Below are 53088 nucleotides of genomic sequence, written 5' to 3' on the forward strand. Positions count from 1 at the left end.
GCAGCGAACGCGGGTTCTTGGCGAAGCCGACGCCCATGATCGCGGTCGAGATGCTGTGGGTGGTCGACACCGGCATGCCGAAGTGGGCGGCCACGGTCAACACGGTGGCCGAGCTCGTTTCTGCGGCGAAACCGTGGATCGGATGCAGCTTGACCATCTTGTGGCCCAGGGTCTTGATGATCTTCCAGCCGCCCGAGGCGGTACCGGCGGCCATCACCACGGCGCAGGTCAGCACGATCCACATGGCGATGCCATCACCGGCGTGCGCGTCCGGATGCATGAAGGCCAGCCACGACGGCAGGTCGTTCAACGCACCGGTCGCTTCGGCACCGATCAGGGTCATCGCGATGATGCCCATGGTCTTCTGCGCATCGTTGTGGCCGTGGGCGAAGCCCATGTAGGCCGCCGAGGCGATCTGCGCCTTGCCGAAGAACGCATTGACGATGCGCGGGCGCGCCAGTCGGCCGATCGCGCCGCCGATCTTGGCCAGGCCGGCGATCAGCGCCCACAACAGCACCATCACCACGATGCCCAGCAGGAAGCCGGCAATCGGCGAGGTGATCATCGGCACGAACACCTTCCACAGCAGGCCCTTGTTCTGCGCCCAGCTGCCGAAGCGTTCCGACCAGATCAGCGCATCCCAGTTGTTGTGGGCTGCGGCCAGGCCGGCACCACACAGGCCGCCGATCAGCGCGTGCGAGGACGAGGACGGCAGGCCCTTCCACCACGTGATCAGGTTCCAGATGATGCCGCCGAGCAGCGCGCACAGGATCACCTGCGGGGTCACATCGACCACGTTGGTGTTGAGCAGGCCCGACGCGATGGTCAGGGCCACGGCGGTGCCGGTCAGCGCACCCAGCAGGTTCATGAACGCGGCGAGCATCACCGCCCAGCCGGGCGAGAGCACCTTGGTCGCCACCACGGTGGCGATGGAGTTGGCGGTGTCGTGGAAGCCGTTGATGAACTCGAAAACGAGCGCGGCCAGGATCACCACCAGAACGAGGGTCAGCATGCTGTGGCGTCCGTCAGCTGTTCTTCAACACGATCTGGTAGGCCACCACGCCGGCTTCGCGGCAGCGGTCGATGGCCTTCTCCAGGATCTCGAAGAATTCCTTCAGCAGGAACATCTGCAGGTTGTCCAGGCGACCGGAGTAGATGTCGCGGTACAGCTCGAGCATCAGGCGGTCGGCCTCGTTTTCCAGCGAACGCAGACGCTCGTTGAGCGCGGTCATCCGGTCCAGGTTCATGTGGCGCAGGTCGGCGACCATCTCCACCACCACGCCAGCGGCCTGCTCGAGCATCGCCGCGCGCGGCGCGAAGTCGATGTGCTCCAGGTGGGTCGTGGCCAGCGAATAGCGATCGGCGAACTTCTCGATCTGCTTGGGAATCTTGTACAGGGCCGAGCCCAGCGCTTCGATGTCTTCGCGCTCGATCGGGGTCATGAAGCTGTCCACCAGCGCCTGGCTGATCTTGTCCGAGGCCGCGCGCTCGCGCAGGCGGGCCAGCTTGAAGGCATCCAGGGCGGGCTGGCGATCGGCGTCGCGCAGCATCGAATGCAGTGCCTTGGCGGCATCGGAAGCCGCGACGGCAGCCTCATCAAGCAGGGTGTAGAACTGTTTGCCGGAACCGAAAATGGTCTGCAGAGAGAACATTGAGAAACCTGTCAGCCGTCGCGGGAAGGACGGCACCAGTGCGAATTATGACGGCTAGATGACCATCACGGGTATCCCTGCCCCCTTTTGGGGGCCGGGAGGCCCAAAACTGAACAGGCATTTGCCACCCGGCCACGGCCCTTTGCTAAGATGCCAGCGCGCCCTCGGGCGCACCTTATGGACGACGACCCTTATCTCCCAGCGCCGCGCCGGACCCTGTTCCTGAGCGCCTGCCGCCATCGCAAGCACCCGCCCTCCCTGCCACCAACCGGGGACGATGCCCGTGTTTGAAATGATCCTGATTGTCTTCGCGCTCGTTCTGCTGAACGGCTTCTTTGCCATGTCCGAGATGTCGGTCATGACCTCGCGCAAGAGCCGGTTGAAGCAACTGGCCGGCACCTCCAAGCGCGCGGCCAAGGCACTTGAGCTGTCGGAGAAGCCGGAAGCGTTCCTGTCCACCGTACAGATCGGCATCACCGTGATCGGCGTGCTGACCGGCTTCCTCGGCGGCGAAGCACTGGGCGAGGCCATTGCCGGCTGGATCCAGGGGCTGATGCCGGGCTTCGCCTATGCCGGTGCGGTTGGCAAGGCGCTGGCGGTCACCTTCATCACCTTCATCACGCTGATCTTCGGCGAACTGGTACCCAAGCGCCTGGCCCTGACCCGCTCGGAGGACATCGCCGGACTGGTGGCGCTGCCGATGAGCTGGCTGGCCAAGCTGGCCTTCCCCTTCGTCTGGCTGCTGTCAAAGACCACCCAGCTGGTGCTGCGCCTGTTCGGCCTGGGCAAGGACGAGGTCGCGTCGGTCACAGAAGAAGAGATCCGCATGCTGGTGGCCGAGAGCCACGAGGCCGGCGTGATCGACAGCCACGAACGCGACATGATGAACCGCGTGATGCGCTTGGGCGACCGTACCGCCGACAGCCTGATGACCCCGCGCAACCGGATCGCCTGGCTGGACACGCTGGGTGGCCTGGACAAGAACCTGGAAATCATGGCCGAGCATGAGTTCTCACGGTACCCGGTGTACCGCGACAACGACATGGACGTGGTCGGCGTGCTGGAGCTGAAATCGCTGGCAACACGCATGGCACGCGGCGACAACGCGCTGTTCCAGACCCTGCGCGAGCCGCTGTACGTCTCTGAATCCACCCATGCGATGAAGCTGCTGGAGATCTTCCGCGAAGAGCAGCAGTCGATGGCGCTGGTGGTGGACGAGTACGGCGAGATCCAGGGCCTGGTGACCATCAGTGACCTGATGGGCGCGGTGGTCGGCCGCCTGCAGGCGACAGAGAATGCCGACGAAGACGCGCTGGTGGTGACCCGTGAAGACGGTTCGCTGCTGGTGGACGGCTCGCTGCCGATCGAGGACCTGCGCGAGCTGATCGGCAGCAACGACCTGCCCGACGCCGAGGATGGCGACTACTACACCCTGGCCGGCATGTGCATCCACTTCTTCGGTCGCATCCCGCACGCGGGCGAGTACTTCGACTGGGCCGGCTGGCGCTTCGAGGTGGTCGATCTGGACGGTGCGCGCGTGGACAAGTTGCTGCTTCGCACCCTGTCCGACGAGCAGGCCGATGAGCTCACCGCCTGAGTCCGGCCCCGGCGCTGCGCCGCCGGAGTACCGCAACGAGGGCATCCGCACCCTGCTGGCGATGTTCGCCTTCGGTGACCCGGCCCAGCACATGAAGCTGGGGCAGATCCTGCAGGATCTGCAGCAGAGTGCCTTCGGTGTGTTCCTGTTCGTCGCCATCCTGCCGGCCTTCATCCCCATCCCGGGGCTGGGCGGTGCGGTCAGCGGGCCGCTGGTGATCCTTATCGGCCTGCAGATGCTGTTCTGCATGCGCCGGCCCTGGCTGCCCGGCTTCGTCGCCCGTCGCGGGCCAAAGCGCGGCACCATGCACCGGTTCCTGGACCGCATCGACGGTGCCCTGCGCCGCCTCGACCGCATGCTCAAGCCGCGCATGCCACAGATGCTGACGCCTGCCCCCGCCCACGCCTTCAGCGGCCTGCTGCTGGTGCTGCTGGGCCTGCTGCTGTCGCTGCCGATTCCGTTCACCAACTACCTGTTTGGTTTCCAGCTGCTGCTGTTCGCGCTTGCGCTGCTGGAGCGCGACGGTGCGCTGATGTTGTTCAACTGGGTGGCTGCCGTGGTGGCGATCGCATTCTTTGGTTTCAGTTCCGGGCAAATGGTGGGTTACACCGTCGAACTGTTCCAGCGCTGGTTCTGAGCGCAGGCAATTCCCGGGCGCTTCCCATCCACGCATGGCGTGGATCTACTTCGGATCACCTGCATCCACGCGTGGCGCGAATCTACCTTGAACCCAGTAGATCCACGCCATGCGTGGATGCGGCACCTCAACGCAGGTCGATGAAGCCGTTGTCGCCCAACTGTGCCGGCTCATCCTGCACGGCCGACAACACGAAACTAAGGGCCGAGCCCAGCAGCGTGCCCGGCCCGTCCCAGTATTCAGCGGTCTCCGCACGCACGTGGATCAACCGCAATTTCGGATCATCGGGACCACCGGGAAAGAACAGCTTCATCGCCGGCGACCACAGCTCTTCGACCTTGGCGCGGTCATCGACGATGCGCGCCACACCCGCCACCGAGACATACGTGTTCTTCGACGGTGAGGCATAGGCCACGTTGACCCGTGGGTCGAGCGCGATCTCCGCCACCTTGGGGCTGTCTGCAGCGGTGGCGAACCACAGGTCACCATCGAAGGCGACCTGCTGGGTGCCGAGCGGGCGGCTGTAGAGACGCCCGTCGACGCCGCGGGTGGTGAACATCGCCACCTCCACGTCCTTGATCAGTTCGGCCAGCTGGGCAATGTGTTCGGTGCGGGACTCGTCCATGGGGGACTCCAGAGAGGGGAACCCCATCAGACGCGTTCGCGCCGCAAATTGCCGTGACGCAATTGTTCAGCCCGCGTGGCGGGCGTGCCACGCGTGCATCGCCAGCTCGAACGAACGCAGGCGCGCGCGATGGTCGTACAGGTTGGCGGTAAGCATCAGTTCGTCGGGCTGGTGGCGTTCGACGAAGGCTGCGATGCCGTCGGCCACCTGCTGTGGATCACCCAACACCGTGCACGCCAGCGCCCGCTCCACGCCCAGCTTCTCGTGCGGTTCCCAGAACGCTTCGATGTCGTCGATCGGCGCCGGGATCTTGCCCGGACGGCCACGACGCAGATTGACGAAGCTCTGCTGCTGGCTGGTGAACAGCCGGCGCGATTCGGCCTCGCTGTCACTGGCCACCACGTTCAATGCCAGCATCGCGTGCGGCTGCTTGAGCGTGGCCGAAGGGCGGAATTCACGGCGGTACACCGCCAGCGCTTCATCCATGGAATCGGGCGCGAAGTGCGAGGCGAAGGCGTACGGCAGGCCCATCGAGGCGGCCATGCGCGCGCCGAACAGGCTGGAACCAAGGATCCAGGTTGGCACCCGCAGGCCGCCACCCGGTACCGCCTGCACCGCCTGGCCGGGCTGCACCGGTTCGAAGTAGTGCAGCAGTTCGCGCACGTCCTGCGGGAACTGGTCGGCGCTGTCGAAATAGCGGCGCAGCGCGCGCGCGGTCGGCTGGTCGGTACCCGGTGCACGGCCCAGGCCCAGGTCGATGCGATCCGGGTACAGCGAGGCCAGGGTGCCGAACTGCTCGGCCACCTGCAGCGGCGCGTGGTTGGGCAGCATGATGCCGCCGGCGCCGACACGAATGCGTTTGGTGCCACCGGCGACATGGCCGATCAGCACCGCGGTGGCGGCACTGGCGATGCCGGGCATGTTGTGGTGTTCGGCCAGCCAATAGCGGCGGTAGCCCAGCGCATCGGCATGCTGGGCCAGCTCGAGCATGTTGGCGAAGGCGGCAGTGGTATCGCTGCCCTCGCAGACCGGGGCCAGGTCGAGGATCGACAACGGGATCATCAGGCGGTTTTCCGTTACAGGATCCCCTGTTGATGGGGTCGCCCCGCCCCGGCGGCCAGTGCCGGTAGCGGGACGCTGATTCCCGTTGGGCGGGCTCAGGGCCCGCCGGGCTTGATCCGGTAGTGCCGGCCGCTGGCCGGCAGGCAGAGAGCCGTGGCAGCCGGCCAGCGGCCGGCTCTACCGGGGCACCGACATTTCAGCTCAGAAGGCGCTGGGCCGCGGCTCGGCCAACGGTTCGTCCACCAGCGGCTTCAGTTCGGCGTCCAGCGCAATGCGTTCGTCGAACACGAAGCAGCGGCCTTCGTAACCCTCGCCACCCACTTCCTCGAAGTAACCGAGGATGCCGCCATCGAGCTGCAGCACGTTGTCCATGCCGTCGTTGAGCATCCACAGCGCTGCCTTCTCGCAGCGGATGCCACCGGTGCAGAAACTGACCACGGTGCTGTCCTTCAGCGCCTCGCGATGGGGTGCCAAGGCTTCGGGCAGATCGGTGAACTTGTGGATGGGCAGTACCAGCGCGTCCTTGAAGGTGCCGTACTCGATTTCCTGCAGGTTGCGCGTATCGAGCATCACCACCGGCTTGCCGGCATCATCGTGCCCCTGCCGCAGCCAGCGCTGCACCGTGGCGGGATCGATCGCCGGCGCGCGCGGGTAGTCCAGCGGCTGGCCATCGTCCCGGCGGAAGCTGATGATCTCATCCTTGACCTTGGCCTTCAGCCGCGCGAACGGCTGGTGCTCGCTGAAGCTGGTCTTGACCCGCATGTCGGCGAAGCGCGCATCCGCACGCAGTTCCGCGTAGAAGCCATCGACAGCAGACGGTGCCCCCGCCAGGAACAGGTTCAGCCCCTCGCCCGCCACCAGGATCGTGCCCTGCAGGCCAGCCGCCTCGGCACGCGCCTGCAGCTGGTCGCACAGGGCCTGGGGAGCGTCGATGACGGCGAAATGATAGGCAGCGGTATTGGCGATCATCCCGCCATTTTACCGCCTGACCGCCCCCATCGACAGATTCACGGGTCGGAGCCCTCTGCGCAGCGGAGGGATCCGACCCCGCAGATCACGGGAACTGTCAGAGGCGGGGCGGTGTGGGCAGGCGGGGGCGCAGAGCGCCATGGATGGCGCTCTACGAGGCACGCAGGAGCAGCTTTTGCCGTCCCCCGCCTGCCCACACCGCCCCGCCCACCACGGAACGCCCGCCGTTGCTGTTGCTGTTGACGTTGCCTCTGCGGGTGCCGGGTGCAACCCGGCCGAACACCCTTACCCCCGCAGCAGCATGAACGGCAACAGCACCAATGCCGCCGCCACCGCCATGCCCAGCAGCACCAGCACCACGAACCCAGGGCGACGCCGGAACAGGCTGCCAAAGGTCTCGGCAGTACCATCGCGCAGGGCCTGCTCGCGCTCGGCGCGCACCCGCCCGCCGCGGGCCGTCTGGTACTCGGCCATCAGCGCCTTGGCACGCGGCTGGTCGGCATCCTCGCGCAGCCACAGGCCACCATTGGAGATGCCCCAAGGGCTGGGTTCGGTGCGGTACCAGGCGATGCCATGCTGGTCGAGCAGCGTGCAGACATCGGCATATTCGTCGTTGCCGACATTGCGCAGATTGAGCAGGAGTTTTGCCATGTGCCCATGATACCCGGCGCCGATGCGCTAACCTTGCCGCCCTTGACTCATCACCCCCGGAGACGCCTGATGCGCCGCCTGCTGCTTCCCCTGCTGCTGTCCCTCGCCGCCGTTGGTTGCTCGTCGGAACCGCCTGGCCCGCCGCCGGGAGGCACCATCGCCGCTTTCGAGCGCATCGACACCCAGCCAGGCAGCGGCGCCGAGGCCGTGCCGGGCCAGAAGGTCAGCGTGCATTACACCGGCTGGATCTACGACGAGCGCGCCGACAACAAGCACGGCAAGACCTTCGACAGTTCGGTCGAACGCGGCGAGCCGTTCACCTTCACGCTGGGCGCCGGCCAGGTCATCCGCGGTTGGGATGAAGGCGTGGCCGGCATGAAGGTCGGAGGCAAGCGCACGCTGATGATTCCGCCGGAATTCGGCTATGGCGATCGCCAAGTCGGCCCGATCCCGGCAGGTTCATCGCTGGTGTTCGATGTCGAGCTGCTCAATGTCCAGCAGTGAAGTACGCCCGCCGCGCCGCGTCGCCGTCATCGGCGGCGGCCCGGCGGGGTTGTTTGCCGCTGAGAGGCTGCGCGCGGCAGGGATCGACGTTGATCTGTACGAGGCCAAAGGCTCGCCGGGCCGCAAGTTCCTGATCGCAGGCAAGGGGGGGCTCAACCTCACCCATTCAGACCCGCGTCCGCTGTTCGACAGCCGCTACCGCGAGCAGGCCGCCAGCGTCGGCCAATGGCTGGACGGCTTCGATGCACAGGCGCTGCGCGACTGGGCCGCAGGCTTCGGTGTGGAAACCTACGTCGGCAGTTCCGGCCGCGTGTTCCCGGTTGACCGCAAGGCCGCACCGCTGCTGCGCGGCTGGGTTCGCCGGCTGAAGGAACAGGGCGTGCGCCTGCACGTCAACCATCGCTGGCTGGGCTGGAGCGAAGACGGCGCACTGCGCTTTGCCACCGAGACGGGTGTGCTGGACGTGCGCGCCGACGCGACCGTGTTGGCGCTGGGTGGCGGAAGCTGGCCGCAGCTCGGCAGCGACGGCGCATGGGTTCCGGCATTGCGGGCCCGCGCCGTGGATATCGCGCCGCTGCAATCGGCCAACTGCGGATTCGACGTTGCCTGGACACCGTTCTTCGCGCAGCGCCACGCGGGTGCACCACTGAAGCCGGTCGTCGCGCATTGGCATGACCTCGACGGTGAGCCCCGCTCGCTACAGGGCGAGTGCGTGGCCAGCGAGTACGGTATCGAAGGCAGCCTGATCTATGCCCTGTCGGCCGACCTGCGCGACACCATCAACCGCGACGGCCACGCCACGCTGTGGCTGGACCTGGTGCCGGGCCGCGACGAGGCGCGCCTGCAGGCCGATCTCTCGCAGCCGCGCAAGGGTCGCAGTTTCGGCGAGCACCTGCGTCGCCAGGCTGGGCTGGACGCCGTGAAGACCGCACTGGTATTCGAAACGCTGGGCAAGGATGCCGGCAACGATCTGTCCGCCGTAGTCACCACATTGAAGCGGTTGCCGCTGCGCCTGTTGCGCCCGCGGCCGATGGCCGAGGTGATAAGTACGGCAGGCGGCGTGCGCCTGGATGCGCTGGACGATGGATTGATGCTGCGTGCCGTGCCGGGCGTGTTCTGCGCGGGAGAGATGCTGGACTGGGAAGCACCGACCGGTGGCTACCTGTTGACGGCCTGCTATGCCAGCGGACTGCGCGCGGCAGAGGGCGTGACCGCGTGGTTGGCCACGCGTTGATCAAGGTGCGGTAGCGCCGGGCACATCAGGCTGGCCGGCGCATCTTCACCGAAGCCAATGCCACGCCACTGGGATGCGGATACAGTTCCTCGCGTTCGGCAACGAAGCCTTGCCGCTGGTAGAACGGCACGGCATTGAGCGAGGCCGACAACACCACCTCGCGTGTTGGATCGGCCATCGCCAGCAGCCGCTGCATCAGCGCCTGGCCAACCCCCTGCCCGCCCTGAGCCGGATCAACGAACAGCGCGTCGATCTCATTACCCTCGGCATCGAGCACACCGAACCCCAGCACGTCGCCCCGATCATCCTCGGCGACGACACAGCCGCCCTGCCCCAGCAACCGCGAGTACTGCACCGGCGGTGGCGATGCCGACCACGGCGCGATCACCTCCGGCGGATAGTGGCTGCTGCACAGCTCGCGTACGCAACGCGTTCGCAAGGCCCACAGCGTGCTTACATCATCGTTGGTGCCGGTCCTGAACTGCATGCAATCTCCGTATGCGTCTGCTTTTCATGTCCTGCAACGCGACTCATCGCGACTTGCTGGCCCGCAGCGCCTGGATCTTCGGCGGCGGCTGGAAGGAATCACTGCGCGCATCGGCCCAGAACGAATGGAACACCGCGTGGTCGGGCACCTTGTGCAGCAGCTCGCCCGGCTCCAGGTAGCGGTACAGCGAGGCCAGCGAACGGATCTCGACCGGCGACACCCGGCGCAGGATGTGTTCCGGACCGAGCTCGGCCGGATCGTTCAAGCCCGCCGCACACAGCAGCTCCTTCAGCGCGTGCAGGGTGTGCTCGTGGAAGCTGTACACGCGCGTGGCCTTGTCCGGTGCATCCAGATGCTTCCAGCGCGCCGGATCCTGGGTAGCGATGCCGGTCGGGCACTTGTCGGTATGGCAGCTGAGCGACTGGATGCAGCCCAGCGCGAACATGAAACCGCGCCCGGCATTGCACCAGTCGGCGCCCATCGCAATGGTGCGGGCGATATCGAACGCGCTGGTGATCTTGCCGGCCGCGCCGATGCGGATGTGCTCGCGCAGGTCCAGGCCCACCAGGGTGTTGTGCACCAGCAGCAACGCCTCGTGCATCGGCACACCCACGTGATCGACGAACTCGGCGGGTGCCGCACCGGTACCGCCTTCGGCGCCATCGACGACGATGAAGTCAGGCAGCAGACCGGTTTCGTGCATCGCCTTGGCGATGCCGAACCATTCCCACGGGTGGCCGATCGCCAGCTTGAATCCCACCGGCTTGCCACCGGACAGCTCGCGCAGGCGGGCGACGAACTGCAGCAGTTCAACCGGCGTGGAGAACGCCGAATGGCGTGACGGAGAAACACAGTCCACGCCCATCGGCACGCCACGCGTCACCGAGATCTCGGCCGTCACCTTCGGCGCCGGCAGCACGCCGCCGTGGCCCGGCTTGGCGCCCTGCGAAAGCTTGATCTCGATCATCTTGACCTGCTCAAGCGCGGCGTTGATGGCGAAGCGTTCCTCGCTGAAGCCGCCCCTCTCGTCACGGCAACCGAAGTAGCCCGAGCCGATCTCCCAGACCAGGTCGCCGCCCATCTCACGGTGATACGGCGAAATCGAGCCTTCGCCGGTGTCATGGTAGAAACCACCCCGGCGCGCGCCTTCGTTCAACGCACGGATCGCATTGGCCGACAGCGAGCCGAAACTCATCGCCGAGATGTTGAACACGCTGGCCGAATAGGGTTTGGCACAGTTCGCACCGATCAGCACGCGGAAATCATGCTTGGCGATGGTGGTCGGGGCCAGCGAATGGTTGATCCATTCGTAGTCCACCGCATAGGTGCTGCGCAGGGTGCCGAAGGGCACCGTATCCATCTGGTTCTTGGCACGCTGGTAGATCAGCGCGCGCTGCTGCCGCGAGAACGGCACATCTTCCAGATCGCTCTGCACGAAGTACTGGCGGATCTCCGGGCCGATGGATTCCAGGCCGTAGCGGAAGTGCGCCATCACCGGATAATTGCGGCGCAGGGTGCTGCGCTTCTGCAGCAGGTCCCAGGTCCCCAGCGCCACCATCGCAGCTGTAAGGCCGACGCCCCAATACCAGGCCGGCCAGATCGTGGCCAGCCACAGGCAGATCGGAAACATCAGGATGGCGAGCAGGTAGACGATATACCGGTGCATGGCGTTCCTCGGTTGCAACTGCCCCCGAGTCTACCGCGCAAGCACCTACAGGCGATCGTCGACCACGCTGCGCGGCCAGGCGGACTTCACGTCGTAGACCAGTCCGCCGGGCGCCAGCAGGCTGCGGATATGGGCATCGTCCATCGCCTTGAAGCTCTCATGAGCCACCGCCAGCACCACTGCGTCGTAGCTCCCCGCCGTCGGCTCAGCCAACCAGTTCACACCCTCGTCCGCCAGTGCGGCCGGCCCCACCCATGGATCGCTGACATCCACCTGCGCGCCGCCGTCGGCCAGCCGCTGGGCCAGTTCCAGCGCGCGACTGTTGCGCAGGTCCGGGCAGTCCTCCTTGAAGGTCACGCCCAGCACCAGGATGCGCGAGTGCGCCGGTGAGCGACCGCGTTCGGCCAGCATCGCCAACACACGATTGGCCACATGTTCGCCCACCCGGTTGTTGACCTGCCGCGCGGTATGGATGAGGTCGGGGTGGTAGCCCATGCTTTCCGACTTGTGCAGCAGGTAGTACGGGTCCACGCCGATGCAGTGGCCTCCCACCAGCCCCGGACGGAACGGCAGGAAGTTCCATTTGCTGCCTGCGGCGTCGAGCACATCCTGGGTGTCGATGCCGAGGCGATCGAAAATCAAGGCCAACTCGTTGACCAGCGCAATGTTGACGTCACGCTGGATGTTCTCCACCACCTTGGCCGCTTCGGCGACCCGCATCGACGGCACCGGGAAGGTGCCAGCCGTGATGATCCGCTGGTACAGGCCATCGACCACCGCAGCCACCTGTGGCGTTGAACCGGATGTGATCTTGCGGATGTCGGCCAGGCGCCGTTGACGATCGCCAGGGCTGACCCGCTCGGGGCTGTAGCCGCAGTAGAAATCCTCGTTGAAGCGAAGGCCCGAGCCCTGCTCCAGCAGTGGTACGCAGACTTCTTCGGTGGTGCCGGGGTAGACGGTGGATTCGTAGATCACCAGGTCACCGGCGCGAAGATGGCTGGCGATCAGTCGCGTCGCCGAGCGCAATGGCTCCAGATCGGGCTGCTCGTAAGCATCGATCGGCGTGGGCACGGTGACGATGTACACGTTGCAGGCGTCCAGCTGCGCCGGATCGCTGCTGTAGCGCAGCAGCGACGCGCTGGCCAGTTCGTCCGGCTCCATCTCCAGGGTGTGATCCTGCCCGCCAGCCAGTTCGGCGATGCGCGCAGCGTCGATGTCGTACCCCAGCGTGGGCAGCTGCCGGCCGAAAGCCACCGCCAACGGCAGCCCGACATACCCCAGGCCGATGATGGCCGGGGACGGCATCTGTGCTGCGCCGATCGGCGCGCTCACGCGCGGCGTCCAGCAGCTGGCGACGGTGTCCAGTGGGTCATGCGAGGGTCCGGGTGCAGGCAAACATGCCGACAAGATTAACCGCGGCAGCGCCGCCAGACCACGCCGGACTCAGGATCCGAGGCTGACGGCAGCCGGCTCGAGCTCGCCGTGCCCCCCGGTCCAGGCCCGCAGCAACAGGCAGAAGCCGTGGTCCAGATGGTTCTGTTCCAGACTGAAACCGTGCCACGGGGCCGCCACGATGCTGGTCAGCGTCGCCGGATCCACATGCCGGTTGGCCATCGTCCAGCGCGGGAACCAGCGGGTCGCGATCGGGCCTGCGGCAAGCTGGACGACGCTGCCGTGGCGCCGCGCGTTGCTGATGCGCGCGTGCACCGAGGCCAGACCATCCCGCGGACCTTCGATGTACTGCAGGAAACGGCTGCCATCGAACATCAGCACTCCGGTCACTCCGGCCATGCGATTGAACGCCGTCGCATCGGCCAGCAGCGCATCGAGCTCAGGCACGTCCAGTCCCTCCCTGGCCGTGCTGACATAGGCGTACGCATGCAACGGCATGTCCATCACTCCCCTCCTGAGTGCAGAGGAATATGACAGGAAGCACGAGGACTTCAAGCGTTGGTTATTCCGGCGGCGCCTCTACCTGGTAGCCGCGCTGCACCAGCGCGTCCAGATAGCCTTCGCCCAGCAGCAGGCTCACCGGCACCGTCGCGAACGTGCCAGCGTGGTGGGTCAGCGCCGCATCCACGCCCTGCAGCCAGCGCGTGCGCACCTGCTGTGGCATGTCGCTCCAGCCACGCCTGCGCACGAAGGCCGAATCCTGCAGCAGTTCGCGGCAGGTCTGGGCCATCGCCGAGCCCGACAGCCGACGCAGTGCGGCAACATCGCCGAGTGCCCAGGCATTGGCCCGCTCACGCAACACCGGTGCCTGGAACTCCACGGTGTCGAGCGTGCGTTCGAAGCATGCGCGGTCATCGACTTCGGTGGCCTGCAGTTCCTTCAACGTGCCACGGATGTCGTCGACCTTCAGCTTCACCTGCACGTCTTCAGGCTTCAGATCGTGGGCCTTGTAGGCGCGCCCGAGTGCTTCCTTCACCTGCTTGCCGTCGCGCAGGCCGTTGCGCTTGAGGAACGCCTGGTACAGGCGACCGGAGGCCACCAGCGGACGGTCCTTTTCCACGCCACGGTCATTGCCCAGGTAGGTCTGTTTCAGCCCCAGCCAGCGTGCGTACGTTGCCGCCGGCAGGATCTGATCCAGCGTGCGCCCCTGCGGATCACGCGCGGTCTTCATCGCCAGCGGCAGCAGGGTCAGGCCCTGGAACACACCGATCTTCGCATCGAGGCTGAAGCCCGGATCGCCCAGCACATGGTCGACACCGGCGATGGTCCGTTCGACTTCATCCGAGCGCCATTGCACGCCGCTTGGCAACGGCGAGACCGTTCCCAGGATCCACAGCACATGCCCCTGCGGAGCGGTGACCTTCCAGAGGCCGGGGCCGGGTTGTTCGCCGGTCACCTGCACCGTGTCCATGTCCACCACGGGGCCCGTGGGTGCTGGTGCCTGCTGCGCGGCGGCCGGACCTATCGCCAGCATCAGCCCCAGCACGGCACTGCATCCGATCCATCGCTTGCCACGTGCACGCATATTGCCATTCCCGGAAACGTTGGCGGACTGTACCCAGCCCCGCGCCCGACTGCGTAAAAGCAGCGTTAGCCGGCGGCAGCGGCGGCGATTCCGTTACAATCGGCGCGCGCTGCAGGCCCGGATGGCGAAACTGGTAGACGCATCGGACTTAAAATCCGCCGGGGGCAACCCCATGCCGGTTCGATTCCGGCTCCGGGCACCAAGGGCTTTGCGATTTTTCAGCGAGTTTCGTTCGCTCCGCAGTTTCCAGCGCGCTCCGCAAATGGAAGATTGATCGACACAAGGACGACTATGAGCAACACCTTCAAGACCACAACTGGCGCCGATAAAACTTGCGCCAACTGCGGCTCCGTCTACAGCACCACGATCTTCACTGCGCCCTTCAAGGACAACGATGCCGTCAACTGCGGTGTCTGCGGGAAGGTACTGGACAGTTGGAGGTCGACATCGATACCCACCTATACCCTGAAGCAACGCGGCCCTGGTGCACCGTCCAAGGAATGATGCCGCAGCATGGAGATAGCACCGCTGCGACCGTCCGTCGCACGACGCCTTCCAGATCACTAAACGCCCCCGACGCATCTGCTGAAGACCGGCCCTCACCCAAGCGTTGCGGACGTCCCTCGGTCGGGGCTTGGTCGCCGACGGCTTGGGCGGCTCTAGGGCTTCCTTGACTCGCGCCATAGCGGTGGCCGTAGCCTCGGCCAAGCGCCAGGCCTGTTGCTGCTGCTCTCGCGTCGGCGGCAGGCCTGGCAGCGGGACGAGCGGTTCGGCAGGCGCGGAGTCCAGCAGCCGAACCACAGCCGCGCGCAGGCGCATCTCCGGGTAGGGCCTGGCCGCGCATCAGTGCTCGGCGTAGCGCATGCCGTGCTTGGCTGGAACATCCTTCGTCTGCCACGTTTTTCGGGCATTCAGCCGCACGCGCACAGCGCCATCCTTGCCACATCTGACGTTGGCGATCTGTCGACCGCTGCACCACAACACCCAGCTCGCCCCAATCAGGACCCAGCCAGAGGGGATTGGAGCGGTGCGGAAGCCTTTTCAGATCGCCCAGCTTGCCCATGGCGCGCTCGATCTTGTTGCCGGCGACGCGCACGTCTTCCCGGGCCTTCTTCGTCTCCTTGGTCTGCAGCGATCGCTCTGCATCGGCCAGGCGCTTCCGGTTGGCGAAAAGCTCCTGCTCGAGGACGGCAGCCTCGACCTGGTTCCATTGCTGAATCTCCGCCCACACTGCCCGCTCTACCGGGCTGGTACCGGCACGGAACGCATCACCCATCGACTTCGGGGTCTTGGACCGCTTCTTGCCCGGGTCCTGGACATAGAGCGCGGCGAACTCCTGCAGCGACACGGTGGAACCGGTCATGCGCACCAGCGTCTGGTAAGCGGCCGTGATCTGGGCGGAGTAGCACGTGGGCCCACTCTGCCGACGACTTCCTTCCCACCACGTGAGGACAGTGACGCCCCCGTGGGGGCGCCTTTCAACGATTTTTAGATGATCCAATCAGAGCCAGATGTAGCCCATGATTCCTTCATTCACTGGATGCTTCACGCCTTCGCAGTTGGCGTCCAACGTATCGAAGTGGTCTGCCCAGTTGTTCGGCTTCAGTCCTCCACGCATGCAGCGGTACAACGGCACAGTGCCCGGGAGCTGCGTCGAGGCGATGTAGCCCGTAATCGGCATGCCGTTCGTGGTCTTCATATGGCCTTCGCAATTCGGGTCCATCGAAGAGAAGCTATCCATCCAGTTGTTATTGAGGCATGCGTACATCGTCACGCTGCCTTCGAATGGATAGTAGGAAATGAAGCCCAAAGTGCCTTCCTTCCTCCCCGGGTGCTTCATTCCACCCGGAGTGTTCAGCGGCCGCGCCGAGAACGTGTCATCCCGATTGCGCCAACGCTCAAGTTCAACCAGCTGAACCCCTCCCGGCAAATCCGCCGCCTGCGCATTGGCTTCCGCCAAGAGCTTGGGTGAGGCCCCCAAGTAATCCACTTCCTGTGCGGACGCATTCAGGGCCAGAGATCCGGCCAAGACGGCTGCTACAGCGATCATCTTCTTCACATCTACTCCTTAGAGAATGGACATACAGATTTCCAGCGGGCGTCTTGCCCGCACGTCGATTCTAGAGCAGGAAAATTTGTGTCACCGAGACCCAGATCGAATTTGGCGTGCAACACGACCAAGTTTGAATGGTCGCTCGCCAATGCCCCCCGGCGCCCTAGACGAACCCAGCGGCACCTCAGTCAGGTCCACGATGAAAATCGAGACGTTCTGCGCCCCCATCGTTACGCCGCCCACGGGAAAAGTGTTTCTGAGGAGAATCTGCGAAAAAATCTCATCCCTGGACATGAAAACGCTGTTTTCGCTCGTCATATGAAACACATCAGCAAAGGCCGTACACCGGTCCTGGGCCGCACCCAGACCGAGACCAGCGGCGGCATGGCTGCTCGTCGCAATGGTGGCAAGCGCTGAGGCTGCGCTCAGATCGCCCGCGAGTAGCGAGGCTGCTCCTGGGCAACACGCAGATAGGGATCGAAGCACATCGCCAGCAGGCGCAGCAACGGCCGTCCGGGCTCGCTGGTGCGCACCACGCCGTCGCGGTACTCGGCCAGGCCATCCTGCTGCAGGCGCTGCACGGCCTGCAGGTCTTCAGCGAAATAGGTCTCGAAGTCGATGCCATGGCGCTGTGCCAGTGACGTGCCATCCACTTCCCCCTGGCACATCAACTGCTGGATCAGCTCGGCACGCAGCTCGTCGTCGGCACTGAGCGCGACGCCGCGCCAGACCGGCAGTTGCCCCTGGTCCACTGCGTTCTCCCACGACGGCAGGTCGCGCGGATTCTGGCTGTAGGTGGCACCGATGTGGCTGATCGCGCTCACGCCGAGGCCAAGCAGATCGGTGTCGGCATGGGTCGTATAGCCCATGAAATTGCGATGCAGCTGGCCGGCGCGCTGGGCACGCGACAGATCCTCTTCCGGCAATGCGAAGTGGTCCATGCCGATGTACTGGTAGCCGGCTGCGGACAGGCGCTCCACCGCCAGGCCGAGCAGCGCGAGCTTGTCTTCCGGCGAAGGCATGCGGCTTTCGTCGATCTGCCGCTGCGCGCGGAACAGGTGTGGCAGATGCGCATAGCCGTACACCGCCAAGCGATCCGGGCGCAGCGCCAGCACCAGTTCCAGGGTGCGGCCGAAGCCCTCCAGGCTCTGCCCGGGCAGACCGTAGATCAGATCGACATTGACCGAACGCATGCCGTTGTCGCGGCACGCGCGCAGGATGTCCAGCGTCTGCCGCACGCCCTGCACGCGGTTGATCGATTCCTGCACCTGCGGGTCGAAATCCTGCACACCCAGGCTGGCGCGGTTGAAGCCGAGCCGGGCCAGCATCGCCACGTCGCTGGTGTCGATGAAGCGCGGGTCCAGTTCGATGGAAAAATCACGCTGCGAGGAATCGCTGAAATCGAAGCGCCGGCGCAGGCCCTCGACCAGTGCGGTCATCGCATCGGCATCCAGGAAATTCGGCGTGCCACCGCCGAGGTGCAGCTGGATCACTTCACGGCCGTCGGCGAACTGCGGTGCCAGCAGGTCCGCCTCGGCCAGCACGCGTGACACGTAGCTGTGGCCACGTCCGCGGTCGCGGGTGATCACCCGGTTGCAGCCACAGTAGAAGCAGGGGCTGGAGCAGAACGGCACATGGACGTACAACGACAGCGCGCGCGCCAGCGGGTTGCTGTCGGCGATCGCCTGGCGCAGCGCCGGTGCATCGAAGCCGTCGTGGAAGTGCGGTGCGGTGGGATAGGAGGTGTAGCGCGGGCCGGGCCGGTCATGCCGGCGCAGCAGATCGGGATCGAAGGTCCAGGCCAGGCCACCGGCAGCGGGAGAGAACGTGTCCATGGCGCCAGCATCGCGCCAAGCCAGGCGGTGCGCCTTGACCCAGATCAATCCTTGGCGGGGACGCCCAGCACCGGCAGCATGACCTGCGGCCAGCGCAGCATCTGGTAGCGGCGCCAGAAGGTTTCGGCGATGCGGGCGGCCACATCGTCGGCCAGCGCCTGCATCGGCGGGTTGTTGCATTCGGCCGTGGTGATGTGGAACAGCACCAGCCAGCGATCGAACAGATCCTTTTCCAGATCGATTGCCATGTGCTTGGACATCGGCGAGCCCTTGAACCTGCGCGTCCCGCGCAGCATCGCCGACCAGAAATCCACGAGCTGGGCCAGGTGTTCGGGCCAGTCTTTCACGTGACCTTCGAACACCGGCCCTAGACGCTCCTCGTCACGCACGCGCGCGTAGAAATCGTGAACCAGCCGGGTCACTTCCTCCTCGCTGCACAGCTCTGGTGAAGCAACGGGAATATCGGTCTTGGGCGTTGCGTTCATCAGGGCACCAAATGCGGATCGGCAGTGTGCCGCAGGCCGCCACCACTACTGTTGATCCAGATCAATGTCAGCGCACTGCGGCGCACCTAGGCTGACACGCTTGCAGGAAGCATGCCCTGCGGATGCTGCGCCAACCACGGCGAAGTATACGCGCCGCCCTCTTCTTCAACCCGAACCCGCATGAACACACCGTCTTCCAGCCGCCAGCGGCGTATCCAGCAGTGGGGCGCAGTCCTGTGGCCCAGCTTCATCGCCGCCGGCCTGGCCTGCGTGGTGTTCTTCGCCTTCGTCGATCCACTGCGGCTGCAGGCAATCAGCTTCCCGGGTACGGCCATCAGCCGTGAGCTGGGCTACACCGCAGGGTTCTTCATGTTCTGGGCCGTCACCGCACTTTCCAGCGCGGTGACCGGCTACCTGCTGCGGCCGATGCCGAGCGAAGAGGATGAGGAGCCACTGGGATGAGCGTCGCCACGAGGCCGCCACCGCACCCATGGCGTTGGCGCCGTGCGCTGGGCCTGGCACTGCTGATCCTGTTCCATGCCCTGCCGTGGCTGCAATGGAATGGGCGGCAGGCCCTGCTGCTGGACCTCAACGCGCGCCGCTTCGACCTGTTCGCGTTGACACTGTGGCCAGACGATATCGGCGTGCTGCTGGGCCTGCTGGCGGTGATGGCAGTGGGTCTGGCCCTGCTCACCCATCTGGCCGGCCGCGTTTGGTGCGGGCATGCCTGTCCGCAGACGCTGTGGACACGGGCCTTCGATGGGATCGCGCAGGCCCTGGCCCGCGTGCTGCCCGCGCAGGCAGCGCGGCCGTTTACCCACGTGGTCTGGTTGCTGCTGTCGCTGTGGACCGGGATCACCTTCGTAGGACTGTTCAGTCCGATCCGCGAACTGGTCGCCGGCGCGTTCGATGGCAGCTGGAGCGGCTGGGAGACCTTCTGGGTGCTGTTCTATGCCGGCGCCACCTGGGGCAACGCCGGGTTCCTGCGCGAGCAGGTGTGCCGATCGCTCTGTCCGTTCGCGCGCATGCAGCCGTTGCTGACCGACCCGCACACCCCGCGCATGCTGTATGACCCACGCCGTGGCGAGCCACGCGGCGCCCGCCCGCCGGCATTGGGCGGCGTGCTCGGGCGCGGTCGTGGCCTGCTCGACCCGACCACCGCGCAGGACTACGTTTTCCGTGCCGCACATCCACTGCTGGCCGGACCGATGCCGACCTTCAGTGCGGATCGGCTGGGCGACTGCATCGATTGCATGGCCTGCGTACGCGCCTGCCCGATGCAACTGGACATCCGCCATGGTCCACAGGCCGATTGCCTGGCCTGCGGCGCCTGTCTGGAAGCGTGCACCCGGCAACAGCAGCAGGCGGGCTTCGGGCCCGGCCTGATCAGCTATTGCAGCCCGCAGGTGATGGCAGGCCAGCCGCGCCGGTGGTGGCGCCCCCGCACCACTGTCCTCGCATCGATGCTGCTGGCGCTGTTGGCCTGTGGCGTCTGGCGCCTGTTCTGAGTCAGCCCGGGTCGCCCGGGCGCGGCGGTACCAGCTGGGCGCGACGGACGATGCCCAGTTGTTCGATGATCAGCGCCATTTCGTTGGTGACATCGGTCCGCCCGGTCCCCTGCGGAACCAGACGATCAAGCACCTGCTGGTAGGTATCCCAGAACGCCGGACCGCATCCGTGTTTGTGATAACTGGCTTCCAGTTCGCGGCGTACCCGTTCAGCCAAGCCATGCATGCCGTATTCCATACGACCTCCGTTTGACTTGTTCTGCATCGTTGACGGTCGACCAATTCACTTGCGAGCTACTGAAAGACTCCCGGCCTTCACAACCGGTTGATGCCAATTAGTCATAGATTTCACGACACGTCAATTACAGGGCACGACTTTCGCGATTGAAATTATTAATCGTTCATGAAAGGCCGTAACGAAGGGGATCGCGAATCTCCGTGCCGATGTCGACACTGCTCGCCAACGAACCCGGGTGCCCATCACAGATCAGACCATCGCTGCGAGCGGGGCGATCGATTCTGCCTATATTGCTAAGCATGCTTAGCAAATTGACCTTAGCGGTCTGTCTGCGACAGTCTTGGACGCATCTCATGCGATTTCATCATTCGGATCCTGATCCAGAGGGAACAGCGCGGGGTACCGCTGCTGCAGGATGTAGCGCCTCAGCGGCGGGATGGGAAAGCCTCTGGGCCATTGCGAGACAGCGGATCTGCTGATTCCAAACAATCTGGCGAGCTCCGCGTCGGTGGAAAAGCCCAGCCGCGCGCGGACCTGCCGCTTGCTCCAGAATTCGTCCATTTTCGATCCCTTTCATCATCAAACTTATTCTTGCGCCAAGGCCTCTTTCGATTCCACGCGTTAAGCTGGCTTGCATAGATGAATACTCTTGGACAACGACTCGCGGTCGCCATGAAGGACGCCGGGCATGCACGCCCGGCCGACCTGGCGCGTGCCGCCGAAACGACGACGGCAACGGTCAGCAACTGGCTCAACGACCACGTCAAAGCCAACCACGTGAAAGCCGAACAGCTGTTCCGCATCGCCGATGCGGTGAAGCTGGACCCGCGGGAGCTGCTGTTCGGCCCGTTGGGACGGGGTGTCGGCGAACGCGGCACGGCCTACATGCACATGCCCAGCGAAGCCCATCTGGATGTCTGGCAAGCGGCCTATGAGCTGGTCGCCCACATCCTTGCCGAGCGCGGCCTGGAGGTCGGCTACCGCCGTGAAGCCACGCTGGGGCTGATGGCCCATGACCTGCTGATGGAGGGCGTCAGCCGCGGCAAGGTCGCACGCGTGGTGATGACTGCCCTGCCCTGACCCATCGCGGGCTGGTAGCATGGCTGCCGATGGGGATGGGGCTCCCCCGATAACCGCCTGAGATGGCTGATGGCTCCTGCTGCGACGAACCCGGCGTTCGTCGATGGCAGGCATTGCCCGCCATTGCGTACGCCGTCGAACCTGCGAACCCGCACTCGAGGCAAGCAATGCAGACGTTGAACAACTATGTGCTGGTATTCCTGGGCGGCGGTGTCGGCGCCTGCCTGCGTCACGCCTGCAATCTGATCGGCGCCCGCGTCGCTGTCGGCAGTTCGTGGCCCTGGTCGACCTTTCTGGTCAACATCAGCGGCGCCTTGCTGATGGGTGTAGTGGTGGAGGCATTTGCCCTGCGCAACGGCGCCTCGCCGCAACTGCGCCTGCTGCTGGCCACCGGCATTCTTGGCGGCTACACCACGTTCTCCACCTTTTCGCTGGAAACCGGCCTGCTGCTGCAGCGGGGCCAGCATGGCCTGGCCGCACTCTACGCGGGCGGCTCGGTAGCCCTGGGCCTGGCCGGGCTGTTCGCCGGCATGAAGCTGACCCGGCTCGCGCTGGGGTGACACTCAACCGGCAGCAACGCGCGCCTGCCCCCGCCACTGTCGTGGCGATTGCCCGGTGTGCGCTTTGAACGCTCGCGACAACGCCGCCTCGCTGCCATAGCCGACCTCGTCGGCGATCCGTTTCAACGGTCGGCCCTGGCGCAACGCCTGCTGTGCCAGGCCAACCCGCCACCCCTGCAGATAGTGACCGGGGGTGGTTCCCATGGCCTCGCGGAAACTGGCGGCGAACACGCTGCGTGACATGCCGGCAACGTCAGCCAGATCCTCCAGTGTCCAGGCCTGGGCCGGTGCCTCATGCATCGCCACCAGCGCCAACCGCAGGCGTGGGTGGCCGAGCCCAGCGAACAGGCCGCCGCGCATCTCGCCCCCCTCCATCAGCTGCCGCAGCACCTGGATCATCACCACCTCGAACAGACGGTTGACCATCACCGCTCGACCGCAACGTTGCTCGAATGCCTCCTCGAACAGCAGCTCCAGGGCGGCATGGCCGCCGTACAGATCGGCCAAGGGCAGGCAGATGAAATCGGGCAGCGCCGCACTGATCGGGTTGAGCCTGCCACCTTCGAAATGGAGATTGGCGCAGGCCATGTCGGCGCCGTGCTGAGGATCGGTATGGAAGCGGTGCGGCATCGGGCGCGGATACAGCAGCAGGCTGGGAACATCGACCTGCACCGTCTGCCCGCCATGGCTGACCTGCAATGGACCGCGCCGCACCAGATGCAGCTGGCCGGCCTCGCCCTCTCCTTCGAGACTGTTGATGCCACACAGCGCGCCGGCATGGAACACCGAGGCGGTGACCGCGAAGCGTTCGAGCAGGATGGCGAGACGATCGGCCATGACGGGACTCCAGGTCAAACGAAAGGAGACAGATATGCCAGATCGTATCGGATTCGACCATGCTGTGCGCGGCACTGGCCGCCGTGCCGGGGCGGCGCTATACAAGTGACACATCCTGCCGGCAAGCCGGCAATTGATCGCACCGAGGGGCAAAGCCAATGCCAACCACACCCGCCCCAGCGATGCCCAGGACACGCACGCTCCACCGGCTGGCCCTGGCATTTGCCCTGCTGCTGCCGCACACCCTGCTGTCCGCCGCACCTGCAGCCACGCCGCGCACCTCCAGCGGCGAGCTGCAGGACGCACGCTGGCGCCTGGACGTGCCCGCCGACTGGAACGGTGAACTGGTGATGCTGGCGCATGGCTATGAGCCGGTCGGCTCGCCGCAGCCATCGCCAATGCCGGCCAACGACAGCACCGCCGGCCTGCTTGCAGCGGGCTACGCCGTTGCCCAGAGCGCCTATACCAGCCAGGGCTGGGCAGTGGCAGATGCGATCGACGACATGGAACGCCTGCGCGTGCAGGCCCTGTCCGAATTGAAGGTCGTACATCGCACCTGGATCCTCGGTTTTTCGATGGGCGGCGCGGTAGCCATCGCCACCCTCGAACGCCTGCCGCAGCACTACAGTGGCGGCGTGTCGCTGTGCGGCGCCAACCTGCCCGGCGAGCAGTTGGCCAACGACCTGCTGACTACACTGGTGGCGTTCGATTATTTCTTCCCCGAGGCCGAAGGGCTGCCCCGCCAGGGGCTGGCATCGGCAGAAGCGGCGGCGCTATCGCAGATGGCGCTGTATCAAGGCATCGCTGCCGCGCTTCAGACTCGACCGGCCGTCGCTGCGCAACTGGCCACACGGCTGCAGGTAAGCGCCGAGGCATTGCCGGGCACGATCAGCCTGCACGCGATGATCCTGCACGAACTGGCGAAGCGCGCTGGCGGCATGCCGGTCGGCAACCTTGCGACGGTCTATCGTGGATTCGGTGACGACAAGGCGTTCAACGCAGGCGTGCAGCGGCGCGCGGCGGTCACGCTGGCACAGCGATATGTGCGCGGCAAGCTGGCATTGACCGGCGCGGTCAAGCGACCACTGGTGATCCAGTTCAACAACAATGACCCGAGCATCGTGCCGCGCATGCAGACGGTGTACCCGCGCCTGGCCAAACGCGCAGGCGCAACGCCATTACCGCGGGTGCTGCCGCCGGTTGGCGAAGGTCATTGTGGCTTTACCGATTCACAGGTAGTCGAGGCGCTCAAGGCAGCAGCGGTTGCCCGCTGAATGCCCAACCGGATCAGTGACCCAGCGTACCCATGGTGAAGGTATAGCCGGAGCGCATGAGGAAGTCGCGCATGCGCAGCTCAGCGCGCCGGGGAGACGGAAGATCCGGCGGGCCATACAGCGCATAGACCACGCCAGCGCCCTCGATGCGCTCGCGGCGCACATCACAATGACGGCTCTCCGAGGCGAGGACCCAGCCGTCCTTCAGTTGATCGGGGCCGATCGACTGCCCGTTCTTCAGCCGGAATGTAAGCCAGCGCACATCTGCGGTGGATCTGCTCATTGCCCGCCAGCTGCATCGTGCATGCAGCCCCTCATGTCCTTGCCTGCCATTGCTGCTCCCGAAGACCAGAACTCGACCATACCCCGTCGCCATGTCGTGGCCGGCTGAGACTGACAGGGGCACATGGTGGGTCTCAGTCGCCCACGTCGAACAACCTGCGGAACGCTTCCTGCCCGGCGGGTGTGACCCGCAGTTCGCGGCGCCCCTCGAGGCGATGCAGCCAGCGGTTCTGCAGGAAGCTCTCCAGCAGTGCTTCGCCGACCATGCCGGCCATGTGCGGGCGCCGCTCGGTACAGTCCAGGCACCCTCGGCAGTAGCGCTCGGGCTTCACCTGCGGTGATCGCGCGATCAGCTCTGCCAGCGGCTCGCCCACGGCGCGCAGGACGTCAGCGCCATGAGCCGAGATCTGCCAGTGGCCTGCCGCCGCGGTGATCGCTCCGGTGCCCAGCAGATGGTCGGAGATGGCGACGGCGTATTCACCAGCCAGGTGCCGATAGCAGGTACGCGCCCGGCGGAAGCCGCCATCGACACTTACGGCTCGCGGAGAGAGCGGCGGCCGTTGATCACTGAAACGCAGGATACCTTCCAGCATGTCGGCGACTTCGGTCGAAGCCAGACGGTGATAACGGTGACGTCCCTGCACAGCTACGGCCAGGATGCCGCCATCAAGCAACCGCCGTAGATGACTGCTTGCCGTCTGTGGCGAGATGCCAGCCACGCCAGCCAGCTCGGATGCCGTGTGTGCGCGGCCATCCATCAACGTCAACAGCATGGCCGCGCGTGCGTGGTCACCGACCAAGGTGCCGACATTGATGAAAGAGCGGGAGGTCTGGACCATGGCCACAGTGTGGCATGCCGCCTGCCACTCATTGTTCGACCTGGATCGAAGCGTCCGCGCCGTTCCACAGGGCACAGTGATCGCCCGCAACCCACGAGTTCAAGCATGCCACCGGAAGACATCCAACGCCGCTGTATCACTCCCTCCGTGCTCTATCCGGGAACGCCGGTGGTGCTGATGACCACGCTGAACGAAGACGGCAGCGCGAACATCAGTCCGCTTTCTTCATTCTGGGCGTTGGGCGACCGCGTGGTACTAGGCATCGGCGAACAGGGCCAGGGCTGCAGCAATCTTCTGGCACGCGGCGAATGCGTACTGAACTTCGCAGATGCCACGCAGGCGACGCAGGTTGAAGCCATCGCCCGCGCCACCGCGCGCACCCCTGTGCCGGATTCGAAGCGTGATATGGGTTACGTGCATGTGCGTGACAAGTTCGCACTGGGCGGCTTCAGCCGCGTCGACTCGGTGCTGGTGGCACCGCCGGCGATCGCCGAATGCCCGCTGCAGGTGGAGGTGGTACTGCTTGCCTCGCATCGACCCAGCGGAACGCAGGATCAGGGCTTCATGATCGTCGAGGGACGGATCTGCCGGGTGCATGCACACGAAGCGATCACCATTGCAGGTACCCAGCACATCGACGTGCAGCGCTGGGCACCGCTGATCTATCTGTTCCGCCACTATGTGGGCACCACCATTCCGGTGGCGCGCAATTTCCGTGCTGACGCTCCTTCGCAGCTGACTGCATGACAGCCGCGATCAGGAAGAAGACGCTGGCGCGTTCGAGTACTTCTCGTGCACCTCTTTTTCGCGGTCGCGACGCGCGCTCGAACACCGCTCGCGCGCTGTCGACATCTGGCTGTCGGCCGAGGTCCGTTCCGAGCTCAACGACTGCTGCAGGCTGGAAATCTGCGCGCGGATGCCAGATTCGCTGGTGGCGCCGGCCAGATTGCTGCTGGCAGCGGCCAGTTGCCGGTTCAGATCGGCCACCTGCCGATTGACCGCCTGACTGCGCGATTCGAACGGGCCATAGATGCGCGACTGCTCGCTCTGCAGACAGTTGCGCTCGGCAATGCCGGCGTCATTCATTTCGGTAGTGCGGTAGACCGCGGTGCGGTTGGCAAGCTCGCCAACCGATTCCGATGCGGCGCGGTTGGAGCGCAGCTTCATCGGCTCCGCGCCCGCAGCACACGCGTTCTGCGTGTAGATGGTCTCACCGGACGCACCCTTGCACTTGTAGACCTGCGCCGACACCAGCGGCGCGACCAGCAGCAGCGCCAGCGCGATGCCAGGTTTCATGTTCATGCCAGACCTCCTGTCCGGGGCCCTGCGGCCCGTTTGGCCATACGCTACGACTGATCGTGCGTCCGGGCAAATACCCTCACGCCCGGCGAATCAGCGGCGGAATGAACGCAGCTCCAGCGCCGCCACGGTGTACCAGCCGAACGCCGGCAGCAGCGCAAGGCGCTGGGTGAGGCCGCGATAGGGCCCCGGGTCGAAGCCGGACATCATCAGCCACAGATAGGCCATGCCCAGCAGCGAGCTGGCGCGCGCAAACCATGCCATGCGCGTTGACGCCTGTGGGCCCAGCTCTGCGAGGAACAGCAGCGGGGTCAGGATCGAGAAGATGCCGATGCCATAGAGGCCATGCATGGGGCTGCCCGTGGTGAAGACGCCATTGCTGACCATGGACACCCCGAACAGGCTGGAGGTGAACACAGTGAGCGCGAAACGGCGGCAGTAGGCGAGCAACGCGAGGCTGAAGAGGATGATGGCCGAGCCACTGACCAGCCCGCCGACCTGCACCGCCCTGGCTGGCAGCCCCGGCATCAGGCCAAGCTCGCTGAGGTGCTGGGGGAGCGAATGGTAGTCGGGCACGGTGAATGCAAAGGCGATCAGGGCCAGCATGGCGCCGAGGGGGATGTACACGGCTTGCTGGATCGCCAGGTTTCTCACTGCGGTCACCACTGCAGAAGAGGAGAGCGGCGACGTTAGCAGCCGGCCCCGCCGGGTCGCATGTGCATTTTGGTACAGCCTTCCGACGCCGGACTGCGTGCAAAGAAAAAGCCCTGACCGAAGTCAGGGCTTTTCAATTGGAGGCCTCAAGCGGAATCGAACCGCTGTAAACGGATTTGCAATCCGGTGCATAGCCACTCTGCCATGAGGCCAACGTACTGCAATCAGGAACGACGCCCCTGACATGACAAAACCCCGCGATGGGGCCTGTCGGAACATGGAGCGGGAAACGAGACTCGAACTCGCGACCTCAACCTTGGCAAGGTTGCGCTCTACCAACTGAGCTATTCCCGCATAAGCCGCCATGGTACCGGAAGCCCGGGACACACACCAGCCATTTCACAACAGTTTTCACTTTTCTGACTGCGCGCAAAGCCTTGTGGCTCAACATGCCCCGCCTTGCCGTGGCGGGAGAAAAACAAGGCCCCAACCGGGGCCCTGTGCAATCTGGAGCGGGAAACGAGACTCGAACTCGCGACCTCAACCTTGGCAAGGTTGCGCTCTACCAACTGAGCTATTCCCGCAGATTCTCCGACCTGCGTCGAAGGAGCGCTATTGTGTCGAAATTCCTTCACGCCGTCAACAGCCCGCCTACCCGATGAACCCGGCCACGAGACCTCGCTACGCCCGCCTGTTCTGGATCCTTGTCGCCCTCACCTGGCTGGCGGTGGTCGCCGCATTGGTCAATGCGGGCTTCACCCCGGACTACTGGATGTTGCGGCACTTCGAAGGCGGAACCCTGCCCTACCCGACCAGCAGCGTTGTCGTGTTCGCGCTGTTGAGTACGGTCGAGCTGGTGATCGCTGCGCTGATCGTGCGCCCCTGGAGATTCGACCGCCTGTGGCTGCGACTGTTGATCGCCGTCGTGCTGCTGCTGGCGTGGACCTTCCCGTGGCTGGCGTCGATGATGCACCAGCCACCGGTACAGGGAATGCACCTGCTGTGGTTGCTGCTTCTGGACGTGGGATTGCTGCTGGCGCTGTGCGTGGTGTCACTGGTCAGTGCGTGGCGGGCGTTTGCCAAAAGGAAACAAGCAGGCCGCGCGCGCTCATAGAGAGAGCGGCGCAATTACTTCCGGAACTCCACCCGCACGTGCTGGCCGACGCGCGCCTTTGCCGCACTCTCGAACTCCAGCACGCACTCCACCACTTTGGCCACGCCGCGCCCTGCATCCTCCGGCAACCGCGCCGGTGCGAACACAGGGCTGATGCGGACCACGCGTGCCATCGGCAGCGGCTTGCCCTCGGTGCCATCGCTATCGATCACTACCGTCGCGCGCATGCCCACCTGCACTGCATCGGCATAGGCGGCGCTGAGCTCAGCGCGCACCTGCAGGGGCCGCGCCGGCAGCAATGAAATCGCCGGCTTGCCGGCCGGCACGAATGCACCCACGCCGGGCACCTGACCGACCACGGTGCCGGCATCCGGCGCGGTCAGCGACATCTGCCGCAGTTTGAGCCTGGCGTGCTCCAGTTTGTGCTGGGCCATCTCGACCTGCGCGCCAGCCACATCGACATCGGCGCGAACGCCAGCCAACTGCTGCTTTGCCGCGTCGGCCTGCTGGTTGGAAGAGACGCCTTCGCTGGCGCCGGTGGCAAGACGCGTGGCGTTGCGCTCCAGCTCGCGCAGCTGTGCCTGGCTGCCCTTCAGCCGGTCGGTAGCCAGCGCGAGATCGGCGTTGGCCATGCCCACTTCCTGTTCAAGCAGTGCGCCATCCAGGGAGAGCAGGACATCGCCCTTGCGGACCACCGCCCCCTCCTTCACCGGCGCGGTGCTGACGGAGCCATCCATAGATGGGACCAGTGCAATCAGCCCGCCTTCCACATCGATGATGCCGCGGGCGACGGCCACCTTGTCCGCGCTGGTGGATGTAGATGCGGCCGGCTGTGCGGGTACGGGTGCATCCTTGCTGCAGGCACCCAGCAGCAATGCCATGCCCAAGGAGAAGCTCAGGGAGAACAACGGCGGCAATCTGGTCATCAGTTGGGCTCTACGGTTTCGTTCTGGCGGCGGTCATCGCGGACCGTGCCGTCTTCCATGGCGATCACCCGATCCGCATGGCGGATCAGGCGTGGATCGTGGCTTACGCACAGCACCGTGGCCTGATGTGCGCGTGCATAGCGGTGCAGGATGTCGATCACGCGCTGGCCGTTCTCGGCGTCCAGTGCGCTGGTGGGCTCATCGGCAAAGATCAGCGTGGGTGACTTGGCGAACGCACGGGCAACCGCCACGCGCTGCTTTTCGCCGCCGGACAGCTGCGCCGGGCGCATGTGGCTGCGATGCGAGAGGCCGACCTCGTCCAGCGCCTGCCGCGCCAGCGGCTCGCTGTCACGGTTGCGCATTCCGCGATAGCCCAACGGCAGCTGCACCTGTTCCAGCGCGGTCAGTGCCGGAAACAGATTGAAGCCCTGGAACACGAAACCAACATGATGCAGGCGGAAGCGCTCCACCTCACTGCGGGTCATATGGCTGACGTCCTGGCCAAGCGCATGCACGCGGCCGCCATCGGGCGTGGAGAGTCCGGACATCAGCGATAGCAGCGTGCTCTTGCCGCAGCCGGAGGGGCCCGACACCAGGGTCAGTTCGCCGGGATAGATGTCCAGCGACAGGCCACGCAGCACGGGAACGTGCACATCGCCGGACACGAAGCCCTTTTCCAGTGCGTCGGCACGCAGGGTCGGGGACGTGATGGAGGTGTTTTTCATCGGTCGCCCCTCAACGCAACAGCAACGATGGATCGGAACGGACGACGCTGCGCACCGCCATGATGCTTGACAGCATGGCCATCACCGCGACCAGCGCCACGCAGCCGAGAACCACCATCGGCGTGAGCTGTACCGGCACGCGCTGGGTCTGCGCCGCCAACAGCACCACCGAACTGAAGGCTGCGGCCAGCAGCATGCCGACGCCGCCGATCAGTACGGCCTGTTCGAACACCACCCGCGCCAGTGCGTAGCGGCCTGCACCGAGCGCGTTCAGCGTGGCGTACTCGCGTACCGACCCGGCCACCACCGCCGCGAAGGACTGGTTGGTGATCACCGCGCCGACGAAGCAGACGATGACCGCCATGAACAGCACCGCGATGCCGGCACCGGTGTCGAACAGCCAGTACTGCTGCGAGCGGCTGGCAAACTCCGGGGCCGTCCAGAATTCGACGGGCGTGGCGCGGCCCGTTGAATCGTTGAGGCGATCGCGCACGCGACCTGCCAGTTCCGGTGATCGCGTGCCCGCCACGAAATAGGTACTGCCTTCATGCGGGTCGGTTCCGGCGATGGCACGCGCGGTATCCAGTGATGCCAGCACGTTGACGCCGCCAAGACCACGCAGGCCGGGTTGCGCGGCGACCACACGCACGGCCTTGCCGTTGATCCAGGCCTGGTTGCTGCGCAGATCAACGCCCAGCGTGTCCAGGTCGGCGCTGTCGACGATCACCGCCCCGGGTTCGCGCAACTGCGCACGCAGGTCAGGCGAAAGGATGCGCGAGAACATCATCGCGTCGTTCGCCGTCGAGATGCCGGACAGGTAAACGGACACGTTGCCGGTACCCTGCGCGCTGGAGCGCCACTCGCCATCGACCCATTCGTACGGCTCGACGCGGGTGACATCCGGGTCCATGCGCAGCCGGCTTTCAACATCCACGCTGATCGCATGGCCGTAGTTCACGCTCTGCGTACCGGCAAAGCCAGCCCAGACATCGGCGGTCGATGCCTTCACGTAGATCGCAGCGGTGCCGAAGATGCCCAGCACCAGCGCTGCCTGCACGATCAGCAGCACACCGGCGAAACACATGGCCAGCACCACCGGCAGGAACCTGCGCCACTCGTAAACCAGCGTTTTGCGGGCAAGCGCGATCACTGCGCGCCGCCTTCTGGCTCGACCGGCAAGGGTGCGCCGCCCACGGCGCGATACAGCGATGCGAAGGCGAGCACGCGCGCACCCTGCGCACCAATCAGATCGGCATGCGCGGACAACGCCGTACGCTGGCTTTCCAACCCGTCGAACTCACTGGAGAGGCCAAGCTGCACCTGCCGGGCCTGTCGCGCGACCTGCTGCCGTGCAGTTTCGTCGGCCACCTGCAGCGATTGGATGCTGCTGTCCTGGCGGGCCAGGCTGCCCAATGCATCTTCCACTTCCGCCACGCCTTGCAGCACGGCCTTGCGGTAGGCCAGCAATGCCGCATCCAGTTGCTTGTCGTCGGACTGGTAGCGCGCGCGACGCTGGCCCCAATCCCACAGCGGAATGTCGATGTAGGGACCGATCGATGGGCTGGAATCGGAGTTGGAGCGTGCGTTCTGGGTGAGGTTGTAGGCGTACAGGATGGAGCCGCCCAGGCTCAGTTTCGGGAACATCGCCGCGCGTGCGCTGCCCTTTTCGGCGGTGGCCTGCAGCACATCGGCCTCGGCCAGCAGGATCTGCGGGCGATGGCGTAGCAGATCAGCCGGCACCTGCTGCAGGGTGAAGGTGCTCAAGTGCGGCGGCGTGCGGTAGGCATTCCAGGCCGGATCCGGCCCATCGCGCCCCAGCAGCAGCGCCAGCGCACGCGCGGCGTTACCTGCGTTTTCATCCGCCTGCGCAATGGCAGCGCGTGTGGCAGCCTGCCGCGCACGCAGACGATCCAGTTCGCCAGGCTCGTCCAGATGCAGGCGCTGCCGCACCAGCCCCAGTTGCTCGCCGCGTGCGTCAACGGCCTGTTGCTTACCCAACAGATCCGCCTGCGCCTGCGCGACGGAAAGATCCAGATAGCTGCGCACTACATCTGCGATCACCGCCACCTGTGCGGCATTGCGCAGTGCTTCTGCATTTCCGTTGGCCGCCTGCGCGCTCAGTCGGGCACTTTCCGCTGCGCCAAACAAGCCAAGATCCCAGATCGCTTCGACACCGGCGTGGAAGTAAGTGTCGACCGCGGCGGCGTCCTGCACCTGCTTTGCACTGGCCGTTATCTCCGGACGGAAGCGCGCATCGGCGGTGCCCGACACCAGGCGTACCGCCTGCAGCCGCAGCGTGGCCTGCTGCAGGTCCAGATTGCCGGCGATCGCCTCTTCCACCAGTGCGTTCAAGCGCGCATCGGCCAGCACCTTCCACCACTGCCGCGCATCGACCGCGACGCCCTGCACAGGGGCGGCTTGATTCCAGACCACTGGAGTGCGATCGGGCAGATCGGGAACCGGCACCGACATGCAACCTGCCAGCATCGTGCTGGTCAGCACCGCTCCAGCAGCTACGATGATGCGCGGGAGCGCGGCATACCGTTTGACGGACGCCGCGGTGAAAGTGAAACAACTGGCCACCCGCCCACCTTCGTGGAGAGAGAAGCCGAGGAGGCTACGCCGCGATTGTGGAGTGGGCATGGAGAATCAGTCGGAGCTGCGTTACAGCGCGTATGCGGTGCCTGCATTGCGAACCCTCGGCCTTTCCCCAGCCTTTCACGGGCGCCGCGAAGCTGAACGCTGGACTGTTCGCGGGCGCTGCGGCACATTGGCCTGAACGCTCCTACCGGCAGGCTATACGCTTGAAATTAAGTCCTTGCCGCGCGCTCGGCATCTTCATGGCCGTGCTTGTCGTGGGCACGATGGCGATCTGCCTGGCCACGCCACTGGCATCGAACGCGACCATGCTGCTGATGGACCGCAGCAACTTCATTCCCGCGCAGTCGTCGATCTTTTCCTTCGAGCCCTACGTGATCAACAACGGCTCGTCGAACTACTGGCTGTATGGCCAGGACCGGACCTACTACTACCACTTCACCTACCAGACCGACGCGCCTTATCTGTACATCCCGCGGAAAAACACCTGCGCCGGCTTCGGCCGTGCGGACGTGCGCACCTGGTGCAGTGCGAGCCGGGGTATCCCACGCGGGTGAGGCCGCATCCGGATGGCGGCGCGCAAACGAAAAACGCCCCCTTGCGGGAGCGTTCTTCTTGAATCTGGAGCGGGAAACGAGACTCGAACTCGCGACCTCAACCTTGGCAAGGTTGCGCTCTACCAACTGAGCTATTCCCGCAGATTCCGTTCGACCTGCGTCGAAGGAGCGCTATTGTGTCGATATTGCTGCACGGCGTCAACAGGATTCTGCAGCCCTTTTACCGGCCAGCGTTCAGCTTCCGGATCACGCCCGAACGCCCCGTCGGTGGAAGTAGATCTGTTCGGCCAGCCGGCGTACCGGACCGGTACACAGCAGCGCGTCGACCGGCCAGTCCCGCTGCAGATGGTCCATGGCCCAGCGCAGTACGCGCTTGCGGTGAAAGGTGGGCGCCGCCTGTCGCGCCACCTGCTCGGCGGCTGGCCCCTTGCCGCGCCGATGCAGGCCGATTGCATCGCCGACCGCCCAGCCATGCCGCCATGACGAGTGGATGCCTCCGGCCGACAGCGGCGAGACGACACCCGCCGCATCACCGGTAAGGATCACGCCGGGCGCGGTGATCGGGCCATCCGGCAACCCGCACGGCACCAGCCCCGCGCGGGTGCCGGCAGCCTCGGCCGCGCGCGGAAGACCCACCACGTCGCGCACATGTTCAAGGAAACCCTCGATATCCGGCGGGCGGGCATGGGCGGGATCGTGGCGCAGGGCCAGCCCCACCTGCACACCGGTGGGATTCTGCGCCGCCCAGCCGATGTAGCCGGGTGCGAAGCGGCGGCTGACAAAGCAGTGCAAGGCGTCGCCTTCCGGCAGCTGCACGCCGGCAAACTCGCGCTCGACGCCGTACAGGTTGTCGCGCACCTGGCCCAGGCCGGTGCGCAGCGCGACGCGTGAACGCGCGCCGTCAGCGCCGACCAGATAGCCGGTGCGCCCCACCCCTTCAACCTGCCATGCGTCGCCGTCGCGGCAGGCCCCGGTGAACGACTGCTGCAGCCGCAGGTCCACGCCACTGGCACGCAGCTCGCTGGCCAGCCAGCGCATCAGGTTCGGTGTATCGGTGGTGAGGAAGTAATAGCCCGGTGCGGCCAGCAACACATTGCGCAGGTTCGGTGCGTACAAGCGCACGCGCGCCACGCGCTGCACCAGCTGTTCGGGCATGCGCCCCAGCCAGGTCTGTTCCATCGCTTCCTTCACCACGATGCCGGTGGTGTGCAGGCGCTCGCCGGGGTCGGCCTTGCGTTCCAGCACGCAGACGCGCAGGCCGTACTGGGCAGCAGCCAATGCGCAGGCGGCACCGGCGAAACTGGCGCCGACGATGACTACGTCGTGGTCGTAGGCGGGGGGAGTGTGAGGCATGGCTGCATCGCCGTGGAGGACTGGAGATGCAGCTTCGAACGGCTGCGTGGTGAGGTGATGGGGTGGCGGTGAAGTGGGGATGAAGCGGTGGATTGTTGGCGAGGGATGGCGGATTTCAAACTAATTGCATGGACGTGACTACCGCCGGGCTCAATAGTCCATCACTCCCCAGTGGTGCCTGTCAGGTGCAAGAAATCGAAGCCCCCTGAATGGGCTCAAGAAATCGTCGATGAAACGCTAGAGCCCAACGGTAAAACCGCCATGATCTGCGGCTAATGCAGTCGCACCATGAGCCCAAATATCAGGTACACGCTTGCTGGGGGAAGAGCGGAATCGCCATTGAAAGTGCCAAGGGGCGAATGGCTGGAAGCGAAGAACACTGCAGAATGAGATCTTCTTTACCACTCAGGCACAGAACCCTGAAGGAAACATGGCCCTCGGCCACTTTGCAGCAGGAGGAAAGCAACATGAAGAACGCAACGCGATTTTTCCTAAGCGATGTCAACTTCGGTGACTCACTGCCCGGACTGATCACAGATTCACTTGTGGCCTTGCTAAAGACCAACTTCCCCGGAAGGGACTATTTCATTTCGCTCTACTCGAAGCAGAATGGAGGATATTTTGATTGCGGTGCATACATCCACAGTGAAGACCCCCAAGAGCGGAATTCGACCGACCGCGACAGATTCGAAGTAGAGGCATTCAACTTCATACCCACGACTAAAAATGAGAAGAGCTGGAGACTACCGTCGACAGCTCAAGCCTCCAAATTCAGGGAAGTACACTACAAATTGAGCACCACCTTCCTCTCACACCATATCCTTTTCGCGAGCGACGATGGCGACAACAACTTCTGGCTAGACACAGAAACCGGGATAATTCCTACACGAAAACGGAAAAACTCACGAGCGAACCGAATGCATTACTAGTCGCCCAGGACTTTCGAACCTTCCGCCATACGATCTGGCCGTAATCCGAATTACCCGCGACGCCGCAAGCTTGGTTCTTGCGGCGCGGACATTGCTTGAGTAAATATAACTGGAGTGGTCGTGAAGATTTTTAAGGCGTCTATATTTTTTTTGGTTTCTTTGAGTTTGTCAGGCTGCGACCAGCTGGCGCGTGGAATTGATCATAAAGAACTCAGGATAACTCCGACAGAGATGAAGCACTTTGTCGAAGAAGTAAAAATGGACTTGGTATTTGTTGAGGGCGGTGAGTATTTGATGGGGGATTATGGCTTACAGCATGGGGCGGAGCAAATGTCTCATGACTGGGATAAAGACAGTCGGCCAGTACATAAAGTCAAACTGAGCACCTTTTCTATTGCAAGATTTAAGATCTCAAATAAAGAGTTTGAGATTTATCTTAAAAGCAATGGCCTTAATTTGCGCTCTTTTGAGGAGGGGCAAAGACAGGAGGATTGGAAGAATATTCATTCTTTACCTAATTTGCCAGCGCATATGGACTGGTATGAGGCCGACCGCTATTGCAACTGGCTGGCTAAAGTGTCCAACCTTCCTTTCTCATTACCCACTGAGGCCCAGTGGGAGTACGCGGCACGCAGCCGCGGTCAGTTTATGATGGTTGCCACTGATGACGGCACTTATAGGCAGACAAATGATGATTTTACTGAATATGGGGGAGGGCCAAAAGGAATTAACATTTCCACATATCGAGATCGTGAGGAGTTTGCTAGAAAAATGGGGTGGACAACGGACGGGCTTACGCCCTTGCCGGTAGACAGGTTCCCCCCCAATCCGCTGGGCCTTTATGCCATGTCGGATAATGGGCTGGAGTGGGTCAAGGATTGGTATGACGAAAATTATTATCAGCACTCTCCTGAAGTTGACCCCCAGGGGCCGAAAGCACCAGTTACCAAGGACTACTATGGCCGGGATACAAAAGTTGCACGTGGCCAGGCATATGCCAATCCGAGCTGGGGCGGAGGAGTGAATGTGCACAGAACCCCTGAGAATCCGCATGGTTATGCATTTGAGCATGAAATGATTGTGTTGGGCGATAAAACGGCCAGGTGTGTTGTTAATAGCCACAATCGGATTGAGTAGCGGCGAGCTTCACATTTCAGGGCAGCATTTGAATGCAGGCCACCTGAAAGGCGGGTAATGATTTTATTATTTTGCGCCTAATGATATGCGCGGAGTTACTCGTTTTGGAGACAAACTGGGCGATCCACCACGCTGGGCCAACCGCGAGGTGTGCGGCATCCATGCGGTGATGATCAATGCGCAGAAGGCCATGCGCGAGGAACTGGCACGGTCCAGCCTGGCCTCGATCGCCGAGGGCGTGCAGGGCAAGGGGCGACCGGCGAGTTTCGCGGGAGATGTGCAGGAGTGGTTTGCGGACCGCCAGGTGGCACGCGAGGAAGCACGCATCACCGGCATGCGTTCGCGTGCGGCGGCGCAGGATGATGATTGATCCGCGTGGGCACGGCCGCGCATAACGAAAAACGCCCCCTAGCGGAAGCGTTCTTCTTGAATCTGGAGCGGGAAACGAGACTCGAACTCGCGACCTCAACCTTGGCAAGGTTGCGCTCTACCAACTGAGCTATTCCCGCTTGGGAGGCGAAATTTTACCTATTCTGGAAATGGCGTCAAGCGCTTTTTTCGGGGTCAGCGAGGCGCCTTGCACCGCGTATCCACGCATGGCGTGGATCTACTCCACGCCCCCACAAATCGGTAGATCCGCGCGTGGATGGACGCTTCAGTAGATCCACGCCATGCGTGGATGCGGGCGGCGATGGGGTCAGAGCCCTTTCCTGCGGAAAGGGATCCGACCCCGGTGCTCCGACCCCGGGGCTCAGTTGCCCAGCTTCTTCTGCCGCGAACGCTCGCGCGCAGCGCGCTCGTCGTCACGCAGGCTCGGCCAGGCGGCGTGCAGGTACTGCAGGCCCGACCACAGGGTCAGCACCGCGGCAATGGCCAGGGTCCAGTCACCGATATGGAATACCGGCGGGCCCATCCAGATGTCGTTGATCGGCACGTTGGGCGCCACCGAATACAGCAGGCACAGCAGCGCGACCATCTGCGCAGTGGTCTTGACCTTGCCGATCATCGCCACGCGCACTTTGGCGCGCTGGCCGAGTTCGGCCATCCACTCGCGCAGCGCCGACACCGCGATTTCGCGGCCGACGATCACCGCCGCCCAGAACGCCATCCACGGCGTCGGGTGGCCCTGCACGATCAGGAACAACGCCACTGCCACCATCAGCTTGTCCGCGACCGGGTCGAGGAAGGCGCCGAACGCCGACTCCAGGCCGTAGCGACGCGCGATCCAGCCATCGAGCCAGTCGGTGATCGCAGCCAGGCCGAAGATCGCCGCCGATGCGAAGTTGGTCCAGGTGTAGGGCAGGTAGAACACCAGCACCAGCACCGGGATCATCACGATCCGCAACAGGGTCAGCCAGGTGGGCAGGGTCAACGTCATGCGGCTTGGTTCTCTCTCTACTCGGCCGGATCAGGCGCGGCCAACCCGTGCAGGTTAGCGTAGATGCGCGCCGCGAGGGCGTCATTGATGCCTTCCACCTTGGCGATTTCCGCTTCTCCGGCGGCTTTCAGGCCGACCAGGCCGCCGAAATGCTTCAGCAGGCTGGCGCGCCTGCGCGGCCCGATGCCGGGGATATCTTCCAGTTTGCTGGTCATCCGGGCCTTCTGCCGGCGCCCGCGATGGCCGGTGATGGCGAAGCGGTGCGCTTCGTCGCGCACCTGCTGGATGAACTGCAGGGCCGGATCCGCCGCACCCGGGCGCAGTTCGCGACCATCGGGCATCACCAGGGCTTCGTGGCCGGCACGGCGTTCCACCCCCTTGGCCACACCCACCAGCAGCACGCCTTCTACGCCCAGATCGGCCAGCGCCGCCTGCGCCTGTGCCAGCTGGCCGGCGCCACCGTCGATCAGCAGCACGTCCGGCAGCACGCCCTGCTCTTCCACCGCGCGGCGGAAACGGCGGTCGATGGCCTGGCGCATCGCGGCGTAGTCATCGCCCGGCTCGATGCCACTGATGTTGAAACGGCGGTACTGCGCGCGCACCGGGCCGGCAGCATCGAACACCACGCACGAGGCCACGGTGGCTTCGCCCATGGTGTGGCTGATGTCGAAGCACTCCACCCGCTTCACCGGTTCGGCCAACCCCAGCATCACCCGCAGTGCTTCGCTACGGGCGTGCTGCGCGGTGCGGCTGTTGATCTCGGTCGCCAGGGTCAACTGCGCGTTGCGGCTGGCAAGTTCCAGGTAGCCGGCGCGCTCGCCACGGACGTTCCACTTCAACTGCACCTTGCGCTCGGCCGAGGCCGACAGCGCCGAACCAATCAAGTCGGCATCAGGAATTTCGCGGTCGAGCAGGATCTCGCGCGGCGGCTCGAATTCGATGTAGTACTGCGAAACAAAGGCCGCCAGCACTTCGTCCGGACTTTCCTCGCCGTTGGTGCGGGGAAAGAACGGACGGGTGCCCAGGTTGCGGCCGTCACGGAAGGCCAGCAGCATCACGCAGGCCTGCGAGCCCTGCATGGCTACCGCCAACACGTCCAGGTCGGCCGCACGGCCGTCCACGTACTGGCGGGTCTGCATGCTGCGCAACGACGTGATCAGATCACGCAGGCGCGCGGCCTGCTCGAATTCCAGCGCCTCGCTGGCGGCCTGCATCTGCTCGCCCAGCTCCCGGGTCAGCTCATCGCTCTTGCCCTCCAGGAACATCGCCGCGCGGCGCACCGACTCGGCATAGTCTGCGGCCGGCACCAGTTCCACGCAGGGCGCGCTGCAGCGCCCGATCTGATACTGCAGGCAGGGCCGCGAGCGGTTGCGGAACACGCTGTCTTCGCAGCTGCGCAGCTTGAACAGCTTGTGCATCAGGTTCAGCGTCTCGCGCACCGCGGTGACGCCCGGATACGGCCCGAAATAGCGCCCAGGAATGGCGCGCGGGCCACGATGCAGGGCGATGCGCGGCCAGTCCTCGCGGGTCAGCAGCACATGCGGATAGGTCTTGTCGTCGCGCAGGGATACGTTGTAGCGCGGCGACAGTGATTTGATCAGCTGGTTTTCCAGCAGCAGCGCTTCGGCTTCCGAGCGCGTCACGGTCACGTCCATGCGCACGATCTGCGAGAGCATCGACATGATGCGCGCGTTCTTCGGACTGCCGTTGAAATAGCTGCCTACGCGGTTGCGCAGCGCACGGGCCTTGCCGACGTACAACAGCGTATCGTCGGCCGCGTACATGCGGTACACGCCCGGGGCGGTACTCAGCTGGGCCGCGAATGCCTTGCCATCGAAGGACGGGACGGGAACAACGGTCATTCGCTGATCGGCACTTCGCTGAGCACGCCGCTGTCAGGGTCCAGACGCAGTACGGTGTGGGAATCTGTCTCGGCGATCCATACGGCACCGGCACCGACGGCCAGGCCGGCCGGGGCGTGCAGGCGCCGCGGCAAGGGCTGGGTGGTCAGTTCGCCGCCGCCCAGGCGCAACGTGCGCAGGCGGCCATTGCCGGTATCGGCGATCCACAGCAACGGCGCATCCGGGCTCAGCGCGATCGCCTGCGGGAACTGCAGGCTGGCCTGCGCGCGCGGGCCATCGTCTTCACCGAAACGCCAGGTGCCCTGCCCGACCAGGGTCTGCACCAGATCGCCGCGCAGCTGCAGCGAACGGACCGAAGACCCCAGCGCGTCGGCCACGTACAGCACCTGCTGGACCACGGCCACGGCGGTGGGCTGGGCGAACGCGGCCAGGTGGCCACTGCCGTCGCGCTCGTCGATGGCGCCGCTGCCGGCACGCCACTGCAGGCTGCGCTGGCCGAGGTGATAGCTCCAGATGCGGTTGTCGCCAGCCATGGCGATGTGCAGCTGGTTTTCGGCGATGGCCAGGCCAACCGGATGATCCAGCGACACCTGCCGAGGCTGCGCCACCGGCCCTTCCTCGGGAGCACCCGGACGACCGTTGCCGCACAGGGTGTCGACCAGGCCGGTCAGCAGGTTGATGCGGCGCACGGCGTGGTTGCCGGTGTCGGCCACGTACAGCGACTCGCGCTCCAGCGCCAGCGCTTGCGGCCGGTGGAAAGCGGCTTCGGCGAGGTTGCCGTCCATGAAGTCGGCGGTGCCCAGGCCGAACTGGCGCAGCACGCGGCCGCCATGACTGCATTCAAGGATGCGGTGGTGGCCGCTGTCGGCGATGTACAGCCGTTCCTGGTTCACCGCCAGCCCCATGGGGAATCGCAGCGCCTGGCGCGGCTCGGGGTGCAGTTCGCTGCCGCCGCGCGAAGGGGCCGACGGCGCACCCTCGCAAAGGGCATTCAGGGCCCGCTCCAGCTCGCCGGGCACGCCCTGGCCGATCAATCGCTGCTGTTCGCGCCCCTGCGCGTCCAGCAACACCATGGTCGGCCAGGCGGTGACACCGAAGCGGCGCCATCCATCCCAATCGGCATCGAGCAGCACCGGCATGGTCAGGCCCTGGCGGCGCAGCAGTTTCAACGCAGCCGTGGCATCACGCTCGAAATCGAAACGCGGTACCTGCAGCACCAAGGGTTGCAACTTGCCGGGGTGGCGTGACAGCCACTGGCTGAACTCGGCCAGCCGTTGCGCGCTCCACGCGGAAGCCGCGTTGACGAACAACAGCGCGACCGGCCGGCCACGCAGTTCGGTCAGGGTGCAGGGCGCGGCATTGAGCCAGGCGGCGAACTCGGGCAGGTCCGGGACGGGCTGGATGTTCATGGCCCGATTATGCCGGAGTGGGCGTGATGCAACAGGCGTGCCACGGTACGTTCGGCAGCGGCGTCGACCAGCGACCAGACCTGCTCGAAATGATCACTGCCACCGGTATAGGGGTCGGGAATCGCGCGTTCGCCCTGCCCGCCCGACCACGGCAGGTACAGCGCCAGGCGCTCGCGCTGGGCGGAGGTGGCAAGGCGCGCGGCATCACGCAGATTGGCCTCGTCGGCGCACAGGATCCAGTCGAAGGCGTCGAAGTCCTGTGGCTGCAGCTGCCGCGCGCGCAAGCCGCCGAGGTCCACGCCATGCCCGGCTGCGCACGCAATCGCACGCCGGTCGGGTGGCTGGCCCACATGCCAGTCGCCAGTACCGGCCGAATCGACCTGCACCCGCCCGGCCAGCGCCGAGGCATCCAGGCGGGCGCGCAGCGCGCCTTCGGCCATCGGCGAGCGGCAGATGTTGCCGAGGCAGACGACCAGCAGCTTCATCGCGCCGCCATCGCCTGCAGCAGCGTTTCGGCGCGCTGCAGGTCTTCAGGGGTGTCGATGCCCGGCGGGAAGGGTTCGGGCGAGATCGCCACGGCGATCGGGTAGCCCGCTTCCAGCACGCGCAGCTGCTCCAGCGATTCCACCTGTTCCAGCGTGCCCGGCGGCATCGAAGCGAACTGCTGCAGGAAGCCGGCTCGGTAGCCATAGATGCCTATGTGGCGTAGCCACTGGTGGCCCTCGGGCAGGGTCTCGCGGCTGCGGGCGAAGCCATCACGGTGCCAGGCGATCGGCGCACGGCTGAAGTACATGGCCTCGTTGCGCACGTTGCGCACCAGCTTGACCACGTTCGGGTCGAACAGCGTGTGCGCGTCCTCGACCGGCGTGGCCAGGGTCGACATCGGCGCGCTGCCTTCCACCAGTGCCGCTGCCACGGCGCGGATGCCGGCGGCGGGTGCGAACGGCTCATCGCCCTGCAGGTTGACCACGACGGTGTCATCCGCCCAGCCGGCGATGCGCGCGCATTCGGCCAGGCGATCGGTGCCGGAGGCATGCGAAGCCGCGGTCATCGCCACCTTCACTTCTTCCAGGCCGGACAAGGCGTCGGCAATGCGCTGGTCGTCAGTGGCGACCCAGACCTCACCCGCGCCGGCCTGCAGCGCGCGTCGGGCCACATGCAGCACCATGGGCTCTCCGCCCAGCAGGCGCAGCGGTTTGCCCGGCAGCCGCGAAGCGGCGTAGCGGGCCGGGATGGCAACAACGAAGTCGGTCATGCGGGCGGTACTCGGCAGGCGCGATACAGCAGGAATGCGGCCGGCGGCGTGCATTTGCAAGCGCCGCACGGCCCCTCAGTTCGGTCGCAGCTTGTCCAGGCGATCGGTCAACGCGATCCAGAAAGCAGCAGGCATCTCGGCACGCAGCGGCACGGCGTACTGCCAGTCGTTGGCGAACGCGCGGCACTTCACGGCATCCTTTTCGGTCATCAGCACCGGCAGCTGGCTGCCAAAGGACAGATCCTGCGGCTGGTAGGCGTGATGGTCGGCGAAGGCATGCGGCACCACGCCGATCGCACGCGCGCGCAGCATGTCGAAGAAGCGTTGTGGATGGGCGATGCCGGCCACGGCATGCACGCGCTGGCCCGCGAAGTACGAGAGCGGACGCGCCCGTCCACCAGCCAGTGGTTGTGCACTGTCGATGTGCAGGGCCATCGGCCATTGGCCGAAGCCGCAGGCCTGGGCAGCCGTCGCTTCATCCGCCTGGCCAAGATTGATCACACGGAAATCGCATTCGGCGGCGCGGCTGACCGGCTCGCGCAGTGGGCCGGCCGGAATCATCCGTCCATTGCCATAGCGACGCTGGGCATCGACCACCTCGATTTCGATGTCGCGCGCCAGCCGGTAGTGCTGCAGGCCGTCATCGCAGACGATCACGTCGCAGCCGGCGGCGATCAGCGCCTTGCCCGCCGCCACGCGATCGCTGTCCACGCGTACCGGCACGCCGGTCTTCCAGGCGATCAGCACCGGCTCGTCGCCACCAAGGGCGGTCGGCGTATCGGCTTCCACCCAACGTGCCTTGTCCGCTTCTTCGCGGCCATAGCCGCGACTGGCCACACCGGGCTTCCAACCCGCTGCGCGCAGGCGCTCGACCAGGGCGATGGTCAGCGGCGTCTTGCCGGTGCCACCGGCGGTGATGTTGCCGACCACGATGACAGGCACAGCCAGTGCATGGCGCTTGCGCCAGCCACGCCGGTACAGGCGCCGGCGCAGCGCGGTGACGCCCGCGTACAGCGGTGCCAGCAATCGCATCGGCCACGGAACCGGGCTGCCGTCATACCAGTACGGCGGGGTCTGGGTACCTTTGCCCGCCATCAGTCCTGCCTTTCGCGGAACTGCATGTTGTGCAGGTGCTGGTACAAGCCACCCATCGACAGCAGTTCCTGATGGGTGCCACGTTCAACGATGCGGCCATGGTCCATCACCAGCACCTGGTCGGCATGCTCGATGGTCGACAGGCGGTGCGCGATCACCAGCGTGGTGCGCTCGGGCATCAAGCGCTGCAGCGCATCCTGCACCAGGCGCTCGGATTCGTTGTCCAGCGCCGCGGTGGCCTCGTCCAGGATCAGGATCGGCGCATCGCGCAGGATCGCGCGGGCGATCGCCAGGCGCTGGCGCTGGCCGCCGGACAACAGCGCACCGTTTTCACCCACCGGCGTCTGCAGCTGCTGCGGCATGCGTGCGATGAACTCCCAGGCATTGGCCGCTTCGGCCGCCGCGCGGATCTGCTCGTCGGTTGCATCCATGCCGTAGGCGATGTTGGCCGCGATGGTGTCGTCGAACAGCATGACCTTCTGGCCGACGATGGCCACCTGCCTGCGCAGATCAGCCAACGGATAGTCATCCAGGGCGACGCCATCGAGCGTGATGCGGCCGCCGTTGGGTTCGTAGAAGCGCGGCACCAGCCGGATCAGGCTGGTCTTGCCGCTGCCGGAACGACCGACGATGGCGGTGACCGTACCCGGCCTGGCAACGAAGCTGATGTCGTCCAGGGCGATGCCGCTGTCTTCACGGTAACGCAGCATGACGTGCTCGAACGCCAGTTCGCCGCGTACGCGCTGCACCGCATGCTTGCCGTCGTCGCGCTCGACCGGCATGTCGATGATGCCGAACAGGCGCTCGGCAGCGGCCACGCCGCGCGAGATCGATGTCTGCACGCTGGTCAGCCGGCGCAGCGACGGAATGATGGCCATCATCGAGGTCATCAGGCCCATGAACTGGCCCGCATTGAGCTTGCCGGCCAGCGCTTCGCGGGTGGACACCCACACGATCACCGCCAGCGCCAGCGCCGCCAGGAACTGGACCACGCTGGAGGCCGCCGCACGGGTCACTTCCACCTTCATGTTCAACGCCAGCATGCGGTTGGCCAGGCGCGAGTAGCGCGAGATCTCGTGCTGCTGGGTGCCGTGCACCTTCACTTCCTGCTGCGCGGCCAGCGACTGCTCGGCGGTCTGCGCCATGGTGCCCATGCCGTCCTGGATGCCGCGGCTGATGCGCCGGTAGCGCTTGCCCACGTAGGAGACGATCACGCCGATCAGCGGCACCACCACCAGCATCGCCAGGGTCACCTTGACGCTCATCTGCAGCATTACCGCCAGCATGGCGATGATGGTCAGGGTGTCGGCGACCACGGTCTTCAGCGCGTCGGCACTGGCCTGGGTGACCTGTTCGGTATCGAAGTTCAGGCGGCTGACCATCACCGGCGTCGCCTCGGCGTCGAAGTGCGAGGACGGCAGGTGCAGGTACTTCTGCAGCACCTGTTCGCGCAGGTCGCGGACCACGCTGCGGCCGGTCTTGGCCAGCGTGTAGTCGCTGACCCAGGTCGCCACGCTGCGCATCAGGAACAGGCCGAGAATGGTAAGCGGCAGGATCACCGCCATGCGCGGCTCAGGGTTGACGAAGCCACGGTTGACCAGCGGCTCCATCAACTTGGTGAAGTGATAGCCGGCCAGCGCTTCGACCACCATCGCGATGACCGCGCCGATCATGAAGACCCAGTAGGTGCGGGTATAGCCCAGCAGACGTTTGTAGATCGGCCACACTGGCGCGTGATGGGAACTCATGGACGCACCTCTGGCGCTGTTGCAATGGCGATACGACGGAAGCCGAGCTGGCCCAGCGCATCCTGCGCGGTGACCACGGCCTGGTAAGGAGTGCGTGCGTCGGCACGCAGCAGCACGGTCTGTTCGCGATCGCTGCCAGCGACGGCGGCGATCGTCTGCTTGACCGATTCGACGTCGCTGCGCAGCACTTCCTGATCGTTGACGAAGTAGCGGCCATCCGCGTTGATCAACACGCTGAGCGAGCGCGGCGGCTCGTTGGTCTGCTGCTGGCTGGCGGTCGGCAGCTGCACCTGCAGGGTTGATCGCGCATCGAAGGTGGTGGTGACCACGAAGAAGATGATCAGCACCAGGATGACGTCGATCAGCGGGACCAGGTCGATATGCGGTTCATCCTGGGACCGGTCGTTGCCGATACGCATCGATCAGGCCTTTGCCGTGGCGGCGGAGGACGCGCGCGCGGCGGGAGCCGGGGTCATCACCCCGGGGCGACCATCCAGCGTATCCAGCAATGCACTGGCTTCCTGCTCCATCTCCACCACGTAGCCGTGGATGCGGCCTTTGAAGAAGCGATGGAACATCAGCGCCGGGATCGCCACGATCATGCCGGTGGCTGTGCACACCAGCGCCTTGCCGATACCGCCGGCAAGCTGGTTCACATCACCCACGCCGTGGTCGAGGATGCCCAGGAACATCTGGATCATGCCGACCACGGTGCCGAGCAGGCCCAGCAGCGGGCCGGCCGAGGCGATGGTGCCCAGCGCGTTGAGGAAACGCTCCATGCGGTGCACCAGGTGGCGACCGGTGTCTTCGATGCGCTCGCGGATCTGGTCGCGCGGGCGGTTGCGCGCTTCCAGTGCGGCGGCCAGCAGGGCGCCCAACGGTGAATTGGCCCGCAGGGTCTGCAGGTGCGCCGGGTCGAGCTTGCCGCGCGCGGCCCAGTTGCGCACTTCCTGGCCCAGGCCAGGCGGCAGCACCTCGTTACGCCGCAGGGACCAGAAACGCTCCAGGACGATCGCCAAAGCCAGTACGCCCAACAGCAGCAGCGGCACCATCGGCCAGCCACCGGCCTTGACCAGTTCCCACACGTTTCAACCCTCCGGCCCAACGGCCGCTTGTTCGATCGGCGATAGGATAGCAGCCGACCGTGCCCGCCCAGCGGCATCCCACCACCGGGCTGCGTGGATACGCTGTTCACGCAGCTGCAGGCCTTGTGCACCAAGCCATACGCGGATCGCGCCGGACTCGGCGGTGGACAGCACTTCGGCGCCGGCCGCCTGCCAGCGCTGCACCACGTCACGCTTCGGGTGGCCAAAACGGTTCTGATGCCCGGCCGAGACCAGCGCCAGCTGCGGCGCCACCGCCTCCACCCAGCCCCCAGTGGAGCTGCCTCCACTGCCGTGATGGGGCACCAGCACCACGTCCGCACGCAGCGCATCGGCAGCGCCCTGCAGCAGGGCCTGCTCGCCCTGCCGGCCGATGTCGCCGGGCAGCAGCACCACCCCGTGTGTGCCGGCAACCCGCAGCACGCAACTGGCCTCGTTGTCGGCGCCCTTGCCGGCGGCCGGGAAGGCGGCAGGCGGGTGCAGCACCTGGAAATCGACCCCGTCCCATTGCCAGCGCAGTCCCTGTTGGCAGGTACCGGCACTGGCAATCGCACTGCCCCGTGGCGCCAGTACCTGCAGACCCGGCAGTTGCCGGCGCAGCGCTGCAAGGTTGCCGCTGTGGTCCAGGTGGTCGTGACTGATCATCACCCGGGCCGGCGGTACCTGTCCCAACGCACGCAACGTCGGCAGCAGCATCCGCTCCTCGCCTTCGCTGCCTGCGGGCGGCCCGACGTCGTACCAGAGTGCGTGGTGGGCGGTCCGCAGCAGCACCGCCGTGCCTTGGCCGACATCGTGCACCACCAGTTCCATCTCCCCTTGCTGCGGCGCCGAGCGTGCCGGCCACAGCAACGGCAGGCACAGAAATGACCCGGCAAGCACCGCACCCGCCCCGCGTGGCAACAGCCACCAGAACACCCCCAGCAGCGCCGCCGGCAACGCCCAGGCGGGCCCCTGCGCCAGCCACCACATCGCCTGCGGGTGCTCGGCCAACGGCTGCATCAGCTGCCAACTGGCATCGAATACCCAGGCTGCCGCGCGCCAAGGCCACTGCCCTGCTCCGCTGCGCAGGGCCTCCAGAGCGGTTCCCAGCAGAGCCAAAGGTACTACCAGCAGGCTCCACAGCGGAATGACCGGCAGGTTCACCAGCGGCCCCAGCCGTGCGGTGCCACCAAACAGCGCCACTGCCAGCGGCAGCAGAGCGACGCTGGCCACCCCCTGTCCTGCCAGAGCGCCGCGGAGCATTGCGGCGAACCCCTTCGGTCGCCCCTGCGGCAGGCACCACAACAACCACAGGACGCCGCCGAAACTGAGCCAGAAGCCCGCAGACAGCACCGACAGTGGGGCCGGCAACAGCATCGCCAGCGCGGCCAGCGCCAGGCCCTGTGCCACCGTCACCGGACGGCGGACGACGCGCGCCAAGGCCACCACCGCGATCATCAACGCGGTGCGTACGGTCGGCAGCTCGCTGCCCGCAACAACGGCATAGCCGACTGCTGCAACCGCTGCCGCCCAGGCCGCCGCCTGCGGTCGTGGCCAGAACCTGGCAAGCCCCGGCCAGGATCGCCAGAGAACAGAACACAGCAACGCGGCGAAGCCCGCGACAAGACCGACATGGAAGCCGGAAATGGCGATCAGGTGGGTCAGGCCCAACGCGCGCAGCTGCGCCCAGTCGATATCGGACAGGCCACGCGTATCGCCCAGCGCCAGAGCCTGGATGAACCGCGCCGAGGGATGTGCGATCTGCCTGGCGATGGCCGCACTGGTGCGCTCGCGCCAGGCGGGCAGACCATGTGCAGGACGCAGCTGCCGCGTAGTGTGGGCATCACGCACGTTGCCACTCGCTGCCAGCCCACGCAGCAGCGCATGCCGTTCGCCATCGAAGCCACCCGGGTTGATGCGTGAACGTGGTGGTCGCACGCGTAGTGACAACTGCCAGTCCGCCCCAGCGTGCAGGCGATGTCTCTGATCAGTCCCGGCGTCGGCCGGCCCGCCCCGGGGCGCGTGCCAGAGCACCTGCAGCCGCTTGCCACGCAGCGTCGGTATCGCATCGGACGCATCGACCCGGAACTCGAACCGGGTGTATCCAGGCGCTTGCTTCGGCAGGTCGACAACCTGACCCCGGACAAGCACATCCTGCGCAGCAGCACCGGCCGGCAGCTGCGCCTGCAGTGCCCAATACCCATGGCAGCACGTCCAGGCCAGGCCGAACAGCAGCGCAGCCGCCGCGCGTCCTCGCCAGCGCAACACCCAGCCCAACGCAGCCACGGCGGCGGCCGGAGCAGAAGCCCATAGCGGTGGCAACGCCGGCAACAGCACGCAGGCCAGCGCGCCAATGACCAGAGCGGCAGCGCATGCGGGGCCCAGCAAGGGCGACGAGATCCGGTCGACAACCATCGCCACAGCGTGCCGAGGAGCAGCCTCACGCAACCATCAGGCAACGCCGTGTGCTTCTGTCAGCGCCCCACTAGCGCCGCACGCTGCCGCGGTGGAAGTTGACCCTGAAACTGGCGCCGCCCCCGACAGCCTCGCCCACGCTCACCGTGCCGCCGTGGTGCTGCACGATTTCCTTGACCAGATGCAGGCCGAGGCCGCTGCCACTGCCGGCGGCGCGCAGGCGGTGGAACGGCTCGAAGATCGCCTCGCGGTCACCGACCGGCACACCGGCGCCCTGATCGCTGACTTCCAGCAGGCCCTGCCGGTCCAGACGCACGCAGATGGTGCCGCGCCCGCCGCCGTGGACGATGGCGTTGTGCACCAGGTTGGCGATCACCCTGCCCAGGGCCAGGCCATCACCATGGATCCATACCGGCGTTTCCGGCGCATCCACTTCGAAGCCATAGCCGGCGCCAACGACCAGCGGCGCGAGGTCGGCGGCCGCTTCGCGCACGACATGCGCCAGGTCCAGCCGCTGCAACGCGGCGATGTTCCTGTCCAGGCGCTGCAGATCGAGCAGGTGCTCGGCGACGTTGCCGAGACGGGCGACATCGGTCAGCAACTGCGATTTCAGCTCCCCCTGCGGCAACTGCGACAAGCGCGCCTGTACCACCGCAATCGGTACCCGCAGTTCATGCGCGGCATCGGCCAGGAATTTATCGCGTGCTGCATAGCCCTGCTGCACCTTGTCGATGGCATCGTTGAACGCTTCGACCAGAGGCGCCACCTCGGTCGACACCAGCTGCGCGTCCAGGCGCGCGCCGGGCTGGCCGATATCCAGTTCCTTGGCCTGCTGCGCGGACCGGCGCACGCCACGCATGGCGCGATGGATCACCGTCGGCATCACCAGCAGCGTAACCACGATCAACGGCAGGAAGAACCACAGGCCGATCAACCGCAGCACCATCAACGCGCCATCCAGCAGGCCGCCCTTCGGCGCCCCGCCCACCATCACCGTGATGCGGCGTCCGTCTTCATTGCGGATCATCACCCGGGCCACGTCCAGGTACGGCGGTACCAGCGACCCCAGCTCGGTGGCGCCCAGTGTCGGCAGGCGGGCCAGCAGCGGCGCGTGGATGGCAGGCAGCGTGCCGCGCTGCAGCCATGCGCCGCGATCGTCGACTGCCGCGAACCACAGGTTGCCACCGGCACGCGCGTCGAGCTTCTGCCAGCGTGCTTCATCCAGCACCAGCCGGCCGCCTTCGCTGTGCACGGCGTTGGCCGCACTCTCGGCCATGAACATGTCCATGCCCCAGGTGTCCTTGTCACCCCAGGTCAGGATCAGCGCGACAACGGCGAACAACACCGTGAAGGCCTGCGCCAGGAACAACCGCCATGCCAGACCCAGGGTGATCGAACGGATCGGTCGCGCCATCTCAGGCCTCCGCCAGCAGGTAGCCGACGCCGCGGATCACGTGGATCTCCACGCCCGCCCCGGCCTGCTGCAGCGCCTTGCGCAGCTTGGAGATATGCGCGTCGAGCGCATTGGACTGGATCTCATCATCGAACCCGTACACCGCCGCTTCCAGCGCACTACGGGTGACCGTGCGACCCTGACGCATCGCCAGCGCCTGCAGCACCAGCACCTGCCGCCGCGGCAATGCGACCGGCTGTCCATCCACCTGTGCCTGCAGCGATTCGAAATCAAACTCCAGCCGGCCCAGCCGCAACCGGGGGGTCACCATCGCCGACGGTCGACGCGATACGGCGCGGATCCGCGCCATCAGCTCTTCGATCGCTACCGGCTTGACCAGGTAGTCATCGGCGCCGACATCCAGCCCCTCCACCTTGTCCGACAGCCCGCCCTTGGCGGTGAGCATGATCACCGCCAGGTTCGGCCGCAGCGCACGGGCGGTCGCCACGAAGCCCACGCCATCACCGTCCGGCAGCTGCCGGTCAAGCAGCATCAGCTGGTGCACCGGCTCACGCAGGGCGAGCGCCGCCTCGGCCAGGCTGCCAACCACGTCGGCGACCACACCCTGGCGCTCAAGCCCGGACTGCAGGGCTCGCGAGAGATCGGGGTCATCTTCGACCAGGAGAATGCGCATCGGGGGCTCGGCAACCGGAAACGGTGCCGATCATAGTGCCTTCGGCGTGCAAGTGGCGCCGATGCAGCAGATTGCGCCTGCGCAATGTTCCGACAATGTTGTGCGCGCAGCATGCACCGCCATCCCCGCAAAGTAGTACGTTGATGACCTCGCTGCCCCCCGCCCTGCTGCGCCCCCTGCTGTGCACCGTCGCTCTCTCCACGCCGCTGCTGGCAAACGCGCAGGAACAGGCCCCGGGCGTACAGGCCGGCATCACCTTCGGCGCGACCACCGGCGCCTATGCGCACTATGACGACAAGCCGCTGGTGCTGCCGGCGCTGTCCTGGCAGGGCAAGCGCTTCTTCGCCAGCCCCGGCTCGCTCGGCATGAACCTCTACAAGGCCGATGGCCTGCGCCTGTCGGCCGTGGCTACGCCCTACACGTTGCGTTTCAAGACCGACGACGTGAACGATCCGCAGCTGCGCCGCCTGCACAGCCGGCAGATGTCGGCGATGGTCGGCATCAATGCCGACTACAGTGCGGACTGGGGTGCGGTGGCGGCCAGCGTGAAGCGCGAAGTGAGCGGGCATGGCGGCGGTGTTGAATCAAGCCTGCACTACAGCTATCCGATCCAGGCCGGTCGCTTCACCTGGGTGCCGCGTGTGGGCGTGGTGCATTCCAGCGCACGCCTGCTCGACTACTACTACGGCATCAGCGACGAGGAGGCCCTGCGCTCCGGGCTGTCAGCCTACAAACCCGGCAGTGCCACCTCGCCGAGCCTGCAGATCGCGGTCAGCACGCCACTGGGCACGAAATGGCGTGCGACCGGCGTGGTCGCCAACCAGTGGTTCGGTGATGCCGTCGAGGACAGCCCGATGGCACGACGCAGCAGCCAGACATCCGCTTTCATCTCGCTGATGCGCGCGTTCTGACCGAACCCGCATCCATTCCACCAACAAGCAAGGATCCAGCATGGCCGCTGTCACCCCCACCGCCGATGCCAACGCGATCCTGCGCGCGCCGGATCTGGACAGCGCCGAGCGCGCCTACCTGGGCCTGCTGCCGGACATGGATCATGTGGACGCACTGACCCGACGTGCACTTGGCCTGTCGCGCGCTGCCGATGCCGCGCGCGGCTACGCCCTGTCGATGACCCTGGTTGGCCTGCGCCTGCAGGAACTGGAGATGGGTGAGCCGTGTGCGGCCCAATATCGGCAGGCAACGCTGCGCAGCCTGCGGCAGGCCTTCACCGCTGCCTGAGCACTGCGTCAGCGGAAGGTTGTCCAGGCCAGGACCGCAGACAAAAGTGCGACCCACACCACCGCTTTGAAGGTGCCTTCCAGCATGTTGCCGCCGAACAGCAGATCGATGATCGGGTTCGGCCGTGAAACGGGAGCATGGTCACTCATGGTGGCGTCCTGTGGTTTGGGAACTGCGTCACCGATGATACAAAAGCTTGACAATCCTGTTGCTGATTCCGGTATGGTCGATGCAACGCGGCGTTCAAGGATGATCGATGCTCAAGCGTGCACTGTTTCCCGTAGTCGCTCTGCTGCTGGCCGCACTGGTCATCATGCTCTCCTGGCAGAACCGCCAGTTGCGGCAGGTCAACGAACAGATTGCGGCGCAGCTGCAGCAGACCCAGCTGGATGCACATGGTCCTGCAATCGGCACCCGGCCTGAGCTGTTGACGCTGCGGACGACGCAGCAGACCCATGTCGATATCGGTGGCGCCCGCGCCGTTCCGCAGATCCTCTACTTCTTCTCTACTGCCTGCCGCTACTGCCTGGCCTCGGTGCCACAGCTGCAGCAGATCGCGGCTGCGCGTGGCAGCGCCGAACTGATCGGTGTCGGCTTGCCACCCTACGATCAGCTTGCCGCGTACGCCGGCAAACACGCGCTGGCGTTTCCGATCGCTGTCGACGATCAGGGCGAGGTCTCCAAGCGCTACCGCGCCACACTGACACCGATGCTGATGGTGCTCGCCGCGGATGGCAGCGTCGTCTACAAGCATGTCGGCCAGCTCGACACAGAGACGGTACAGGCCGTCGCCAAGGCAATGAATCCGGGAAGCCACACCAACTGAAGGAGATACACATGATCGGGAAGAAAACGCTGTTCTCGTCCGTCGCCGGTATCGTCATCGTTGCTGCAATGTCATTCGGTGCCGCACAGGCCTTCGCCACACCGGTGAAGACCGGCTTTGCGCCAGGCTGCGTGGATACCCCCGGGTGCATGTTCGGCGGCAATGGCCGCGCCGGCGGCACGCGCATCTGCTGCGTCGCCAACTGATTCCGCTTCGACACCGCCCCGCAAGCGGTGACCTCATGTTCCATCGCCATTCCAAGGAGATACACATGATCGGAAAGAAGAAACTGTTCTCGTCCATTGCCGGCATCGTCGTGGTTGCCGCCATGTCATTCGGTGCCGCTCA

The 53088-nt window shown here is 65.5% G+C and carries 59 protein-coding genes, 6 tRNA genes and 1 riboswitch (1 of these 66 only partly in view); of the genes, 20 read left to right on the top strand and 45 right to left on the bottom strand.

The window, feature by feature from the left end:
• Together HFK18_RS19990 and HFK18_RS19995 are read right to left on the bottom strand one after the other, a co-directional pair.
• Nucleotides 1-1012 carry the 5' portion of an inorganic phosphate transporter gene (locus HFK18_RS19990; protein ID WP_089240221.1) on the bottom strand. Its footprint begins 110 nt before the window's first position, so only the first 1012 of its 1122 coding nucleotides appear in the window; its start codon is at nucleotides 1010-1012; its stop codon lies off the left edge, out of view.
• Between the two features lie 13 nt (nucleotides 1013-1025).
• Entirely contained in the window at nucleotides 1026-1652 is a 627-nt protein-coding gene (locus HFK18_RS19995; RefSeq protein ID WP_025878890.1) for a DUF47 family protein, read from the bottom strand.
• A gap of 292 nt (nucleotides 1653-1944) precedes the next feature.
• On the opposite strand from HFK18_RS19995, the gene HFK18_RS20000 reads away from it, so the two are divergent.
• Together HFK18_RS20000 and HFK18_RS20005 are read left to right on the top strand one after the other, a co-directional pair.
• On the top strand, nucleotides 1945-3249 hold the full coding sequence (locus HFK18_RS20000; RefSeq protein ID WP_257216346.1) for a hemolysin family protein: 1305 nt from the start codon (nucleotides 1945-1947) through the stop codon (nucleotides 3247-3249).
• Nucleotides 3233-3886, top strand: coding sequence for an exopolysaccharide biosynthesis protein (locus HFK18_RS20005; RefSeq protein ID WP_180167591.1), 654 nt, complete (start codon nucleotides 3233-3235; stop codon nucleotides 3884-3886). Before HFK18_RS20000 ends, HFK18_RS20005 begins: the two co-directional genes overlap by 17 nt.
• Before the next feature lie 127 nt (nucleotides 3887-4013).
• On the opposite strand, the gene HFK18_RS20010 is transcribed toward HFK18_RS20005, so the two are convergent.
• The 4 genes from HFK18_RS20010 to HFK18_RS20025 form a co-directional block, all read right to left on the bottom strand.
• Nucleotides 4014-4511 (bottom strand): pyridoxamine 5'-phosphate oxidase family protein, encoded by a 498-nt coding sequence (locus HFK18_RS20010; protein ID WP_100464687.1) that lies wholly within the window; start codon nucleotides 4509-4511, stop codon nucleotides 4014-4016.
• 66 nt (nucleotides 4512-4577) lie between these two features.
• A complete protein-coding gene (locus HFK18_RS20015; RefSeq protein WP_180167592.1) occupies nucleotides 4578-5573 on the bottom strand; it encodes an LLM class flavin-dependent oxidoreductase in 996 nt (331 codons plus the stop codon).
• Between the two features lie 201 nt (nucleotides 5574-5774).
• Nucleotides 5775-6542, bottom strand: coding sequence for a sulfurtransferase (locus tag HFK18_RS20020; RefSeq protein ID WP_180167593.1), 768 nt, complete (start codon nucleotides 6540-6542; stop codon nucleotides 5775-5777).
• A gap of 285 nt (nucleotides 6543-6827) precedes the next feature.
• Complete coding sequence (locus HFK18_RS20025; protein WP_180167594.1) at nucleotides 6828-7193, bottom strand: DUF6164 family protein; 366 nt, start codon at nucleotides 7191-7193, stop codon at nucleotides 6828-6830.
• Nucleotides 7194-7262: 69 nt separating this feature from the next.
• Here HFK18_RS20025 and HFK18_RS20030 point away from each other — a divergent pair, with 69 nt between their 5' ends.
• Both HFK18_RS20030 and HFK18_RS20035 read left to right on the top strand, forming a co-directional pair.
• Nucleotides 7263-7697 (top strand): FKBP-type peptidyl-prolyl cis-trans isomerase, encoded by a 435-nt coding sequence (locus HFK18_RS20030; protein ID WP_099820078.1) that lies wholly within the window; start codon nucleotides 7263-7265, stop codon nucleotides 7695-7697.
• Nucleotides 7684-8931: a TIGR03862 family flavoprotein gene (locus HFK18_RS20035; RefSeq protein WP_257216347.1), complete on the top strand. Its 1248-nt coding sequence runs from the start codon at nucleotides 7684-7686 to the stop codon at nucleotides 8929-8931. The genes HFK18_RS20030 and HFK18_RS20035 overlap by 14 nt, the downstream gene beginning before the upstream one ends.
• Before the next feature lie 25 nt (nucleotides 8932-8956).
• Here HFK18_RS20035 and HFK18_RS20040 read toward each other — a convergent pair whose 3' ends face one another.
• The 5 genes from HFK18_RS20040 to HFK18_RS20060 all read right to left on the bottom strand — a co-directional run bounded on the left by HFK18_RS20040 (nucleotide 8957) and on the right by HFK18_RS20060 (nucleotide 14061).
• Complete coding sequence (locus HFK18_RS20040) at nucleotides 8957-9418, bottom strand: GNAT family N-acetyltransferase (protein WP_180167596.1); 462 nt, start codon at nucleotides 9416-9418, stop codon at nucleotides 8957-8959.
• Nucleotides 9419-9461: 43 nt separating this feature from the next.
• The gene (locus HFK18_RS20045; RefSeq protein WP_180167597.1) at nucleotides 9462-11084 is read right to left on the bottom strand and encodes an FMN-binding glutamate synthase family protein; all 1623 of its coding nucleotides are present in this window, start codon (nucleotides 11082-11084) and stop codon (nucleotides 9462-9464) included.
• 45 nt (nucleotides 11085-11129) lie between these two features.
• Nucleotides 11130-12416 (bottom strand): nucleotide sugar dehydrogenase, encoded by a 1287-nt coding sequence (locus HFK18_RS20050; RefSeq protein ID WP_180167598.1) that lies wholly within the window; start codon nucleotides 12414-12416, stop codon nucleotides 11130-11132.
• Between the two features lie 111 nt (nucleotides 12417-12527).
• Nucleotides 12528-12980 (bottom strand): BLUF domain-containing protein, encoded by a 453-nt coding sequence (locus HFK18_RS20055; protein ID WP_257216356.1) that lies wholly within the window; start codon nucleotides 12978-12980, stop codon nucleotides 12528-12530.
• A gap of 58 nt (nucleotides 12981-13038) precedes the next feature.
• Complete coding sequence (locus tag HFK18_RS20060; protein WP_180167599.1) at nucleotides 13039-14061, bottom strand: TraB/GumN family protein; 1023 nt, start codon at nucleotides 14059-14061, stop codon at nucleotides 13039-13041.
• Between the two features lie 115 nt (nucleotides 14062-14176).
• Between HFK18_RS20060 and HFK18_RS20065 the strand changes: the two genes are divergently transcribed.
• Nucleotides 14177-14263, top strand: a tRNA-Leu gene (locus tag HFK18_RS20065).
• Nucleotides 14264-14461: 198 nt separating this feature from the next.
• Here the strand turns inward: HFK18_RS20065 and HFK18_RS21980 are convergent.
• From HFK18_RS21980 to HFK18_RS20085, 4 genes are all read right to left on the bottom strand, one after another.
• The gene (locus tag HFK18_RS21980; protein ID WP_257216348.1) at nucleotides 14462-15424 is read right to left on the bottom strand and encodes a hypothetical protein; all 963 of its coding nucleotides are present in this window, start codon (nucleotides 15422-15424) and stop codon (nucleotides 14462-14464) included.
• A gap of 138 nt (nucleotides 15425-15562) precedes the next feature.
• The gene (locus HFK18_RS20075; protein ID WP_180167600.1) at nucleotides 15563-16120 is read right to left on the bottom strand and encodes a hypothetical protein; all 558 of its coding nucleotides are present in this window, start codon (nucleotides 16118-16120) and stop codon (nucleotides 15563-15565) included.
• Between the two features lie 419 nt (nucleotides 16121-16539).
• Nucleotides 16540-17949 (bottom strand): oxygen-independent coproporphyrinogen III oxidase, encoded by a 1410-nt coding sequence (gene hemN / locus HFK18_RS20080; protein ID WP_180167601.1) that lies wholly within the window; start codon nucleotides 17947-17949, stop codon nucleotides 16540-16542.
• Between the two features lie 44 nt (nucleotides 17950-17993).
• The gene (locus HFK18_RS20085; RefSeq protein ID WP_099820071.1) at nucleotides 17994-18434 is read right to left on the bottom strand and encodes a group III truncated hemoglobin; all 441 of its coding nucleotides are present in this window, start codon (nucleotides 18432-18434) and stop codon (nucleotides 17994-17996) included.
• Between the two features lie 180 nt (nucleotides 18435-18614).
• On the opposite strand from HFK18_RS20085, the gene HFK18_RS20090 reads away from it, so the two are divergent.
• Together HFK18_RS20090 and HFK18_RS20095 are read left to right on the top strand one after the other, a co-directional pair.
• Complete coding sequence (locus HFK18_RS20090) at nucleotides 18615-18896, top strand: hypothetical protein (RefSeq protein ID WP_108266615.1); 282 nt, start codon at nucleotides 18615-18617, stop codon at nucleotides 18894-18896.
• Nucleotides 18893-19942, top strand: a complete 1050-nt coding sequence (locus HFK18_RS20095) for a 4Fe-4S dicluster domain-containing protein (RefSeq protein WP_180167602.1) — start codon at nucleotides 18893-18895, stop codon at nucleotides 19940-19942. Before HFK18_RS20090 ends, HFK18_RS20095 begins: the two co-directional genes overlap by 4 nt.
• 1 nt (nucleotide 19943) lies before the next feature.
• On the opposite strand, the gene HFK18_RS20100 is transcribed toward HFK18_RS20095, so the two are convergent.
• Both HFK18_RS20100 and HFK18_RS20105 read right to left on the bottom strand, forming a co-directional pair.
• Entirely contained in the window at nucleotides 19944-20180 is a 237-nt protein-coding gene (locus HFK18_RS20100) for a hypothetical protein (protein WP_025875165.1), read from the bottom strand.
• 351 nt (nucleotides 20181-20531) lie between these two features.
• Nucleotides 20532-20741 carry a hypothetical protein gene (locus HFK18_RS20105; protein ID WP_180167603.1) on the bottom strand — a complete coding sequence of 70 codons (210 nt, stop codon included), beginning with the start codon at nucleotides 20739-20741 and terminating at the stop codon, nucleotides 20532-20534.
• Between the two features lie 78 nt (nucleotides 20742-20819).
• Here HFK18_RS20105 and HFK18_RS20110 point away from each other — a divergent pair, with 78 nt between their 5' ends.
• Both HFK18_RS20110 and crcB read left to right on the top strand, forming a co-directional pair.
• Nucleotides 20820-21260 carry a helix-turn-helix domain-containing protein gene (locus HFK18_RS20110; RefSeq protein WP_223880016.1) on the top strand — a complete coding sequence of 147 codons (441 nt, stop codon included), beginning with the start codon at nucleotides 20820-20822 and terminating at the stop codon, nucleotides 21258-21260.
• Between the two features lie 22 nt (nucleotides 21261-21282).
• Nucleotides 21283-21346: riboswitch (Fluoride riboswitch) on the top strand.
• Nucleotides 21347-21427: 81 nt separating this feature from the next.
• Complete coding sequence (gene crcB / locus HFK18_RS20115) at nucleotides 21428-21820, top strand: fluoride efflux transporter CrcB (RefSeq protein WP_100552116.1); 393 nt, start codon at nucleotides 21428-21430, stop codon at nucleotides 21818-21820.
• Between the two features lie 3 nt (nucleotides 21821-21823).
• Here the strand turns inward: crcB and HFK18_RS20120 are convergent, their stop codons facing one another.
• Complete coding sequence (locus HFK18_RS20120; RefSeq protein WP_100552115.1) at nucleotides 21824-22657, bottom strand: AraC family transcriptional regulator; 834 nt, start codon at nucleotides 22655-22657, stop codon at nucleotides 21824-21826.
• A 182-nt stretch (nucleotides 22658-22839) separates the two neighbouring features.
• Between HFK18_RS20120 and HFK18_RS20125 the strand changes: the two genes are divergently transcribed.
• The gene (locus HFK18_RS20125) at nucleotides 22840-23931 is read left to right on the top strand and encodes a hypothetical protein (RefSeq protein WP_180167604.1); all 1092 of its coding nucleotides are present in this window, start codon (nucleotides 22840-22842) and stop codon (nucleotides 23929-23931) included.
• 13 nt (nucleotides 23932-23944) lie between these two features.
• On the opposite strand, the gene HFK18_RS20130 is transcribed toward HFK18_RS20125, so the two are convergent.
• Complete coding sequence (locus HFK18_RS20130; protein ID WP_089240177.1) at nucleotides 23945-24214, bottom strand: hypothetical protein; 270 nt, start codon at nucleotides 24212-24214, stop codon at nucleotides 23945-23947.
• A gap of 133 nt (nucleotides 24215-24347) precedes the next feature.
• A complete protein-coding gene (locus HFK18_RS20135) occupies nucleotides 24348-25052 on the bottom strand; it encodes a winged helix-turn-helix domain-containing protein (RefSeq protein ID WP_180167605.1) in 705 nt (234 codons plus the stop codon).
• Between the two features lie 177 nt (nucleotides 25053-25229).
• On the opposite strand from HFK18_RS20135, the gene HFK18_RS20140 reads away from it, so the two are divergent.
• The gene (locus HFK18_RS20140) at nucleotides 25230-25799 is read left to right on the top strand and encodes a flavin reductase (RefSeq protein ID WP_180167606.1); all 570 of its coding nucleotides are present in this window, start codon (nucleotides 25230-25232) and stop codon (nucleotides 25797-25799) included.
• 9 nt (nucleotides 25800-25808) lie between these two features.
• Here the strand turns inward: HFK18_RS20140 and HFK18_RS20145 are convergent, their stop codons facing one another.
• From HFK18_RS20145 to HFK18_RS20165, 5 genes are all read right to left on the bottom strand, one after another.
• Nucleotides 25809-26354 carry a DUF4124 domain-containing protein gene (locus HFK18_RS20145; protein WP_257216349.1) on the bottom strand — a complete coding sequence of 182 codons (546 nt, stop codon included), beginning with the start codon at nucleotides 26352-26354 and terminating at the stop codon, nucleotides 25809-25811.
• A gap of 90 nt (nucleotides 26355-26444) precedes the next feature.
• The gene (locus tag HFK18_RS20150; protein ID WP_180167607.1) at nucleotides 26445-26957 is read right to left on the bottom strand and encodes a DUF998 domain-containing protein; all 513 of its coding nucleotides are present in this window, start codon (nucleotides 26955-26957) and stop codon (nucleotides 26445-26447) included.
• 186 nt (nucleotides 26958-27143) lie between these two features.
• Nucleotides 27144-27217 (bottom strand) — tRNA-Cys (locus HFK18_RS20155).
• Between the two features lie 66 nt (nucleotides 27218-27283).
• Nucleotides 27284-27359 (bottom strand) — tRNA-Gly (locus HFK18_RS20160).
• Between the two features lie 154 nt (nucleotides 27360-27513).
• Nucleotides 27514-27589, bottom strand: a tRNA-Gly gene (locus tag HFK18_RS20165).
• A gap of 74 nt (nucleotides 27590-27663) precedes the next feature.
• Here HFK18_RS20165 and HFK18_RS20170 point away from each other — a divergent pair.
• Nucleotides 27664-28119 carry a hypothetical protein gene (locus HFK18_RS20170; RefSeq protein ID WP_180167608.1) on the top strand — a complete coding sequence of 152 codons (456 nt, stop codon included), beginning with the start codon at nucleotides 27664-27666 and terminating at the stop codon, nucleotides 28117-28119.
• A 14-nt stretch (nucleotides 28120-28133) separates the two neighbouring features.
• On the opposite strand, the gene HFK18_RS20175 is transcribed toward HFK18_RS20170, so the two are convergent.
• From HFK18_RS20175 to HFK18_RS20190, 4 genes are read right to left on the bottom strand one after another with little or no spacing between them, the layout of a single operon-like run.
• The gene (locus tag HFK18_RS20175; RefSeq protein ID WP_180167609.1) at nucleotides 28134-29045 is read right to left on the bottom strand and encodes an HlyD family efflux transporter periplasmic adaptor subunit; all 912 of its coding nucleotides are present in this window, start codon (nucleotides 29043-29045) and stop codon (nucleotides 28134-28136) included.
• Entirely contained in the window at nucleotides 29045-29770 is a 726-nt protein-coding gene (locus HFK18_RS20180; RefSeq protein ID WP_180167610.1) for an ABC transporter ATP-binding protein, read from the bottom strand. The genes HFK18_RS20175 and HFK18_RS20180 overlap by 1 nt, the downstream gene beginning before the upstream one ends.
• Nucleotides 29771-29780: 10 nt before the next feature.
• Nucleotides 29781-30920 (bottom strand): ABC transporter permease, encoded by a 1140-nt coding sequence (locus HFK18_RS20185; RefSeq protein ID WP_180167611.1) that lies wholly within the window; start codon nucleotides 30918-30920, stop codon nucleotides 29781-29783.
• Nucleotides 30917-32257, bottom strand: a complete 1341-nt coding sequence (locus HFK18_RS20190) for an efflux transporter outer membrane subunit (protein WP_257216357.1) — start codon at nucleotides 32255-32257, stop codon at nucleotides 30917-30919. Before HFK18_RS20190 ends, HFK18_RS20185 begins: the two co-directional genes overlap by 4 nt.
• A gap of 353 nt (nucleotides 32258-32610) precedes the next feature.
• Between HFK18_RS20190 and HFK18_RS20195 the strand changes: the two genes are divergently transcribed.
• Nucleotides 32611-32925, top strand: coding sequence for a hypothetical protein (locus HFK18_RS20195; protein WP_180167613.1), 315 nt, complete (start codon nucleotides 32611-32613; stop codon nucleotides 32923-32925).
• A gap of 65 nt (nucleotides 32926-32990) precedes the next feature.
• On the opposite strand, the gene HFK18_RS20200 is transcribed toward HFK18_RS20195, so the two are convergent.
• Both HFK18_RS20200 and HFK18_RS20205 read right to left on the bottom strand, forming a co-directional pair.
• A tRNA-Gly gene (locus HFK18_RS20200) sits at nucleotides 32991-33066 on the bottom strand.
• Nucleotides 33067-33171: 105 nt separating this feature from the next.
• Nucleotides 33172-34278, bottom strand: a complete 1107-nt coding sequence (locus HFK18_RS20205) for an NAD(P)/FAD-dependent oxidoreductase (protein ID WP_180167614.1) — start codon at nucleotides 34276-34278, stop codon at nucleotides 33172-33174.
• 467 nt (nucleotides 34279-34745) lie between these two features.
• Here HFK18_RS20205 and HFK18_RS20210 point away from each other — a divergent pair, with 467 nt between their 5' ends.
• The 3 genes from HFK18_RS20210 to HFK18_RS20220 all read left to right on the top strand — a co-directional run bounded on the left by HFK18_RS20210 (nucleotide 34746) and on the right by HFK18_RS20220 (nucleotide 36714).
• Entirely contained in the window at nucleotides 34746-35207 is a 462-nt protein-coding gene (locus HFK18_RS20210; RefSeq protein ID WP_180167615.1) for a hypothetical protein, read from the top strand.
• A gap of 120 nt (nucleotides 35208-35327) precedes the next feature.
• Nucleotides 35328-36344, top strand: coding sequence for an SUMF1/EgtB/PvdO family nonheme iron enzyme (locus tag HFK18_RS20215; RefSeq protein ID WP_180167616.1), 1017 nt, complete (start codon nucleotides 35328-35330; stop codon nucleotides 36342-36344).
• A gap of 85 nt (nucleotides 36345-36429) precedes the next feature.
• Nucleotides 36430-36714, top strand: coding sequence for a hypothetical protein (locus HFK18_RS20220; protein WP_180167617.1), 285 nt, complete (start codon nucleotides 36430-36432; stop codon nucleotides 36712-36714).
• A 63-nt stretch (nucleotides 36715-36777) separates the two neighbouring features.
• Here HFK18_RS20220 and HFK18_RS20225 read toward each other — a convergent pair.
• From HFK18_RS20225 to HFK18_RS20285, 13 genes are all read right to left on the bottom strand, one after another.
• A tRNA-Gly gene (locus HFK18_RS20225) sits at nucleotides 36778-36853 on the bottom strand.
• Between the two features lie 242 nt (nucleotides 36854-37095).
• A complete protein-coding gene (gene pgsA / locus HFK18_RS20230) occupies nucleotides 37096-37722 on the bottom strand; it encodes a CDP-diacylglycerol--glycerol-3-phosphate 3-phosphatidyltransferase (protein ID WP_180167618.1) in 627 nt (208 codons plus the stop codon).
• Between the two features lie 17 nt (nucleotides 37723-37739).
• Nucleotides 37740-39584, bottom strand: a complete 1845-nt coding sequence (gene uvrC / locus HFK18_RS20235) for an excinuclease ABC subunit UvrC (protein WP_100552098.1) — start codon at nucleotides 39582-39584, stop codon at nucleotides 37740-37742.
• A complete protein-coding gene (locus HFK18_RS20240) occupies nucleotides 39581-40993 on the bottom strand; it encodes a hypothetical protein (protein ID WP_180167619.1) in 1413 nt (470 codons plus the stop codon). The genes uvrC and HFK18_RS20240 overlap by 4 nt, the downstream gene beginning before the upstream one ends.
• Nucleotides 40990-41478 carry a low molecular weight protein-tyrosine-phosphatase gene (locus HFK18_RS20245; RefSeq protein ID WP_180167620.1) on the bottom strand — a complete coding sequence of 163 codons (489 nt, stop codon included), beginning with the start codon at nucleotides 41476-41478 and terminating at the stop codon, nucleotides 40990-40992. The genes HFK18_RS20240 and HFK18_RS20245 overlap by 4 nt, the downstream gene beginning before the upstream one ends.
• Nucleotides 41475-42248 (bottom strand): 3-deoxy-manno-octulosonate cytidylyltransferase, encoded by a 774-nt coding sequence (kdsB, locus tag HFK18_RS20250; protein WP_180167621.1) that lies wholly within the window; start codon nucleotides 42246-42248, stop codon nucleotides 41475-41477. The genes HFK18_RS20245 and kdsB overlap by 4 nt, the downstream gene beginning before the upstream one ends.
• A 75-nt stretch (nucleotides 42249-42323) precedes the next feature.
• Nucleotides 42324-43343 carry a tetraacyldisaccharide 4'-kinase gene (gene lpxK / locus HFK18_RS20255; RefSeq protein WP_180167622.1) on the bottom strand — a complete coding sequence of 340 codons (1020 nt, stop codon included), beginning with the start codon at nucleotides 43341-43343 and terminating at the stop codon, nucleotides 42324-42326.
• The gene (gene msbA, locus HFK18_RS20260) at nucleotides 43343-45091 is read right to left on the bottom strand and encodes a lipid A export permease/ATP-binding protein MsbA (RefSeq protein WP_049469016.1); all 1749 of its coding nucleotides are present in this window, start codon (nucleotides 45089-45091) and stop codon (nucleotides 43343-43345) included. Before msbA ends, lpxK begins: the two co-directional genes overlap by 1 nt.
• Nucleotides 45088-45510 carry a biopolymer transporter ExbD gene (locus HFK18_RS20265; RefSeq protein WP_025875217.1) on the bottom strand — a complete coding sequence of 141 codons (423 nt, stop codon included), beginning with the start codon at nucleotides 45508-45510 and terminating at the stop codon, nucleotides 45088-45090. Before HFK18_RS20265 ends, msbA begins: the two co-directional genes overlap by 4 nt.
• A gap of 3 nt (nucleotides 45511-45513) precedes the next feature.
• Nucleotides 45514-46176 (bottom strand): MotA/TolQ/ExbB proton channel family protein, encoded by a 663-nt coding sequence (locus HFK18_RS20270; protein WP_025875219.1) that lies wholly within the window; start codon nucleotides 46174-46176, stop codon nucleotides 45514-45516.
• A gap of 3 nt (nucleotides 46177-46179) precedes the next feature.
• Complete coding sequence (locus tag HFK18_RS20275; RefSeq protein ID WP_180167623.1) at nucleotides 46180-48588, bottom strand: DNA internalization-related competence protein ComEC/Rec2; 2409 nt, start codon at nucleotides 48586-48588, stop codon at nucleotides 46180-46182.
• 70 nt (nucleotides 48589-48658) lie between these two features.
• Complete coding sequence (locus HFK18_RS20280; RefSeq protein ID WP_089240065.1) at nucleotides 48659-50002, bottom strand: HAMP domain-containing sensor histidine kinase; 1344 nt, start codon at nucleotides 50000-50002, stop codon at nucleotides 48659-48661.
• Between the two features lies 1 nt (nucleotide 50003).
• On the bottom strand, nucleotides 50004-50675 hold the full coding sequence (locus HFK18_RS20285) for a response regulator transcription factor (protein ID WP_025875225.1): 672 nt from the start codon (nucleotides 50673-50675) through the stop codon (nucleotides 50004-50006).
• A gap of 143 nt (nucleotides 50676-50818) precedes the next feature.
• Here HFK18_RS20285 and HFK18_RS20290 point away from each other — a divergent pair, with 143 nt between their 5' ends.
• Both HFK18_RS20290 and HFK18_RS20295 read left to right on the top strand, forming a co-directional pair.
• Nucleotides 50819-51586, top strand: coding sequence for a MipA/OmpV family protein (locus HFK18_RS20290; protein ID WP_180167624.1), 768 nt, complete (start codon nucleotides 50819-50821; stop codon nucleotides 51584-51586).
• A 40-nt stretch (nucleotides 51587-51626) separates the two neighbouring features.
• Nucleotides 51627-51914 carry a hypothetical protein gene (locus HFK18_RS20295; RefSeq protein WP_089240061.1) on the top strand — a complete coding sequence of 96 codons (288 nt, stop codon included), beginning with the start codon at nucleotides 51627-51629 and terminating at the stop codon, nucleotides 51912-51914.
• Nucleotides 51915-51922: 8 nt separating this feature from the next.
• On the opposite strand, the gene HFK18_RS20300 is transcribed toward HFK18_RS20295, so the two are convergent.
• A complete protein-coding gene (locus HFK18_RS20300) occupies nucleotides 51923-52063 on the bottom strand; it encodes a hypothetical protein (protein WP_165780968.1) in 141 nt (46 codons plus the stop codon).
• Nucleotides 52064-52170: 107 nt separating this feature from the next.
• Here HFK18_RS20300 and HFK18_RS20305 point away from each other — a divergent pair, with 107 nt between their 5' ends.
• Both HFK18_RS20305 and HFK18_RS20310 read left to right on the top strand, forming a co-directional pair.
• On the top strand, nucleotides 52171-52740 hold the full coding sequence (locus tag HFK18_RS20305; RefSeq protein WP_180167625.1) for a TlpA disulfide reductase family protein: 570 nt from the start codon (nucleotides 52171-52173) through the stop codon (nucleotides 52738-52740).
• A gap of 11 nt (nucleotides 52741-52751) precedes the next feature.
• Nucleotides 52752-52946 (top strand): hypothetical protein, encoded by a 195-nt coding sequence (locus HFK18_RS20310; RefSeq protein WP_025875233.1) that lies wholly within the window; start codon nucleotides 52752-52754, stop codon nucleotides 52944-52946.
• Nucleotides 52947-53088 lie beyond the last annotated feature (142 nt).

This window comes from Stenotrophomonas sp. SbOxS2, assembly GCF_013416715.1.
GTDB lineage: Bacteria > Pseudomonadota > Gammaproteobacteria > Xanthomonadales > Xanthomonadaceae > Stenotrophomonas > Stenotrophomonas lactitubi.

Coding starts and splice junctions, on each gene's coding strand:
- HFK18_RS20220 (WP_180167617.1), top strand. CDS start 36,430: ATGCGCGGAGTTACTCGTTTTGGAGACAAACTGGGCGATCCACCACGC.
- HFK18_RS20030 (WP_099820078.1), top strand. CDS start 7,263: ATGCGCCGCCTGCTGCTTCCCCTGCTGCTGTCCCTCGCCGCCGTTGGT.
- HFK18_RS20095 (WP_180167602.1), top strand. CDS start 18,893: ATGAGCGTCGCCACGAGGCCGCCACCGCACCCATGGCGTTGGCGCCGT.
- HFK18_RS20125 (WP_180167604.1), top strand. CDS start 22,840: ATGCCCAGGACACGCACGCTCCACCGGCTGGCCCTGGCATTTGCCCTG.
- lpxK (WP_180167622.1), bottom strand. CDS start 43,343: ATGGCGGGCAAAGGTACCCAGACCCCGCCGTACTGGTATGACGGCAGC.
- HFK18_RS20015 (WP_180167592.1), bottom strand. CDS start 5,573: ATGATCCCGTTGTCGATCCTCGACCTGGCCCCGGTCTGCGAGGGCAGC.
- HFK18_RS20140 (WP_180167606.1), top strand. CDS start 25,230: ATGACCACGCTGAACGAAGACGGCAGCGCGAACATCAGTCCGCTTTCT.
- HFK18_RS20005 (WP_180167591.1), top strand. CDS start 3,233: ATGAGCTCACCGCCTGAGTCCGGCCCCGGCGCTGCGCCGCCGGAGTAC.
- HFK18_RS20170 (WP_180167608.1), top strand. CDS start 27,664: ATGAACCCGGCCACGAGACCTCGCTACGCCCGCCTGTTCTGGATCCTT.
- HFK18_RS20240 (WP_180167619.1), bottom strand. CDS start 40,993: ATGAACATCCAGCCCGTCCCGGACCTGCCCGAGTTCGCCGCCTGGCTC.
- HFK18_RS20085 (WP_099820071.1), bottom strand. CDS start 18,434: ATGAACGCAACGCCCAAGACCGATATTCCCGTTGCTTCACCAGAGCTG.
- HFK18_RS20110 (WP_223880016.1), top strand. CDS start 20,820: ATGAATACTCTTGGACAACGACTCGCGGTCGCCATGAAGGACGCCGGG.
- HFK18_RS20135 (WP_180167605.1), bottom strand. CDS start 25,052: ATGGTCCAGACCTCCCGCTCTTTCATCAATGTCGGCACCTTGGTCGGT.
- HFK18_RS20265 (WP_025875217.1), bottom strand. CDS start 45,510: ATGCGTATCGGCAACGACCGGTCCCAGGATGAACCGCATATCGACCTG.
- HFK18_RS20150 (WP_180167607.1), bottom strand. CDS start 26,957: ATGCTGGCCCTGATCGCCTTTGCATTCACCGTGCCCGACTACCATTCG.
- HFK18_RS20245 (WP_180167620.1), bottom strand. CDS start 41,478: ATGAAGCTGCTGGTCGTCTGCCTCGGCAACATCTGCCGCTCGCCGATG.
- HFK18_RS21980 (WP_257216348.1), bottom strand. CDS start 15,424: ATGACCGGTTCCACCGTGTCGCTGCAGGAGTTCGCCGCGCTCTATGTC.
- HFK18_RS20090 (WP_108266615.1), top strand. CDS start 18,615: ATGAACACACCGTCTTCCAGCCGCCAGCGGCGTATCCAGCAGTGGGGC.
- HFK18_RS20010 (WP_100464687.1), bottom strand. CDS start 4,511: ATGGACGAGTCCCGCACCGAACACATTGCCCAGCTGGCCGAACTGATC.
- HFK18_RS20100 (WP_025875165.1), bottom strand. CDS start 20,180: ATGGAATACGGCATGCATGGCTTGGCTGAACGGGTACGCCGCGAACTG.
- HFK18_RS20105 (WP_180167603.1), bottom strand. CDS start 20,741: ATGGACGAATTCTGGAGCAAGCGGCAGGTCCGCGCGCGGCTGGGCTTT.
- HFK18_RS20210 (WP_180167615.1), top strand. CDS start 34,746: ATGAAGAACGCAACGCGATTTTTCCTAAGCGATGTCAACTTCGGTGAC.
- HFK18_RS20300 (WP_165780968.1), bottom strand. CDS start 52,063: ATGAGTGACCATGCTCCCGTTTCACGGCCGAACCCGATCATCGATCTG.
- HFK18_RS20295 (WP_089240061.1), top strand. CDS start 51,627: ATGGCCGCTGTCACCCCCACCGCCGATGCCAACGCGATCCTGCGCGCG.
- HFK18_RS20020 (WP_180167593.1), bottom strand. CDS start 6,542: ATGATCGCCAATACCGCTGCCTATCATTTCGCCGTCATCGACGCTCCC.
- uvrC (WP_100552098.1), bottom strand. CDS start 39,584: ATGACCGTTGTTCCCGTCCCGTCCTTCGATGGCAAGGCATTCGCGGCC.
- hemN (WP_180167601.1), bottom strand. CDS start 17,949: ATGGACACGTTCTCTCCCGCTGCCGGTGGCCTGGCCTGGACCTTCGAT.
- HFK18_RS20145 (WP_257216349.1), bottom strand. CDS start 26,354: ATGAACATGAAACCTGGCATCGCGCTGGCGCTGCTGCTGGTCGCGCCG.
- HFK18_RS20045 (WP_180167597.1), bottom strand. CDS start 11,084: ATGCACCGGTATATCGTCTACCTGCTCGCCATCCTGATGTTTCCGATC.
- HFK18_RS20285 (WP_025875225.1), bottom strand. CDS start 50,675: ATGCGCATTCTCCTGGTCGAAGATGACCCCGATCTCTCGCGAGCCCTG.
- HFK18_RS20055 (WP_257216356.1), bottom strand. CDS start 12,980: ATGGACATGCCGTTGCATGCGTACGCCTATGTCAGCACGGCCAGGGAG.
- HFK18_RS20180 (WP_180167610.1), bottom strand. CDS start 29,770: ATGAAAAACACCTCCATCACGTCCCCGACCCTGCGTGCCGACGCACTG.
- HFK18_RS19995 (WP_025878890.1), bottom strand. CDS start 1,652: ATGTTCTCTCTGCAGACCATTTTCGGTTCCGGCAAACAGTTCTACACC.
- HFK18_RS20305 (WP_180167625.1), top strand. CDS start 52,171: ATGCTCAAGCGTGCACTGTTTCCCGTAGTCGCTCTGCTGCTGGCCGCA.
- HFK18_RS20275 (WP_180167623.1), bottom strand. CDS start 48,588: ATGGTTGTCGACCGGATCTCGTCGCCCTTGCTGGGCCCCGCATGCGCT.
- HFK18_RS20130 (WP_089240177.1), bottom strand. CDS start 24,214: ATGAGCAGATCCACCGCAGATGTGCGCTGGCTTACATTCCGGCTGAAG.
- HFK18_RS20175 (WP_180167609.1), bottom strand. CDS start 29,045: ATGACCAGATTGCCGCCGTTGTTCTCCCTGAGCTTCTCCTTGGGCATG.
- pgsA (WP_180167618.1), bottom strand. CDS start 37,722: ATGACGTTGACCCTGCCCACCTGGCTGACCCTGTTGCGGATCGTGATG.
- HFK18_RS20120 (WP_100552115.1), bottom strand. CDS start 22,657: ATGGCCGATCGTCTCGCCATCCTGCTCGAACGCTTCGCGGTCACCGCC.
- crcB (WP_100552116.1), top strand. CDS start 21,428: ATGCAGACGTTGAACAACTATGTGCTGGTATTCCTGGGCGGCGGTGTC.
- HFK18_RS20060 (WP_180167599.1), bottom strand. CDS start 14,061: ATGCGTGCACGTGGCAAGCGATGGATCGGATGCAGTGCCGTGCTGGGG.
- HFK18_RS20000 (WP_257216346.1), top strand. CDS start 1,945: ATGATCCTGATTGTCTTCGCGCTCGTTCTGCTGAACGGCTTCTTTGCC.
- HFK18_RS20040 (WP_180167596.1), bottom strand. CDS start 9,418: ATGCAGTTCAGGACCGGCACCAACGATGATGTAAGCACGCTGTGGGCC.
- HFK18_RS20035 (WP_257216347.1), top strand. CDS start 7,684: ATGTCCAGCAGTGAAGTACGCCCGCCGCGCCGCGTCGCCGTCATCGGC.
- HFK18_RS20025 (WP_180167594.1), bottom strand. CDS start 7,193: ATGGCAAAACTCCTGCTCAATCTGCGCAATGTCGGCAACGACGAATAT.
- HFK18_RS20195 (WP_180167613.1), top strand. CDS start 32,611: ATGGCCGTGCTTGTCGTGGGCACGATGGCGATCTGCCTGGCCACGCCA.
- msbA (WP_049469016.1), bottom strand. CDS start 45,091: ATGAGTTCCCATCACGCGCCAGTGTGGCCGATCTACAAACGTCTGCTG.
- HFK18_RS20290 (WP_180167624.1), top strand. CDS start 50,819: ATGACCTCGCTGCCCCCCGCCCTGCTGCGCCCCCTGCTGTGCACCGTC.
- kdsB (WP_180167621.1), bottom strand. CDS start 42,248: ATGACCGACTTCGTTGTTGCCATCCCGGCCCGCTACGCCGCTTCGCGG.
- HFK18_RS20190 (WP_257216357.1), bottom strand. CDS start 32,257: ATGCTGGCAGGTTGCATGTCGGTGCCGGTTCCCGATCTGCCCGATCGC.
- HFK18_RS20205 (WP_180167614.1), bottom strand. CDS start 34,278: ATGCCTCACACTCCCCCCGCCTACGACCACGACGTAGTCATCGTCGGC.
- HFK18_RS20280 (WP_089240065.1), bottom strand. CDS start 50,002: ATGGCGCGACCGATCCGTTCGATCACCCTGGGTCTGGCATGGCGGTTG.
- HFK18_RS20310 (WP_025875233.1), top strand. CDS start 52,752: ATGATCGGGAAGAAAACGCTGTTCTCGTCCGTCGCCGGTATCGTCATC.